At 67.3% G+C, this 56039-nt stretch carries 60 protein-coding genes, 1 tRNA gene and 1 pseudogene (2 of these 62 cut by a window edge); 7 read left to right on the top strand and 55 right to left on the bottom strand.

The window, feature by feature from the left end; translation table 11 throughout:
* From D4740_RS11350 to rplJ, 40 genes are all read right to left on the bottom strand, one after another.
* Window positions 1-316, bottom strand: the 5' end (the start) of a protein-coding gene (locus tag D4740_RS11350; protein ID WP_119837053.1) for a DNA-directed RNA polymerase subunit alpha. 689 nt of this gene lie to the left of the window's left edge; the window shows 316 of its 1005 coding nt (coding positions 1-316); the start codon lies at window positions 314-316; its stop codon lies beyond the left edge, outside the window.
* A 192-nt stretch (window positions 317-508) separates the two neighbouring features.
* Window positions 509-910: a 30S ribosomal protein S11 gene (gene rpsK / locus D4740_RS11345; RefSeq protein WP_119837052.1), complete on the bottom strand. Its 402-nt coding sequence runs from the start codon at window positions 908-910 to the stop codon at window positions 509-511.
* A 71-nt stretch (window positions 911-981) separates the two neighbouring features.
* Entirely contained in the window at window positions 982-1356 is a 375-nt protein-coding gene (rpsM, locus tag D4740_RS11340; RefSeq protein ID WP_119837090.1) for a 30S ribosomal protein S13, read from the bottom strand.
* A gap of 164 nt (window positions 1357-1520) precedes the next feature.
* Window positions 1521-1634 carry a 50S ribosomal protein L36 gene (gene rpmJ / locus D4740_RS11335; protein ID WP_026408797.1) on the bottom strand — a complete coding sequence of 38 codons (114 nt, stop codon included), beginning with the start codon at window positions 1632-1634 and terminating at the stop codon, window positions 1521-1523.
* Between the two features lie 33 nt (window positions 1635-1667).
* Complete coding sequence (gene infA / locus D4740_RS11330; RefSeq protein WP_003781847.1) at window positions 1668-1889, bottom strand: translation initiation factor IF-1; 222 nt, start codon at window positions 1887-1889, stop codon at window positions 1668-1670.
* Between the two features lie 305 nt (window positions 1890-2194).
* Window positions 2195-3076: a type I methionyl aminopeptidase gene (gene map / locus D4740_RS11325; RefSeq protein ID WP_119837051.1), complete on the bottom strand. Its 882-nt coding sequence runs from the start codon at window positions 3074-3076 to the stop codon at window positions 2195-2197.
* 56 nt (window positions 3077-3132) lie between these two features.
* Window positions 3133-3717 (bottom strand): adenylate kinase, encoded by a 585-nt coding sequence (locus tag D4740_RS11320; RefSeq protein WP_182911409.1) that lies wholly within the window; start codon window positions 3715-3717, stop codon window positions 3133-3135.
* Window positions 3714-5006 carry a preprotein translocase subunit SecY gene (secY, locus tag D4740_RS11315; protein WP_119837049.1) on the bottom strand — a complete coding sequence of 431 codons (1293 nt, stop codon included), beginning with the start codon at window positions 5004-5006 and terminating at the stop codon, window positions 3714-3716. The genes D4740_RS11320 and secY overlap by 4 nt, the downstream gene beginning before the upstream one ends.
* A 186-nt stretch (window positions 5007-5192) precedes the next feature.
* Window positions 5193-5714 carry a 50S ribosomal protein L15 gene (gene rplO, locus D4740_RS11310; RefSeq protein WP_119837048.1) on the bottom strand — a complete coding sequence of 174 codons (522 nt, stop codon included), beginning with the start codon at window positions 5712-5714 and terminating at the stop codon, window positions 5193-5195.
* A 1-nt stretch (window position 5715) separates the two neighbouring features.
* Window positions 5716-5934 (bottom strand): 50S ribosomal protein L30, encoded by a 219-nt coding sequence (gene rpmD, locus D4740_RS11305; protein ID WP_119837089.1) that lies wholly within the window; start codon window positions 5932-5934, stop codon window positions 5716-5718.
* Complete coding sequence (gene rpsE / locus D4740_RS11300) at window positions 5934-6641, bottom strand: 30S ribosomal protein S5 (RefSeq protein WP_119837047.1); 708 nt, start codon at window positions 6639-6641, stop codon at window positions 5934-5936. The genes rpmD and rpsE overlap by 1 nt, the downstream gene beginning before the upstream one ends.
* A 43-nt stretch (window positions 6642-6684) precedes the next feature.
* The gene (gene rplR, locus D4740_RS11295) at window positions 6685-7065 is read right to left on the bottom strand and encodes a 50S ribosomal protein L18 (protein WP_119837088.1); all 381 of its coding nucleotides are present in this window, start codon (window positions 7063-7065) and stop codon (window positions 6685-6687) included.
* Between the two features lie 2 nt (window positions 7066-7067).
* Window positions 7068-7607, bottom strand: a complete 540-nt coding sequence (gene rplF / locus D4740_RS11290; protein WP_119837046.1) for a 50S ribosomal protein L6 — start codon at window positions 7605-7607, stop codon at window positions 7068-7070.
* 21 nt (window positions 7608-7628) lie between these two features.
* Window positions 7629-8027, bottom strand: a complete 399-nt coding sequence (gene rpsH / locus D4740_RS11285) for a 30S ribosomal protein S8 (RefSeq protein ID WP_119837045.1) — start codon at window positions 8025-8027, stop codon at window positions 7629-7631.
* A 57-nt stretch (window positions 8028-8084) separates the two neighbouring features.
* Window positions 8085-8270 carry a type Z 30S ribosomal protein S14 gene (locus tag D4740_RS11280; RefSeq protein WP_119837044.1) on the bottom strand — a complete coding sequence of 62 codons (186 nt, stop codon included), beginning with the start codon at window positions 8268-8270 and terminating at the stop codon, window positions 8085-8087.
* Between the two features lies 1 nt (window position 8271).
* The gene (rplE, locus tag D4740_RS11275) at window positions 8272-8853 is read right to left on the bottom strand and encodes a 50S ribosomal protein L5 (protein WP_119837043.1); all 582 of its coding nucleotides are present in this window, start codon (window positions 8851-8853) and stop codon (window positions 8272-8274) included.
* A 2-nt stretch (window positions 8854-8855) separates the two neighbouring features.
* Window positions 8856-9200 (bottom strand): 50S ribosomal protein L24, encoded by a 345-nt coding sequence (gene rplX / locus D4740_RS11270; protein ID WP_119837042.1) that lies wholly within the window; start codon window positions 9198-9200, stop codon window positions 8856-8858.
* Window positions 9201-9202: 2 nt separating this feature from the next.
* Window positions 9203-9571: a 50S ribosomal protein L14 gene (gene rplN / locus D4740_RS11265; RefSeq protein ID WP_119837041.1), complete on the bottom strand. Its 369-nt coding sequence runs from the start codon at window positions 9569-9571 to the stop codon at window positions 9203-9205.
* Between the two features lie 512 nt (window positions 9572-10083).
* The gene (gene rpsQ / locus D4740_RS11260) at window positions 10084-10401 is read right to left on the bottom strand and encodes a 30S ribosomal protein S17 (protein WP_119837040.1); all 318 of its coding nucleotides are present in this window, start codon (window positions 10399-10401) and stop codon (window positions 10084-10086) included.
* Entirely contained in the window at window positions 10398-10646 is a 249-nt protein-coding gene (gene rpmC / locus D4740_RS11255) for a 50S ribosomal protein L29 (protein ID WP_119837039.1), read from the bottom strand. The genes rpsQ and rpmC overlap by 4 nt, the downstream gene beginning before the upstream one ends.
* Complete coding sequence (rplP, locus tag D4740_RS11250) at window positions 10646-11065, bottom strand: 50S ribosomal protein L16 (protein WP_119837038.1); 420 nt, start codon at window positions 11063-11065, stop codon at window positions 10646-10648. Before rplP ends, rpmC begins: the two co-directional genes overlap by 1 nt.
* A gap of 3 nt (window positions 11066-11068) precedes the next feature.
* Window positions 11069-11872 carry a 30S ribosomal protein S3 gene (gene rpsC / locus D4740_RS11245; protein ID WP_119837037.1) on the bottom strand — a complete coding sequence of 268 codons (804 nt, stop codon included), beginning with the start codon at window positions 11870-11872 and terminating at the stop codon, window positions 11069-11071.
* Window positions 11872-12249 (bottom strand): 50S ribosomal protein L22, encoded by a 378-nt coding sequence (rplV, locus tag D4740_RS11240; RefSeq protein ID WP_119837036.1) that lies wholly within the window; start codon window positions 12247-12249, stop codon window positions 11872-11874. The genes rpsC and rplV overlap by 1 nt, the downstream gene beginning before the upstream one ends.
* A gap of 31 nt (window positions 12250-12280) precedes the next feature.
* Entirely contained in the window at window positions 12281-12559 is a 279-nt protein-coding gene (gene rpsS / locus D4740_RS11235; protein WP_119837035.1) for a 30S ribosomal protein S19, read from the bottom strand.
* 12 nt (window positions 12560-12571) lie between these two features.
* Complete coding sequence (rplB, locus tag D4740_RS11230; RefSeq protein ID WP_119837034.1) at window positions 12572-13408, bottom strand: 50S ribosomal protein L2; 837 nt, start codon at window positions 13406-13408, stop codon at window positions 12572-12574.
* Between the two features lie 21 nt (window positions 13409-13429).
* On the bottom strand, window positions 13430-13735 hold the full coding sequence (gene rplW / locus D4740_RS11225) for a 50S ribosomal protein L23 (protein WP_119837033.1): 306 nt from the start codon (window positions 13733-13735) through the stop codon (window positions 13430-13432).
* Window positions 13732-14406: a 50S ribosomal protein L4 gene (gene rplD, locus D4740_RS11220; protein ID WP_119837032.1), complete on the bottom strand. Its 675-nt coding sequence runs from the start codon at window positions 14404-14406 to the stop codon at window positions 13732-13734. The genes rplW and rplD overlap by 4 nt, the downstream gene beginning before the upstream one ends.
* 5 nt (window positions 14407-14411) lie before the next feature.
* On the bottom strand, window positions 14412-15089 hold the full coding sequence (gene rplC, locus D4740_RS11215; RefSeq protein ID WP_119837031.1) for a 50S ribosomal protein L3: 678 nt from the start codon (window positions 15087-15089) through the stop codon (window positions 14412-14414).
* An 8-nt stretch (window positions 15090-15097) separates the two neighbouring features.
* Window positions 15098-15406 (bottom strand): 30S ribosomal protein S10, encoded by a 309-nt coding sequence (gene rpsJ / locus D4740_RS11210; protein ID WP_003786051.1) that lies wholly within the window; start codon window positions 15404-15406, stop codon window positions 15098-15100.
* A 330-nt stretch (window positions 15407-15736) separates the two neighbouring features.
* Complete coding sequence (locus D4740_RS11205; RefSeq protein WP_147392913.1) at window positions 15737-18100, bottom strand: SpaA isopeptide-forming pilin-related protein; 2364 nt, start codon at window positions 18098-18100, stop codon at window positions 15737-15739.
* A gap of 398 nt (window positions 18101-18498) precedes the next feature.
* The gene (gene tuf, locus D4740_RS11200) at window positions 18499-19689 is read right to left on the bottom strand and encodes an elongation factor Tu (RefSeq protein ID WP_119837029.1); all 1191 of its coding nucleotides are present in this window, start codon (window positions 19687-19689) and stop codon (window positions 18499-18501) included.
* Window positions 19690-19880: 191 nt separating this feature from the next.
* Window positions 19881-22019 (bottom strand): elongation factor G, encoded by a 2139-nt coding sequence (fusA, locus tag D4740_RS11195; protein ID WP_119837028.1) that lies wholly within the window; start codon window positions 22017-22019, stop codon window positions 19881-19883.
* A 98-nt stretch (window positions 22020-22117) separates the two neighbouring features.
* Window positions 22118-22588, bottom strand: coding sequence for a 30S ribosomal protein S7 (gene rpsG, locus D4740_RS11190; RefSeq protein WP_119837027.1), 471 nt, complete (start codon window positions 22586-22588; stop codon window positions 22118-22120).
* Window positions 22588-22962, bottom strand: a complete 375-nt coding sequence (gene rpsL / locus D4740_RS11185; RefSeq protein ID WP_043558700.1) for a 30S ribosomal protein S12 — start codon at window positions 22960-22962, stop codon at window positions 22588-22590. The genes rpsG and rpsL overlap by 1 nt, the downstream gene beginning before the upstream one ends.
* A gap of 474 nt (window positions 22963-23436) precedes the next feature.
* The gene (locus D4740_RS11180) at window positions 23437-26067 is read right to left on the bottom strand and encodes a hypothetical protein (protein WP_147392912.1); all 2631 of its coding nucleotides are present in this window, start codon (window positions 26065-26067) and stop codon (window positions 23437-23439) included.
* A 312-nt stretch (window positions 26068-26379) separates the two neighbouring features.
* Entirely contained in the window at window positions 26380-27378 is a 999-nt protein-coding gene (locus tag D4740_RS11175; RefSeq protein WP_147392911.1) for a hypothetical protein, read from the bottom strand.
* A 196-nt stretch (window positions 27379-27574) separates the two neighbouring features.
* Window positions 27575-31528, bottom strand: coding sequence for a DNA-directed RNA polymerase subunit beta' (locus D4740_RS11170; protein WP_119837024.1), 3954 nt, complete (start codon window positions 31526-31528; stop codon window positions 27575-27577).
* A gap of 170 nt (window positions 31529-31698) precedes the next feature.
* Window positions 31699-35220, bottom strand: a complete 3522-nt coding sequence (rpoB, locus tag D4740_RS11165; RefSeq protein WP_119837023.1) for a DNA-directed RNA polymerase subunit beta — start codon at window positions 35218-35220, stop codon at window positions 31699-31701.
* A 490-nt stretch (window positions 35221-35710) separates the two neighbouring features.
* Window positions 35711-36100 carry a 50S ribosomal protein L7/L12 gene (gene rplL, locus D4740_RS11160; protein ID WP_119837022.1) on the bottom strand — a complete coding sequence of 130 codons (390 nt, stop codon included), beginning with the start codon at window positions 36098-36100 and terminating at the stop codon, window positions 35711-35713.
* 66 nt (window positions 36101-36166) lie between these two features.
* Window positions 36167-36688 (bottom strand): 50S ribosomal protein L10, encoded by a 522-nt coding sequence (gene rplJ, locus D4740_RS11155; RefSeq protein ID WP_119837021.1) that lies wholly within the window; start codon window positions 36686-36688, stop codon window positions 36167-36169.
* Between the two features lie 327 nt (window positions 36689-37015).
* Here rplJ and D4740_RS11150 point away from each other — a divergent pair, with 327 nt between their 5' ends.
* The 3 genes from D4740_RS11150 (at window position 37016) to D4740_RS11140 (ending at window position 39451) form a co-directional block, all read left to right on the top strand.
* Window positions 37016-37837 carry an A24 family peptidase gene (locus D4740_RS11150; RefSeq protein ID WP_119837020.1) on the top strand — a complete coding sequence of 274 codons (822 nt, stop codon included), beginning with the start codon at window positions 37016-37018 and terminating at the stop codon, window positions 37835-37837.
* A 210-nt stretch (window positions 37838-38047) separates the two neighbouring features.
* The gene (locus D4740_RS11145; protein ID WP_182911408.1) at window positions 38048-38578 is read left to right on the top strand and encodes a hypothetical protein; all 531 of its coding nucleotides are present in this window, start codon (window positions 38048-38050) and stop codon (window positions 38576-38578) included.
* A gap of 12 nt (window positions 38579-38590) precedes the next feature.
* Window positions 38591-39451, top strand: coding sequence for an alpha/beta fold hydrolase (locus D4740_RS11140; protein ID WP_119837019.1), 861 nt, complete (start codon window positions 38591-38593; stop codon window positions 39449-39451).
* 63 nt (window positions 39452-39514) lie between these two features.
* On the opposite strand, the gene rplA is transcribed toward D4740_RS11140, so the two are convergent.
* The 5 genes from rplA to D4740_RS11115 all read right to left on the bottom strand — a co-directional run bounded on the left by rplA (window position 39515) and on the right by D4740_RS11115 (window position 42255).
* A complete protein-coding gene (gene rplA / locus D4740_RS11135; RefSeq protein ID WP_119837018.1) occupies window positions 39515-40207 on the bottom strand; it encodes a 50S ribosomal protein L1 in 693 nt (230 codons plus the stop codon).
* Between the two features lie 113 nt (window positions 40208-40320).
* Entirely contained in the window at window positions 40321-40752 is a 432-nt protein-coding gene (rplK, locus tag D4740_RS11130) for a 50S ribosomal protein L11 (protein WP_119837017.1), read from the bottom strand.
* Between the two features lie 190 nt (window positions 40753-40942).
* Window positions 40943-41743, bottom strand: a complete 801-nt coding sequence (gene nusG / locus D4740_RS11125; protein WP_119837016.1) for a transcription termination/antitermination protein NusG — start codon at window positions 41741-41743, stop codon at window positions 40943-40945.
* Window positions 41744-41843: 100 nt separating this feature from the next.
* Entirely contained in the window at window positions 41844-42083 is a 240-nt protein-coding gene (gene secE / locus D4740_RS11120) for a preprotein translocase subunit SecE (RefSeq protein ID WP_119837015.1), read from the bottom strand.
* A gap of 99 nt (window positions 42084-42182) precedes the next feature.
* Window positions 42183-42255 (bottom strand) — tRNA-Trp (locus D4740_RS11115).
* A 143-nt stretch (window positions 42256-42398) separates the two neighbouring features.
* Between D4740_RS11115 and D4740_RS11110 the strand changes: the two genes are divergently transcribed.
* On the top strand, window positions 42399-43613 hold the full coding sequence (locus tag D4740_RS11110) for a pyridoxal phosphate-dependent aminotransferase (RefSeq protein ID WP_119837014.1): 1215 nt from the start codon (window positions 42399-42401) through the stop codon (window positions 43611-43613).
* An 83-nt stretch (window positions 43614-43696) separates the two neighbouring features.
* Here D4740_RS11110 and D4740_RS11105 read toward each other — a convergent pair whose 3' ends face one another.
* On the bottom strand, window positions 43697-45106 hold the full coding sequence (locus D4740_RS11105) for an alanine/glycine:cation symporter family protein (protein ID WP_396027248.1): 1410 nt from the start codon (window positions 45104-45106) through the stop codon (window positions 43697-43699).
* 160 nt (window positions 45107-45266) lie between these two features.
* Complete coding sequence (locus D4740_RS11100) at window positions 45267-46514, bottom strand: phosphotransferase (protein WP_119837013.1); 1248 nt, start codon at window positions 46512-46514, stop codon at window positions 45267-45269.
* Between the two features lie 53 nt (window positions 46515-46567).
* Here D4740_RS11100 and D4740_RS11095 point away from each other — a divergent pair, with 53 nt between their 5' ends.
* Window positions 46568-47605 carry an adenosine deaminase gene (locus tag D4740_RS11095; protein ID WP_119837012.1) on the top strand — a complete coding sequence of 346 codons (1038 nt, stop codon included), beginning with the start codon at window positions 46568-46570 and terminating at the stop codon, window positions 47603-47605.
* A 70-nt stretch (window positions 47606-47675) separates the two neighbouring features.
* Here the strand turns inward: D4740_RS11095 and D4740_RS11090 are convergent, their stop codons facing one another.
* The 3 genes from D4740_RS11090 to D4740_RS11080 form a co-directional block, all read right to left on the bottom strand.
* Window positions 47676-48989 carry a UDP-N-acetylmuramate dehydrogenase gene (locus D4740_RS11090; RefSeq protein WP_259390813.1) on the bottom strand — a complete coding sequence of 438 codons (1314 nt, stop codon included), beginning with the start codon at window positions 48987-48989 and terminating at the stop codon, window positions 47676-47678.
* Window positions 48986-49084 (bottom strand): 30S ribosomal protein bS22, encoded by a 99-nt coding sequence (locus D4740_RS11085; RefSeq protein WP_012085056.1) that lies wholly within the window; start codon window positions 49082-49084, stop codon window positions 48986-48988. The genes D4740_RS11090 and D4740_RS11085 overlap by 4 nt, the downstream gene beginning before the upstream one ends.
* A gap of 147 nt (window positions 49085-49231) precedes the next feature.
* Complete coding sequence (locus D4740_RS11080; RefSeq protein ID WP_119837011.1) at window positions 49232-49477, bottom strand: helix-turn-helix domain-containing protein; 246 nt, start codon at window positions 49475-49477, stop codon at window positions 49232-49234.
* Window positions 49478-49677: 200 nt separating this feature from the next.
* Between D4740_RS11080 and D4740_RS11075 the strand changes: the two genes are divergently transcribed.
* Window positions 49678-51264, top strand: coding sequence for a TrkH family potassium uptake protein (locus tag D4740_RS11075; protein ID WP_119837010.1), 1587 nt, complete (start codon window positions 49678-49680; stop codon window positions 51262-51264).
* Window positions 51265-51404: 140 nt separating this feature from the next.
* Window positions 51405-52073: a TrkA family potassium uptake protein gene (locus D4740_RS11070; RefSeq protein ID WP_119837009.1), complete on the top strand. Its 669-nt coding sequence runs from the start codon at window positions 51405-51407 to the stop codon at window positions 52071-52073.
* A gap of 30 nt (window positions 52074-52103) precedes the next feature.
* Here the strand turns inward: D4740_RS11070 and D4740_RS11065 are convergent, their stop codons facing one another.
* The 5 genes and pseudogenes from D4740_RS11065 to dhaL (D4740_RS13565) all read right to left on the bottom strand — a co-directional run.
* Window positions 52104-53039: an aldose epimerase gene (locus D4740_RS11065; RefSeq protein WP_119837008.1), complete on the bottom strand. Its 936-nt coding sequence runs from the start codon at window positions 53037-53039 to the stop codon at window positions 52104-52106.
* Between the two features lie 145 nt (window positions 53040-53184).
* Window positions 53185-54303 (bottom strand): dihydroxyacetone kinase subunit DhaL, encoded by a 1119-nt coding sequence (dhaL, locus tag D4740_RS13480; protein ID WP_162933799.1) that lies wholly within the window; start codon window positions 54301-54303, stop codon window positions 53185-53187.
* The gene (locus D4740_RS12945) at window positions 54300-54446 is read right to left on the bottom strand and encodes a hypothetical protein (RefSeq protein ID WP_162933798.1); all 147 of its coding nucleotides are present in this window, start codon (window positions 54444-54446) and stop codon (window positions 54300-54302) included. The genes dhaL (D4740_RS13480) and D4740_RS12945 overlap by 4 nt, the downstream gene beginning before the upstream one ends.
* A 582-nt stretch (window positions 54447-55028) precedes the next feature.
* Entirely contained in the window at window positions 55029-55439 is a 411-nt protein-coding gene (gene dhaM, locus D4740_RS13570) for a dihydroxyacetone kinase phosphoryl donor subunit DhaM (RefSeq protein WP_259390822.1), read from the bottom strand.
* A 228-nt stretch (window positions 55440-55667) separates the two neighbouring features.
* A pseudogene (dhaL, locus tag D4740_RS13565) lies at window positions 55668-56039 on the bottom strand (dihydroxyacetone kinase subunit DhaL) (its annotated part continues 258 nt past the right edge of the window); the annotation flags it as partial.

Raw genomic sequence — 56039 nt, 5'->3', positions numbered from 1 at the left:
CGGCGCCCGGACCCGACTTGCGCAGGTACATCACCACCGGCTCGTCGTTCTCCGAGGACAGGACGATCTCCTTGATGTTCAAGATGATCTGGGCGACGTCCTCCTTGACGCCCGGGATAGTCCGGAACTCGTGAGGCACCCCGTCAATGCGCACGGAGGTGACAGCCGCTCCCGGGATGGAGGACAGCAGCGTACGCCGCAGGGAGTTGCCGAGCGTGTAGCCGAATCCGGGCTCGAGAGGCTCGAGCACGAACCGCGACCGGCGGTTCTCCTCGACAACCTCCTCGGTCAGCGTGGGTCGTTGTGCGATAAGCACGTGGTTTCCTTTCGTCGCGGCGCCCGCTATATGACGCCGTTCCTGATCAGGTTGGACGGCCAGTCAGACGGCTGTGCCGACCCTGGCGCTCCGCCGACAGCGGCTGGAGGCCTCGAGGACCGCGGCACCCCTAGAAGGCTCGGAGAAAGCACTCGCAGGGGCGACCACGTCCCGGTGAGGTCCTAATGAGGCTCAGACGCGACGGCGCTTTGGCGGGCGGCAGCCGTTGTGCGCCTGGGGAGTGACGTCAGTGATCGGGCCGATGTCCAGGCCGGCTGCCTGCAGCGAGCGGATAGCGGTCTCGCGGCCGGGACCCGGCCCCTTGACGAAGACGTCGACCTTCTTCATCCCGTGCTCCTGGGCGCGCCGTGCGGCGGCCTCAGCGGCCAGCTGGGCGGCGTAGGGAGTCGACTTGCGCGAGCCCTTGAAGCCAACCTGCCCCGAGGAGCACCAGGCGATGACAGCGCCCTGAGGATCAGTCAGCGAGACGATGGTGTTGTTGAACGTGGACTTGATGTAGGCGTGGCCGTGAGTGACGTTCTTGCGGTCCTTACGGCGCGTCTTGCGCGCGGTGGCGCGGGTCTTAGGGGGCATTCTTCCTTCTTCGTGGTGAGATCGTCCTACGCGGCGGGCGCGAGCCCGCTCAGCGTCTGCTTACCTGTGTGTTACTTGGCCTTCTTCTTGCCGGCCACCGTGCGCTTGGGACCCTTACGGGTGCGCGCGTTGGTCTTGGTGCGCTGGCCGTGGACCGGCAGGTGCCGACGGTGGCGCAGGCCCTGGTAGCAGCCGATCTCGATCTTGCGACGGATGTCCGCCTGGACCTCACGCCGCAGGTCGCCCTCTACCTGGTAGGTGGAGTCGATGTGGGTTCGCAGGGCGACGAGCTCATCCTCAGTCAGGTCCTTGACGCGGGTGTCGGGGCTGACCCCCGTTACCGCCAGGGCCTCGACCGCACGAGTGCGCCCGATCCCGAAGATGTAAGTCAGTGCAACCTCCACACGCTTGTCGCGAGGTAGGTCAACACCAGAAATGCGTGCCACGATGTGGTTCTCCTGTGTGCTCCCGGAGGTCGTCACCCGTCTCCCCCGCCCCGCAGGGCGGCCCCGGCCTCCGAGAACCGGGGGTTGCGGTCCCGCTGCCTAGCAGGACTGGCTGGGACAGGTGCCTTGTGTGGTGGCCAGGGGCCACGGTGCGTGGGCTGGACTCAGCCCTGACGCTGCTTGTGCCGCGGGTTATCGCAGATGACCATGACGCGGCCGTGGCGACGAATCACCTTGCAGCTGTCACAGATCTTCTTGACACTCGGCTTGACCTTCATGCTGCTCCTCCGTCGGCTGTACTGAGCCGGCTCTCACTTGTAACGGTAGACGATGCGACCACGGGACAGGTCGTACGGGCTGAGCTCGACGACCACCCGGTCCTCGGGAAGGATACGAATGTAGTGCTGCCGCATCTTTCCGGAGATGTGCGCGAGCACTACGTGCCCGTTGCTCAGCTCAACCCGGAACATCGCGTTCGGAAGGGCCTCGACGACCGATCCCTCGACCTCGATGACTCCGTCCTTCTTAGCCATGTCCCTCCAACAGTGGTTGTTCGCTCGAACGTGCCCGACGACGAGCGCCGCCCGGCGGACGCCGCTGCCGACCACAGGAACTTGGTCCACGGCACCGGCTGCCGGAGGACAAGGTGCATGGGCAGGAAGGATCGACGGACAGGCGTCCAGCAGCAAACTCTACGGCAGGAACGCTGTCACCTACCATGCCCTGGCGGCCACGTCCGCGGTGTTTCCGGACACACCGACACTTGCGGCCTGCCGTCGGCCTGATCGGGAGTGGTCCCGACGTGCACCGCCCCCAACCGCATGCCAAGGACCGCCTGTCAGGACAGGACCACCGGCGCCAGGCCAAAAGGCTCTAGCCCCTGCGCTCCCCCGTCCGGCGCGGTCAGGACCCACACCCCCCCGGGGAGGATCGCGACCGTGTGCTCCCACTGTGCTGCACGCGATCCGTCACAGGTGACGACGGTCCATCCGTCGTCGAGCTCGCGTACCCGAGGCGGCCCGGCGGTCAGCATCGGCTCGATAGCCAGGACCATTCCGGGCCTCAGCCTGGGGCCCCGGCGGCTCACCGAGTAGTTGAGCACGTCGGGCGACATGTGCATCTGCGTGCCGATCCCGTGCCCCACGTACTCCCGGAGAATACCCAGCCGGTGCCCGTGGTGCTCAGCGGCCCGCTCCACCACGGCCTCGACAGCGTCACCGACCACGTTGAGCCTCCCCCCGCGACCGGAGGCGCCACTCTGGACGGCGACCGCGACGGCAGCCACAGCCGACCACAGGGCCTCATAGGTCGTGGTGTCCACGAGCTCGTCGAGAGGGTCCTGATAGGTACCCCCGACCACGGTGGTGAAGGCGGCGTCACCGTGCCACTGAGTCCCCTCCTCGTCCACGACGTAGGCGCCGCAGTCAAAGGTGACCAGGTCCCCGGCCCGCAGCCTGCGCTTCCCCGGGATCGCGTGCACGACCTCCTCGTTGACGGACACGCACACGGTGGCCGGGTACCCGTAGTAGCCCAGGAAGTTGGACCTGGCACCAGACTGTGCGATGACCTCGGCGGCCACCACGTCAAGCTCTGCAGTGGTGACCCCGGGCGCCACGGCCTCCCGCAGGGCAGCGTGCACCTTCGCCACCACCAGGCCGGCACGACGCATATGCCGGACCTGGTCAGGAGTCCTCAGTTGGATCTGCTCCCGTGAGAACACGCTGCACTCCCTTCTGCCCGGACGGCTGCCCGAGCACTATCCCACCGCAGCCGGTCCTAGCCGCACAGGTCGTGCCGGGACAGTGCCGCGAGGATGCGCTGCGTAACCTCCTCGACGTCGCCCATGCCGTCCACGCTGACCAGCAGGCCTCGACGCGTGTACAGGTCCACCAGCGGCGCGGTGGCCTCGGCGTAGACCTTCAGCCGGTGGCGGATGACCGGCTCGGTGTCGTCCGCGCGGCCCTGCTCACTGGCACGCCTCAGCAGGCGCTCGACAACGGCCTCTTCCTGGGCGGTGATCTCCAGGACCAGGTCCACGCGGGACCCGGAGGAGGCCAGCATCTCGTCCAGGGCAGCGACCTGAGCCTGCGTACGCGGGTAGCCGTCCAGCAGGAACCCCTCACGGCAGTCCTCCTGGCTGATCCGGTCAGCCACCATCGCGTTGGTCACCGAGTCCGGTACGTACTCACCGCGGTCGATATAGCCCTGGGCCTGGGTCCCCAGCTCAGTTCCCTCGGCGACGTTGGCACGGAAGATGTCCCCGGTGGAGATCGCCGGGACGCCCAGGTGCTCAGCGACGCGAGCGGCCTGGGTCCCCTTTCCCGCGCCAGGTGGACCGAGAAGAACCATGCGTGCACTCATGACAAGAACCCTTCGTAGTGGCGCTGCTGGAGCTGGGAGTTGATCTCCTTGACGGTCTGGAGACCCACTCCCACCATGATAAGGATGGTGGTGCCTCCGAAGGGCAGGGTCTGGGCCAGCCCCAGCCAGATCACCGCGACAGTCGGAAGCAGGGCGAGAAGGACGAGGTAGATGGCACCCGCTGTGGTGACACGGTTGATGACGTAGGTCAGGTAGCGCACCGTCGGTTCCCCGGCACGAATTCCCGGGATGAACCCGCCGTAGCGCTTCATGTTGTCCGCGGTCTCCTCGGGGTTGAAGGTGATCGCGGTGTAGAAGAAGGCGAAGCACAGGATGAGGACGGCGTAGGCACTCAGGTAGAGGGGGTGAGTCTGCTGGAGGTTGTTCATGATCCAGATGACCCACCCGTCGGTGGGGCGGCCGAATCCGGCAACCAGCTGGGGCATAGCCAAGATCGAGGAGGCGAAGATGACCGGGATGACTCCAGCGGTGTTGATCTTGATCGGGATGTAGGTGGTGGACCCTCCGTACTGCCGACGACCGATCATCCGCTTGGCGTACTGGACGGGGATGCGGCGCTGCGCCTGCTCCACAAAGATCACGGCCAACGTGGCCGCCAGAACCACCGCCACCACGATGAGGAAACGTGACAGGCCGTTGTTGCCCCCGGCAATGGAGATCATGTTGGCCGGGAACTGGGCGACGATGGAGGTGAAGATCAGCAGGGACATGCCGTTGCCGATGCCGCGCTCGGTGATCAGCTCGCCCAGCCACATGATGAGTCCGGTCCCTGCTGTCATGGTGACGACCATGAGAGCCAGGGTGACGAAGGAGGCGTCAGGCACGACCTCCACGGAGCAGCCTACGAACAGCTGGCCGGTGGCCGCTGTCGACACGATGGTGGCTGACTGCAGCAGGCCCAGGCCGATCGTGAGGTAGCGGGTGTACTCCGTCAGCTTGGCGGTACCGGCTTGGCCCTCCTTGTGGAGCTCTTCGAACCGGGGGATGACCACGCGCAGCAGCTGGATAATGATCGACGCGGTGATGTAGGGCATGATTCCCAGGGCGAAGACGCTCAGCTGGAGCAGCGCTCCCCCGGAGAAGATGTTGATCAGGCTGAGCAGGCCCTGCCCCTCAGCCTCTCCTACGCAGACCTGGACGTTGGCCATGTCCACGCCTGGAGCGGGCACTGTCGATCCCAGGCGGAACAGAGCCATGATGCCCAGGGTGAAGAGGAGCTTGGCCCTGAGGTCGGGCGTCCGAAACGCCTGGATGAACGCGCTGAGCACTCGATCTCCTGTGTACTCGGTAGTGTGTCGTGTGGTCGGTCGTGTCTCACGGCTCCACCCGCCAGACGGGTGGGACACCGGGTATGCGCCCAGGTCAGACTACCGTTGACGGAGCCCGGCCTCCAGGATGCTCCTGGACGGGCCGGGCTCCGTCACGCGTTCGTCATGGGCAAACGGGTGCGCCGCTCACCGGGTGGTGATGGACCCACCTGCGGCCTCGATCTTCTCCTTGGCGGAGCCGGACCAGGCGTCCACGGTGACCGTGAGAGCCACCGTCACGTCACCGCCGCCTAGGACCTTGACCAGGTGGCCCTTGCGCACCGCGCCGACAGCAACCAGGTCCTCCACGGTCACCGTGCCGCCAGCAGGGAAGAGCTCAGCGATACGCCCCACGTTGACCGGCTGGTACTCCACCCGGTGGGGGCTGCGGAAGCCGCGAAGCTTGGGCAGGCGCATGTGCAGGGGCATCTGCCCGCCCTCGAAACCAGGGCGGACCTGGTAGCGAGCCTTGGTGCCCTTGGTACCCCGCCCGGCGGTCTTTCCCTTGGAGCCCTCACCACGACCCACACGAGTCCTGGCCTTCCTAGAGCCCGCCGCAGGCCGCAGGTGGTGCAGCCGCACAACCCGGGACCCACCTGCTGCCTGCGTCTCAGGACCACCCTCAGTGTCCTTCTGGGTGTCCCTCTGTGTCTTCCTGGACTCAGCCATCTCAGACCTCCTCAACGGTAACCAGGTGGCGCACCTTGGCAATCAGGCCCCGCACGGAGGGGGAGTCCTCCCGTACAACGCTCTGACGGATCCTGCGCAGCCCCAGGGTGTGCAGCGAGGCACGCTGGCGGTGGGTGCCGCCGATGCCAGAACGGACCTGCGTGACCCTGAGCCGTCTGGCACCGTGCTCACCGCTCTGCCTTGTCGTGGTGTCAGCCATCACGCACGCACTCCTTCTGCGGCCTTGTCGGCCTCCTTCTTCTCAGCCTCGGCGCGCCTGTCGGCCTCGCCCTCAGCGCGGGCTCGCAGCATCGACTGCGGAGCGACGTCCTCCAGGGGCAGGCCCCGGCGGGCGGCGACACCCTCAGGCTGCTCCAGCTGCTTAAGGGCATCCACCGTGGCGTGGACGATGTTGATCGCGTTGGAGGAGCCCAGCGACTTGGACAGGACGTCGTGGACACCGGCGCAGTCCAGGACGGCACGCACCGGGCCGCCGGCGATAACGCCGGTACCCGGGGAGGCAGGACGTAGCAGCACGATGCCTGCGGAGTCCTCGCCCTGGACCAGGTGCGGGATGGTACGGCGGATCATCGGCACGTGGAAGAAGCCCTTCTTGGCGACCTCCACGGCCTTGGCGATCGCGGCAGGCACCTCCTTTGCCTTGCCGTAGCCCACGCCCACGGTCCCCTCGCCGTCACCGACGACCACCAGGGCGGTGAAGGTGAAGCGGCGGCCGCCCTTGACGACCTTGGAGACACGGTTGATCGAGACGACGCGCTCGATGTACTTGTCGTCGTTGCTCCGGCCACGGTCCCGACGGTCGCCGCCACGGTCACGGCGGCCGCGGCCCTCGCCCCGGCGCTCCTCGTTCTCACGCTGGGTCGAGCCGTCAGACGACGCGGACCCGTCTCGCTGCGGTGCAGCCATCAGATGTTCCTCTGCTTTCTCGTCGTCTCTGTCGTCGTGGTGATCACAGCGTCAGGCCTCCTTCACGGGCACCTTCCGCGACGGCTGCCACCCGCCCATGGTACTTGTTGCCTCCACGGTCGAACACGACAGCCTCAATGCCCAGCGCTCTGGCCCGCTGCGCCACGAGCTCGCCGACCCTGCGGGCCGCTCCGACCTTGTGCCCCTCGACACCCTTGGCTGCCTGCTCCAGGGTTGAGGCGGCGCACAGCGTATGGCCAATGGTGTCGTCGACAACCTGGGCCACCATGTGCCGGTTGGAACGGGTCACCACCAGGCGAGGACGCTCGGGCGTACCGCTGACCTTCTTGCGCACACGCTGGTGGCGGATCTTGCGGGCCACGGCCCGGGGGCTTCCTTTGCCCCTCTTGATCGAGTAAGCCATGGTCACTTACCAGCCTTTCCGACCTTACGACGCACGTTCTCACCCGCGTAGCGCACACCCTTGCCCTTATAGGGCTCCGGCGGACGGATCTTGCGGATGTTAGCGGCCACCTCGCCAACCTGCTCCTTGGAAATGCCCGACACCTTGATCTTGAGGTTGCCGTCCACCGTCAGGGTGACTCCCTCCGGCGGTTCGACCGTCACGGTGTGGGAGAAGCCCAGCGACAGCTCGATGCCCTGCCCCTTAGCGACCACGCGGTAACCGGTGCCGACGATCTCAAGGTTCTTCTCGTGCCCCTGGGTCACGCCCACCACCATGTTGTTGATGAGAGTGCGCGACAGGCCGTGAAGGGAGCGGGAACGGCGCTCGTCGTCGGGCCGCGTCACCAGGATGGAGCCGTCCTCCTGACGAGTCACGCTCAGCGGCTCGGCAACGGTCCGGGACAAGGTACCCTTGGGGCCCTTGACCGTCACCTCGTTTCCATCAATTGTCACATCCACTCCGGCCGGGACCGGAACGGGGAGACGTCCAATACGAGACATGGTTTTCCTCCGCTCCTTGCCTCACCAGACGTAGGCGAGGACTTCGCCGCCCACGCCCCGGGACTCAGCCTGCCGGTCGGTGAGGAGGCCGGAGGAGGTGGACAGGATCGCCACTCCGAGCCCCCCCAGGACCTTGGGCAGGTTCGTGGACTTTGCGTAGACGCGCAGGCCGGGCTTGGAGATCCGGCGCAGGCCCTGGATAGCGCGCTGGCGGTTGGCACCGTACTTCAGGGTCAGCGTGAGCGTCTTGCCGACCTCGGCGTCCGTCACCTCGTAGTCAGCGATGTAGCCCTCGGACTTCAGCATCTGGGCGATACTGACCTTGAGCTTGCTCGACGGCATGGAAACAGAGTCGTGGTGGGCGCTGTTTGCGTTACGCAGACGAGTCAGCATGTCTGCGATGGGGTCTGTCATAGTCATGAGTGGGCCTCGGCCCTTCCTCGTCGTGGTTTCCTCTCGGACCTGCGACGTAAGTTCTTACCAGCTGGACTTGCTCACGCCGGGAAGCTGGCCCGCCAGGGCCATCTCCCGCAGGCAGATACGGCACAGGCCGAACTTGCGGTACACGGAGTGCGGACGTCCGCAACGCTGGCAGCGCGTGTAGGCGCGCACGCCAAACTTGGGCTTGCGGTTGGCCTTGTTGATCAGAGCGGTCTTCGCCATGTCACTTCTCCTTGAAGGGGAAGCCGAGCTGCTTGAGCAGGGAGCGGGCCTCCTCATCGGTCTTGGCCGTGGTCACCACGGTAATGTCCATGCCGCGCACGCGGTCGATCTTGTCCTGGTCGATCTCGTGGAACACGGACTGCTCGGTGAGACCAAACGTGTAGTTGCCGTTGCCGTCAAACTGCCTGGGACTCAGTCCCCGGAAGTCGCGGATCCGCGGCAGGGAGATGGAGATGAGACGGTCGAGGAACTCCCACATCCGGTCTCCGCGCAACGTGGCGTGCGCCCCGATCGGCATACCCGCCCGCAGCTTGAACTGCGCGATGGACTTGCGCGCCCTGGTGACCTGGGGCTTCTGGCCGGTGATGGCGGCGAGGTCCTGCACGGCGCCCTCAATCATCTTCGAGTCGTGGGCCGCCTCGCCCACACCCATGTTGACGACAACCTTGACGACGTTACCGACCTCCATCACGTTGCCGTGCTGGAACTCCTTGAGCAGGGCAGGACGCACCTCCTGGGTGTAGCGCGTCTTCAGCCGTGGGGTCATCTTCTTCTCAGCGCCCCCGTCAGTGCTGTCAGCCATGGTTACAGGTCCTCCCCGCTCTTCTTCGCGTAACGCACGCGCACAGTACGCTTACGGCCGTTGGGACGCTCCCCCTCCTCGAGACGGAAGCCCACCCGGGTGCGCTTCTTGGTCTTGGGGTCCACGAGCATGACGTTAGACATGTGGATCGGCGCCTCAACGGTCTCGATACCGCCGGTACGAGCCCCCTGTGCGGACTGCCCCACCTTGGTGTGCCTGGTAACGCGCTGGACGCCCTCGACCACCACCCGGTCCGTGCTGCGGTGGACCTCCAGGACCCGGCCTGTTTTTCCCTTGTCCTTGCCTGCAATGACAATGACCTGGTCGCCCTTCTTGACGCGCGCCATGGTCAGATCACCTCCGGGGCGAGTGAGACGATGCGCATGAACTTCTTGTCACGAAGCTCACGGCCGACGGGGCCGAAGATACGAGTTCCGCGCGGCTCGCCGTCGTTCCTGAGGATAACGGCAGCATTCTCATCGAAACGGATGTACGACCCGTCCGGGCGGCGTCGCTCCTTGCGGGCGCGCACCACGACCGCCTTGACGACATCGCCCCTCTTGACGTTGCCACCGGGGATGGCGTCCTTCACTGTAGCGACGATCGTGTCACCGATGCCCGCATAGCGCCGACCCGAGCCGCCGAGAACACGGATGCACAGGATCTCCTTGGCACCGGTGTTGTCGGCGACCTTCAGTCGCGACTCCTGCTGGATCATTGAGTATTCTCCTGTCGTCGAGCTGGTTCTCGAGAGGAGTCCCGAGCCTGGCCGAACGTTCTTCTGGACCTGCGCAGCACCCCCGGGCGTGACGGGACGAGCCGATCCACAGGGGGAGCCTGCAACACGCTCTCCCGGCAGACACAGGCGCACGGGGCACGAGGTCTCTGCCGGGCGCGTCGAGGACGTACGCAGCCCTCCGAGGATAGTCCACGGAACTGGCGAGGCGACACCGAAGAGACACTAACGTCCTATGTGATTGCTCACCACGACCAGTCTCCGCCGCTTTCCGGCTCCGTGCACCTATAGTCACTGCACCTAGAGCCACTGCGCTCAGCCACCCCGTCTGTGCAGCACAGGTCTGCGTAGCATCATATAGCGCCATATACACAGACGGCACCGCACCCCTTGACGGGGTGCGGTGCCGTCACTGACGGGCAGCGGCGCCGCTTGCGATCGGGACAGGGAACAGGGCTCCAGCCGACAGCCCCTCCTCGACCCTGGCGTGGCCTCTACTTGGCCTTCTCGATGATCTCAACCAGCCGGAAGTGCTTAGTGGCACTGAGAGGGCGGGTCTCCATGATAGATACGAGGTCACCGATCCCGGCCTCGTTGCGCTCATCGTGGGCCTTGAACTTCTTGGAACGGCGCACAACCTTGCCGTACAGGGCGTGCTTGTAGTGCTCCTCGACCAGAACCACGATGGTCTTGTCCATCTTGTCCGATACCACGTAGCCGCGACGAACCTTGCGGTGGTTACGTTCAACGGGGGCCTGGCCTGCCTCCGCGACGCCCGACGCGGTCTCTCCTGCTGTAGTCTGCTCGCTCACTTGGACTCCTCCGTGCTGCTGGGAGCGGTGCGGATGCCGAGCTCACGCTCGCGCGCGATGGTGTAGATACGGGCGATGTCACGGCGCACGGCCTTGAGTCGCCCCCGGTCCTCAAGCTGCCCGGTCGCTGAGGCGAACCGCAGGTTGAACAGTTCAGCCTTGGCCTTGGAGAGCTCCTCGGCAAGGCGCTCGTCATCCATGCCGTCGAGATCCGACGGAGTCAGGCCCTTCGAACCGATAGCCATCAGATGTCACCACCTTCACGGGTCACGAAACGGGTCTTCATCGGCAGCTTGTGCTGGGCACGGCGCATGGCCTCGCGAGCAAGAGCCTCATCGACACCGCCAAGCTCAAAGACGACGCGCCCCGGCTTGACGTTAGCGATCCACCACTCGGGAGCCCCCTTGCCGGAGCCCATGCGGGTCTCGGCAGGCTTCTTGGTCAGTGGGCGGTCCGGGAAGATATTGATCCAGACCTTGCCCCCACGCTTGATGTGGCGGGTCATGGCGATACGAGCCGCCTCGATCTGCCTGTTGGTGACATAGGCTGGCTCCAGGGCCTGGATACCGAAGTCACCGAAGGAGACCCGGTTCCCGCCCTTGGACATACCCGTCCGGTGCGGACGGTGCTGCTTGCGGAACTTCGTCCGACGAGGGATCAGCACAGCTCAGGCCTCCGTTCCCTGGTCTGCGGCAGCGGTCTCGGTAGCCGGCGCCTGCTCGGCCTGCTGCTCGCTGTTGTGACGCGCGCCCCGCTCACCGCGTCGGCCACGGCGCTCGCCACGGCCCCGGCCGCGGGAGCCGGACTCAGCCTGCTGACGGGCGAACTCGCGCTCAGTAAGGTCGCCCTTGTAGATCCACACCTTGACACCGAGACGTCCAAAGGTGGTCCTGGCCTCGTAGAAGCCGTAGTCGATGTTGGCCCGCAGGGTGTGCAGCGGGACGCGCCCCTCGCGGTAGAACTCCGAGCGGCTCATCTCAGCGCCGCCGAGACGTCCGGAGCACTGCACCCGAATGCCCTTGGCGCCAGCACGTGCGGCTGACTGCATGCCCTTGCGCATCGCCCGACGGAAGGACACACGCGACGCCAGCTGCTCAGCAATCCCCTGGGCGACCAGCTGGGCGTCCAGGTCGGGGCTCTTGACCTCCAGGATGTTAAGCTGCACCTGCTTGCCGGTAAGCTTCTCCAGCTCACCACGCAGGCGCTCTGCCTCGGTCCCCCTGCGGCCGATGACAATGCCCGGACGTGCGGTATGGAGATCGATGCGCACACGGTCCCGGGTGCGCTCAATATCGACCTTGGAGATGCCGGCCCGCTCCATACCGCTCTCCATGAGGCGGCGGATCTTGACATCCTCCTCGACAAAGTCGCGGTAGCGCTGGCCGGGCTTGGTGGAGTCGGCGAACCACCGTGAGCGGTGGTCCGTGGTGATGCCCAGGCGGAACCCGGTCGGGTTGACCTTCTGCCCCATTACCGGGCTCCTTCCTTCTGTGCGGAGTCGGCCCTGTCGCCGACGATGACAGTGATGTGGCTGGTTCGCTTCAGGATCCGGCTGGCCCTGCCCTGGGCACGAGGACGGAACCTCTTGAGGGTGGGCCCCTCGTCGGCATACACCTCGACGATGAACAGGTCGTTCTCGTCGAAGCGCTCCCCGTCACGCTCCGCCTTGAAGCGCGCGTTGGCGATAGCGGACTCCACGACCTTGCGCACCGGCACTGCAGCGGCCTGCGGGGCGAAGCGGAGCACGTTGACCGCCTCGACCGCGCGCTTGCCACGGACGACGTTCACGACGCGGCGGGCCTTCATCGGTGTGCAGCGCACGTACTTAGCCTGCGCCTTGGCTTCCATGTTCTCTGCCTCTCAAACTTTCCGGGGCCCGTCAGCGACGAGACCTACGGTCGTCCTTGACGTGCCCGCGGAAGGTGCGGGTCGGAGCGAACTCGCCGAGCTTGTGGCCCACCATGGCCTCGGTGACGAAGACCGGGACATGCTTGCGGCCGTCGTGGACGGCGAAGGTGTGCCCGAGGAAGTCCGGGGTGATGACCGAACGACGGGACCAGGTCTTGATGACGTTCTTGGTGCCCTTCTCGTTCTGGGCGTCCACCTTCTTCTGCAGGTGGTCGTCGACGAAGGGCCCCTTCTTCAGGCTACGCGGCATATCAGGCTCCTATCAGCGCTTCTTGCCGGTCCGACGACGACGCACGATGAGGCGGTCGCTGGACTTTTTCGGACGACGGGTACGACCCTCGGGCTTGCCCCAGGGAGAGACAGGGTGGCGGCCACCGGAGGTCTTGCCCTCACCGCCACCGTGCGGGTGGTCGACCGGGTTCATGACCACACCACGCACGGTCGGGCGCACGCCCTTCCAGCGCATACGGCCGGCCTTGCCCCAGTTGATGTTGGCCTGCTCGGCGTTGCCGACCTCCCCGACGGTAGCCCGGCAGGCAGCCTCCACGTTACGGATCTCACCGGAGGGCATGCGCAGCTGCGCGTACTTGCCCTCTTTGGCGACCAGCTGGACAGAGGTGCCGGCGCTACGGGCGATCTTCGCTCCCCCGCCAGGACGCAGCTCCACCGCGTGGACCACGGTACCGGTCGGGATATGGCGCAGCTGCAGACTGTTGCCCGGCTTGATGTCCGCCCCCGGCCCTGCCTCAACCACGTCACCCTGACGCAACCGTTGCGGGGCGATGATGTAGCGCTTCTCCCCGTCGGCGTAGTGGAGCAGGGCGATACGAGCGGTACGGTTGGGGTCGTACTCGATGTGCGCCACCTTGGCGGGCACACCGTCCTTGTCTCCCCGGCGGAAGTCGATGACCCGGTAGGCTCGCTTGTGCCCACCGCCCTTGTGCCGCGTCGTGATGCGCCCTGAGGAGTTACGCCCACCAGTTTTGTGTAGCGGGCGCACCAGCGACTTCTCGGGCCTGCTACGCGTGATCTCCGCGAAGTCGGAGACCGAGGAGCCTCTCCGGCCGGGTGTCGTGGGCTTGTACTTACGGATTCCCATGTCGGTCCTCTACCTTCCGTGTCACTCAGCCACGTCGCCGAAGATGTCGATCGTGCCCTCGCGCAGGGTGACGATGGCGCGCTTGGTGTCCTTGGACTTCCCCGTGCCCGTGCGGGTCCGCCGGGTCTTGCCCTTGCGGTTCATCGTGTTGACCGAGGCGACCTTGACGTTGAAGATGGACTCGATAGCCATCTTGATCTCGGTCTTGTTGGAGCCGGGAGCCACAATGAACGTGTACTGCCCGCGGTCCATGCACGAGTAGGACTTCTCGGAGACGACCGGGGCGATTATGACGTCGCGGGGGTTCTTGGACTTCTCGAGACTCACTTGGACTCCTCCTCACTGCTGTCCTGGTTCTCTCCCCGCCCCAGGAAGGCGTCCAGAGCAGGCTCGGTGAAGACGACGTCGTCGGAGTTGAGGACGTCATAAGTGTTGAGCTGGTCGGCCCACAGGATGTGCACCTCGGGGATGTTGCGCAGGCTCAGCCTGGACAGGTCGTCCCCACGGGTGATGACCACCAGCGCCTGGCGGTCAGTCAGGTGGTGCAGCGCGTCGAGCGCAGCCTTGGTCGAGGGGACCTCGGTGGTGACGAACTCGGTGATGACGTGGATACGGCCGTTGCGGGCACGGTCAGACAGCGCCGAGCGCAAAGCGGCAGCCTTCATCTTCTTGGGAGTGCGCTGGGTGTAGTCCCGCGGCCTGGGGCCATGCACCACGCCACCGCCGGTGAACTGGGGAGCACGCGTCGAGCCCTGGCGGGCCCGACCGGTCCCCTTCTGGCGGTAGGGCTTCCTGCCGCCGCCGCGGACGGCGCCGCGGTTCTTGGTGGAGTGCGTACCCTGGCGGGCGGCGGCCATCTGTGCCACCACGACCTGGTGCATGAGCGGGATGTTGAGCGCCACGTCGAAGACCTCGGCAGGAAGCTCGACGGTGCCGGTCCTGGCACCCGTGGAGTCGACGACGTCGACACTCAGCGCCGCAGTCAGGTTCTCAGGCATCGGTCTCAGGCTCCCTTCACGGCTGTGCGGACGACGACCACCGAGCCCTTGGGGCCGGGGACGGCACCGTTGATGAGCAGGACGCCCTTGTCGGCGTCCACCCCACGGACCTGGAGGTTCTGGACGGTGCGCCGCGCGTGACCCATGCGGCCAGCCATGCGCAGCCCCTTGAAGATGCGACCAGGGGTGGCGCAGGCACCGATGGAGCCCGGCTTGCGGTGGTTGCGGTGGGATCCGTGGGAGGCGCCGACGCCAGCGAAGCCGTGGCGCTTCATGACGCCCGCGAATCCCTTACCCTTGGACGTTCCGGTCACGTCAACCAACTGCCCGACCTCGAAGGTGTCAGCAGTCAGCTCCTGGCCGAGGGCGTAGTCCTCGACCAGGGAGGTGCGTACCTCCGCCACGTGACGACGTGGCGTGACACCTGCCTTGGCGAAGTGGCCCTGGAGCGGCTTGGTCACCTTGCGCTCGTTGACCTCCCCGAAGGCAAGCTGCACGGCCTGGTAGCCGTCAGTCTCCAAGGTACGGATCTGGGTGACCACGTTGGTGTCCACCCGCACGACGGTGACAGGGCGCAGGACGCCGCCCTCGTCCCAAATCTGGGTCATGCCGAGCTTGGTACCTAGCAGCGCCTTGGCGGGCCTGGCAGGCGCAGCCGGAGCCGGCGTGTGAAGCGTTGTCATGGCGGTCCTCAGAGCTTGATCTCAATGTTGACGTCAGCGGGCAGGTCAAGCCGCATGAGCGAGTCAACAGCCTTGGGCGTCGGGTCAACGATGTCAATCAGCCGCTTGTGCGTACGCATCTCGAAGTGCTCACGGCTGTCCTTGTACTTGTGCGGCGACCGGATGACGCAGAAAACGTTCTTCTCGGTCGGCAGCGGCACGGGACCCACGACCGTCGCGCCTGCGCGGGTCACGACATCGACGATCTTGCGCGCCGAGGAGTCGATGACCTCGTGGTCGTAGGACTTGAGCCGGATGCGGATCTTCTGTCCCGCCATGGCGCCTAACCTCTCTTGTACTTGCTTCTGACCGGTCCACGCACTCGGGCGTGTCGCCTGGGCGGCGCACACTGATCCCGGGGCGTCAAGACGCAGGCCGGTCTGGACATGCGCGGACCTGGCCCAGCAGGCCAGGTCCGTCAGACTGGGTCCCGGGCGCTACCCGGGACGCGGCCAGGAGGGGTGGCCCTCACCGGCCGGACAACGCTATCAGGGCTCTGGCCTGACAGAAACCTGCGACAACCTCTCAGGCCTGTGAGACCGCACACCGTTCCCCGGGTTCGGGCGTGTCGTCCCAGGCTTGTCCCGCAGCCGCCCCGTCCGCGCCGGTCAGATCAGGTCACTGCGCCGAGAACGCTGCCTGGCAGCCAGAGCGAGCGCGCCCAGCCCCAGCAGCACTGCACCTGTGACAAGCAGCCCGGTGACGGCTCGGCTCCCGGTTAGGGGCAGCGTGAGCGGTCCTACTGAGGGCGACGTAGAAGGCGAAGGCAGTGTAGAAGGCAGTGTAGAAGACGGCGTAGAAGACGGTGTGGAAGAAGATACAGGAGGCGCTGCGGACTGTTCCGCGGTCGGCAGCACCGGTGGCCCTGTAGACGGGAACGGCTCTATGGGCGACTCCGTAGGTGGCCCCATGGAAGGTTCTGCGGAAGGCTCCGTAGAGGGCTCCGCGGAAGGCTCCGTAGAAGGCGGCAGCCCTGTGGGGGACGCCGTCGGCGAGGCCGGAGCGGAAGCGTTGACTACGGCGCCGAAGTCGGCCGTGGCCTCAGGTGTCGAGGCGTCGACGGTCACGCTCAGAGTCTGGGTGGAAAGGCTGTAGCCCGTCGGGGCCTGCGTCTCCTCCAGGGTGTAGGTGCCCCAGGCCAGTCCCGTCAGCCGGAAGCGGCCGTCAGCCGGGTCCTCGTCAGGCTGGCTGTTGTCCGACACCGCTGTCTGCGCGCCGTCAGGACCGTGCAGGAGCCACTCGGAGCCTGGCAGGAGCTCTCCGGTGTCGCTGGTCTTTGACCAGGTCAGTGTCGCCGGCAAGGGGGCATTCGTGACCGTGCAGGTGACATCCGCCCCGTCCGAGAGGGTCACGGAGTCCTGGGCGACGTCGAGCTGCTCCCCCGCCGCCGTGACGCACCGAGTCGAGTCACGCCCATAGGCCTGGTAGCCCTCAGGGCTGTCCTCACTCAGCAGGTACGTGCCGGAAGGGACCACCTGAGAAGTCACCTCCGACGACCCTGACGTGCCAGACACGACCGTTCCAGCCGTCGCCGCGTCGGTACCAGTGGCGGTCAGCGTCCAGGCGGCCGGGTCGGGACCGGTCCCCCCGTCCGCACCTGCCAGCTCCTTGACCAGCGTCAGGGTGGATCTGGCGGAGTAGTGGTTGGTGAAGGCACAGGTCACCGGTAGCGCCTCGACCGAGGCAGCGGCTGACACGCCGGTAAAGTCAACCGTCCTGGACGCGAGGTCGTAGGTCACGTCAACGGCCTGGCCCACACCGTTGAGGCAGCTCAGCCCGGTCAGCGCCCAGCCTGACGGGGTACCGGCGTCACCGGCTCCTCCACCGCCCTGACCCGCGTCCAGGTCGTCCTCCGTGACAGTGAAGTCAGACATGCCCGCGTAGAAGCTGACGGTGCTCGAGGCCTGGGTGCCCGACTCCCCCAGGCCTGTCGGCGTGACGGGGGCGAAGGCGTCCTGAGCGACCAGGGACCTGCCGGGGGAGACGGTGTAGGAGAAGGCGGGGATCGTGACGTCCTGCGCGCCGGGGTCGGCCGTGGCCGTCTTGGTCAGGGTGAGAGTGCGCTCCTGGTTGAAGGAGCCGTACAGGCAGGCGTAGGTGGTCTGCCCCTCGGCCGTAACGAACTGGTCGGAGGCCGCCTCGGCGTCGTCGGGGTCCCCCGCACAGGTCCCGTCCTGCGTAGGCAGGAATCCCCACAGCACCAGCCGGTAGGGCATCCCGTCTTCGGTGACGACGATGTTCGTCGCGGTGGTCCTGGTAATCGTCAGGACGTCAGCGACACCACCCTCTGCCTCAGTGTTGTCGGTCTCCTCCTGGACGAACGGGAAGGACTCCTCCATGCCGTCAATCCTGACGTTGATAGCGCCGTGCACCCAGTGGTAGCTTGATCGGATCGGGTAGTTGTTGTGGCGGATCGTGCCGACAAGGAAGGTCTGCCCACCCTGCACGGTCCCTGGATCATTGGTCCTGAATCCGAGGGCTGACGTCGCGTCGAGAGAGGCCTCGGTGAGTCCAGGGCACTCGGTGCCGGTGGAGCTGCCGGGCCTGCCCCGCTGGAAGTAGGACCAGTAGTCGCTGTCCACCCACTGCGACTGCGCGGTCTGTGTGACCACACCATCAGCGGAGACGTACCCGTAGGCCTGGCAGTCCTCGTAGTCCTGGGCCGAGTCCGTCGCGGAGTCGTTGACGGCACTGACCGTCATACGACCAGTGATGTCACTCAAGTCGAGCGAGATGTCGGCCCCGGGCTCCATCTCCGCTGCCTGAACGGTACCAGCGGGAAGCAGGAGTGGTGTCAGCACGGCAGGCGCAAGACCAGCAGCAAGCCCAGTCACCAGGACAGCTATGGTCACCAGGACCTGTCGGCGCGGCCTGCCACCGGTGGTGCAGGTGCGCTGCGGGGCCGGGCTGGACACTGTGCTCGACACGGTACTCAGCACTTTGGTCAACAGTGTGGTCAACACTGTGCTCACGAGGATCTCCAACGACGGTCAGACAGGAACAGGTGCCGCGATGCGGCTACGACCAGAGGCCGGTAATTCTCATTCTTACTTCACGCACCTACCAGCGCAAGCACCATTCTTTAATTGTTATCCCGTATACCTCCCTGAGCGTCGCAGCCCAGCGGTGAACGCCCTTCCTGCAAGCCCGGCACCTCAGCACGACAACGGGACAGGCCCCGTGACAGATGCTTGGTCCCCTCCAGGACGTGCGGAGATCCGCCCCGCTCAGCCTCCGCCTGCACACCTGCGTGACAGCCCTGATGGCGCGCCCAGAATGCACGTTCCCCCGGCGCTGCGAGGAGCGCCGGGGGAACAGCGGCAACAGACCTGCACCTCAGGGGTGCGTCAGGCAGGACGCCAGCAGCGTGTCACTTGATAACCTTGGTGACACGGCCGGAGCCGACCGTGCGCCCGCCCTCACGGATGGCGAAGCCGAGGCCCTCCTCCATGGCGATGGGCTGGATGAGCTCCACGGTCATCTCCGTGGTGTCACCAGGCATGACCATCTCGGTGCCCTCAGGCAGCGTGATGACACCGGTGACGTCGGTGGTCCGGAAGTAGAACTGCGGGCGGTAGTTGGAGTAGAAGGGGTTGTGACGGCCGCCCTCGTCCTTGGTCAGGATGTAGACGTGCCCCTCGAACTCGGTGTGCGGGGTGATGGAGCCGGGCTTGCAGACCACCTGGCCGCGCTCGACGTCCTCACGGCGGGTACCACGCAGCAGCAGGCCACAGTTCTCACCAGCCCAGGCCTCGTCCATCTGCTTGTGGAACATCTCGATACCGGTGACGGTGGTCTTCTGGGCCTCACGGATACCGAGGATCTCGACCTCGGAGTTGATCGGCAGCTTGCCGCGCTCCACACGGCCGGTGACGACGGTACCGCGGCCGGTGATGGTGAATACGTCCTCAATAGGCATGAGGAAGGGCTTGTCCATGTCACGCTCGGGGGTGGGGATGTACTCGTCCACCGCGTCCATGAGCTCCTTGACCTTGGCAGCCCACTCGGCGTCGCCCTCCAGTGCCTTCAGGGCGGAGACGCGGATGACCGGAGCCTCGTCACCGTTGTAGTCCTGGGAGGAGAGAAGCTCGCGCACCTCCATCTCAACCAGGTCGAGCAGCTCCTCGTCGTCCACGGCGTCAGACTTGTTGAGGGCGACCAGCAGTGCAGGCACACCCACCTGGCGGGCGAGCAGGACGTGCTCACGGGTCTGGGCCATGGGACCGTCGGTGGCGGCGACCACCAGGATCGCGCCGTCCATCTGGGCGGCACCGGTGATCATGTTCTTGATGTAGTCGGCGTGACCGGGCGCGTCCACGTGGGCGTAGTGACGCTTGTCCGTCTCGTACTCGACGTGCGCGATGTTGATGGTGATACCGCGCTGACGCTCCTCGGGAGCCTTGTCGATCTCGTCGAAGGGGGTGAAGGGGTTCAGCTCGGGGTACTCGTCGTGCAGAACCTTGGAGATCGCAGCGGTCAGCGTCGTCTTGCCGTGGTCGACGTGACCGATCGTTCCGATGTTGACGTGCGGCTTGCTCCGCTCGAACTTGGCCTTGGCCACTGGTGTCCTCCTGGGACTCGGGTAGTGCTCTTCGTCGTGACTCGACTAGCACATGCTAGCGGTCATGGCGAGGAGAGTCTCTACTGGTGGATTGTTGGAAATCTTACTGAAGTTGTGGTCTGGGGGGTGGCGCACCACCGGTAGCAGCCGGGACCGGGATCGCGGCCCCGGCTGCCAGGGAGGCGAGGAAGTCAGGCACCCCTGACCTTGGCGATGATCTCCTCGGCGACGTTGCGGGGAACCTCAGCGTAGGAGTCAAAACTCATCGAGTACACCGCTCGCCCCTGGGTGCTGGAGCGCAGGTCCCCGACGTAGCCGAACATCTCCGACAGCGGGACGGTGGCACGCACCACCTTGACGCCAGCGGCGTCCTCCATGGAGGCGATCATGCCGCGACGGGAGTTCAGGTCACCGATCACGTCCCCCATGTATTCCTCAGGGGTTCGGACCTCCACCGCCATGACCGGCTCCAGGAGGACCGGGGAGGCCTTCTTGGCCCCCTCCTTGAAGGCCATAGAGCCCGCGATCTTGAAGGCCATCTCGGAGGAGTCCACCTCATGGTAGGCGCCGTCGACAAGGGTAGCCTTGATATCGACCATGGGGTAGCCGGCAAGCACACCGGTGAGCATGGCGTCCTGGACGCCCGCGTCCACGGAGGGGATGTACTCGCGCGGCACACGGCCACCGGTGACCTCGTTGGCGAACTCGTAGTGAGCCGCCTCGCCCTCGCCCTCCTGCTGGGGGTCGTGAACCAGCGGCTCGAAGCTCATCTGGACCCGGGCGAACTGGCCGGAGCCTCCGGTCTGCTTCTTGTGGGTGTACTCGATCTTGTCGACCTTCTTGCGGATGGTCTCACGGTAGGCCACCTGCGGGGCACCCACGTTGGCCTCCACCTTGAACTCGCGGCGCATACGGTCCACGAAGACGTCCAGGTGGAGCTCCCCCATGCCGCCGATGACAGTCTGGCCTGTCTCCTCGTCCAGGGAGACGGTGAAGGTGGGGTCCTCCTCCGAGAGCTTCTGGATAGCCACTCCCAGCTTCTCCTGGTCGCTCTTGGTCTTGGGCTCGATCGCCACGTGGATGACGGGGTCGGGGAAGGACATGGACTCCAGGACGACCGGCGCGGACTGGGCGCACAGGGTGTCACCCGTCGTGACGTCCTTGAGCCCGATAAAGGCGTAGATGTGGCCCGCGTGCGCCTCGGTGACAGGGTTCTCCTTGTTGGAGTGCATCTGGAAGAGCTTGCCGATGCGCTCCTTCTTGCCCTTGGTGGCGTTGAGGACCATCTCTCCCTGGGCCACCTTCCCGGAGTAGACGCGCACGTAGACGAGCTTGCCGTAGAAGGGGTGGGTGGCCACCTTGAAGGCCAGCGCGGAGAAGGGGGCCTTCTCGTCGGCGGCACGGGTGAGGACCTCCTCCTCCTTGCCCGGGACGTAGCCCTCGACGTCGGGGACGTCCAGGGGCGAGGGAAGGTAGTCCAGCACCGCGTCCAGCACCGGCTGGATTCCCTTGTTCTTGAAGGCGGAGCCCGCCAGGACCGGGAAGGCCTGCCCGGAGACGGTCAGCTTGCGGATACCAGCCTTGAGCTCGGCCAGCGTCAGCTCCTCCCCCTCCAGGTACTTCTCCATGAGGGTGTCGTCCGCCTCGGCCACCGTCTCGACGAGCTCGCCGCGCAGCGTCTCCGCCTTGGCCACCAGGTCTGCGGGAATCTCCTCGTACTCCACCACCGAGCCGCGGGTGTCCTTGCCGTCAGCGTCCTTCTCCGGGAAGCGCACAGCCCGCATCTCCAGGACGTCAACCAGGCCGGAGAACTCGTTCTCCGCGCCGATGGGGAAGTTCAAGACAATCGGGGTGGCGTGGAGCCGGTCCCTGATGGTCTGCACGGAGAAGTCGAAGTCGGCACCGAGCTTGTCCATCTTGTTGATGTAGCAGATGCGCGGGACGTTGTACTTGTCCGCCTGGCGCCACACGGTCTCTGACTGGGGCTCCACGCCCTCCTTGCCGTCGAAGACCGCGACGGCGCCATCAAGCACGCGCAGGGAGCGCTCAACCTCCACCGTGAAGTCGACGTGGCCGGGAGTGTCGATAATGTTGATCTGGTTCTTCTTCCAGAAGCAGGTGGTGGCCGCGGAGGTGATGGTGATACCGCGCTCCTGCTCCTGCTCCATCCAGTCCATGGTGGAGGCGCCGTCGTGGGTCTCGCCGAGCTTGTAGTTGATACCCGTGTAGAACAGGATACGCTCGGTGACGGTCGTCTTTCCGGCGTCAATGTGGGCCATGATGCCGATGTTGCGGACCTTGGTGAGGTCGGTCAGCACGTCGAGTGCCACTAGTAGTGTCCTTCTTTCGTAGGTCTTGGCCAGAGGCCGTCGGCCACAGCCCGCCTGCAGCGGGCCAGCCGACGCGCCAGGGTGAGCCGGTGCCGGGGCTACCAGCGGTAGTGGGCGAAGGCCTTGTTGGACTCGGCCATTCGGTGCATGTCCTCACGACGCTTGACAGCGGCGCCCAGGCCGTTGGAGGCGTCGAGGATCTCGTTCATCAGCCGCTCGGTCATGGTGTTCTCCCTGCGCTTGCGGGAGAAGTCCACCAGCCAGCGCAGCGCCAGGGTGGTGGCCCGCGAGGGACGGACCTCGACCGGGACCTGGTAGGTGGCCCCACCGACACGGCGGGAACGGACCTCCAGGGAGGGACGGATGTTGTCCAGAGCGCGCTTGAGCACCGAGACCGGGTCCTGCTCGGTCTTGGAGCGCACCCCCTCCAGGGCGCCGTACACGATGCGCTCGGCGGTGGACTTCTTCCCGTCCAGGAGGACGCGGTTGACCAGCTGGGTGACCACAGGCGAGCCATAGACGGGATCGACGGCGATAGGGCGCTTGGGTGCGGGACCCTTACGAGGCATTACTTCTTCTCCTTCTTGGCGCCGTACTTGGAACGTGCCTGCTGACGGCCCTTGACGCCCTGAGTATCAAGGGAGCCGCGCACGATGTGGTAGCGGACACCAGGAAGGTCCTTCACACGGCCGCCACGCACGAGCACGATCGAGTGCTCCTGAAGGTTGTGGCCCTCACCGGGAATGTAGGCAGTCACCTCGATACCGGTGGACAGGCGCACACGGGCGACCTTACGGAGAGCGGAGTTCGGCTTCTTGGGAGTCGTGGTGTACACGCGGGTGCACACACCACGACGCTGCGGACTGGACTTCAGCGCGGGCGTCTTGGACGCCGAGCGCTTGGTCGAGCGGCCCTTGCGGACCAGCTGCTGGATCGTGGGCACTACTGATTCTCCATTGCGACGTGCGTTGGGTCTGGATGCTACCCGCTCACCGGCCCCGTTCTCAGGCCGACCGCACACGTCAGCACAGAAGTGCCGGAGCGCCCGACCTGGGGTCCACGACGCCCGGAGCCCCGCAGGGCCCGTCGGTTCCCGCCGCGGCAGACCCGCGTCACGGTCGGCCTGAGCCGTCGGCTATCAGCAGCCAGGACACAGAACCAGCCCGCTGGGAACGGAGTAGAGAACGGCGACCCGCGCTCGGGCACCGCAGATCAGGATACACACCTGCTCCCCACAGCCACCAGGCCGAGGAAGCCGGTGTGGGAGTGTTTCTCAACACTCCCACACCGCTGTCACACCGCGTCCGCACCGAGACCCCGCCGGGGCTGCTTGTCCGTCCGGCGTCTTTTTGCGGCGTCGCTGCCTCCGCCCCAGTCCGGCCCAGCCGCCTCACGGCTCAGGGGCGCACCAGCCCGCTCACCCCCACGAGGGTGAGGAACTGTCAACCGTCACCTCAGGCTCTCCGCCACCCTCCGGCCACTCGATGCTTCCGGAGAAGGTGAACCTCACCGACCGGGGCTTGGGGTCCTTGTTCCACTGCGACGGGTTCTGCGTGACCGAGATGATGATCTGCTCGGAGGTGAAGGAGGACGCAGTGACCTCGTCCAGCCCGGAGGCGTCCTGGGTCACCTTGAGCGACGCAAGATCAGTGTCCTGAACCTCGCTCGGGCACACCGCGTCGGTGTTGCCCGGGACGGAGGCGCACGACTCGGTCTGGGCCTTGACCTCCTCCAGGACCAGGTCCTCCAGCTCCTGGGTCGGCTCGCTGGTGACTTCCATAAGCATGTCGGCGGCAGCAGAGGCGGGCAGTGCTATCAGGGAGGAGGTCTCAGCGGTCAGGTAGCTGGCCAGGCTCTGGGGCACCCCGACATCGTAGGTCCCGGCGTAGACGTACTGCAATGTGGTGCTGGTGGAGCTGTATTCCTCCTCCGAGGCCTCCAGGGCGAGGTCCGTACCTGCCACGGAGATCGCGTCCAGCCCGTCGGCCGAGCTGAAGGTGACCGGGACGACCAGGGGCGTGGTGACCTCCCAGGTGTCCAGGAGCCCGTACTGCCTGTCACCCCTGGCCACCGTGAAGGTGAAGTCAAAGTGCTCACCATCCAGGGAGAGGGTTGTCGATACCTTAGCCGTGTCCTCCTCGACCTGCGGCTCCGACACCGTCACGACCTCCACCCTGGAGGTCGCGGCCGCCAGGGCCTCGTCATTGAGCAGCGCGCGCTGGGAGTTGGGTACACCGGGGTCCACCATCTGCGTGGCGGCCTCGGCCCTTCCCTGCGACAGCAGGTCCAGGTAGGCCTCCACCTCCTGGTCGGGGCCGCGGCGACCGTTGAGGAAGTTGACGCAGGCCATACCGACGACGACAAGCACCAGGAGCAGTCCCGCCGTCCCCAGCACCAGCCTCATACGGCGCCGCGCCTGCGGGCTCATCGGCTGCGGCTCCGGCAGCGCCTGAGCCTGCTGTGAGGCAGTCGGGGCGGGCGCCTGCTGACCTGGCGCTGCCAGGTCGGAGGACACCGGGTCGGAGGACACCGGGTCCGCCACCTCCGCGGACGCAGACACCGGGGAGCCAGAGGCTGGATGGCCTTGGAGCACCCACTGGCCGGTGCTGGCGTCCTCGACGAAGAGCGCTCCGGTGCTCAGGTCGGTGGCTGTCGCCGCGCCCGTGGCCGGGTCCGTCCCGTAGCTCCAGGTGTGTGAGCCCTCGGCCTGGCCAGCCTGACCAGTACCCTGCGCGACACCCATCGAGCCACCCAGCGAGCTTCTGCCACTGACCCACTCAGTCACCGCCCTGGTGCCGACCATGACCCGCAGGAGCTGGTTGGCGTTGGCGTACAGCCAGGCAGGAAGGTACTCGGCCAGGACGGAGACCACGCAGGCCAGCAGAGATACCGTGATAAAGGACCACCCTGACGGCATCGCCGACGCCGAGACCATCTCACCTCCCCCGGACATGCGGGCCGGGACGAGCACGTAAAGCAGCGGGACGCTCAGGGCGAGGGCGGCGACAGCCAGCGGCCAGGTACGGGCCAGGACCGCCCCACGGCTGCGCGCACGCAGGACACCCACACGAGCCGCGGCGACGACGGTGGCCAGGAGCACGGTGACAACCAGGAGGAGGACAGCCCCGACAGGCAGGTCGCCCACGGTGACCAGGGAGTCCTCCGAGGAGTTCGCAGCGACGCCGAGGCCAGCCACCTCTCCCCTGGCGACCAAGCCTCCCAGCGTCGCCAGGGACAGAAGGACCACGACCAGGTTGGGCAGGTAGACGATAAGGAGAGCCAGGGCCTGCGGGACGCCCTCAGCCAGCGCCCACGCAGTGCCTGCAACAAGGGTAACGGCCCCTGTCACCGTGCCCAGGCTGACCAGGAGCGCCCACACCTCGCGGCCCGCCTGCCTCAGCCCTATGGGCAGCCCGATCACGGCTGCGTGGTCGAGCCGGGCCGCGCTCAGCGCCGTCATGACCACCACAGACACCAGGACGACGGTAAGCAGCGGGGAGGAGGAGACAGACAGGCCGTCCCCCGAGTCGCCGCCTGCCCGTGGAAGTCCCGTGAGCAGGCCGAGGAGCAGCCCGGTGGCCAGGGCCTCGACAGCACAGCGCTGCAGGGTCGCCGCCCGGTGGAGGGAGGAGCCGTCCACCGGCGCACGTCGGCGCGCCACCAGGTAGACACCGCAGCCTATGGCAAGAAGTGTCCCCAGCGGTAAGACGGTCACTGTGGCGCTGACCTGGATGAAGAACGTGGCCGTGATGGAGAGCTGGCCGCCCAGAGCCGCTCCCATGAGCACCAGCAGTGCCGACAACGACGCCGGGAGGTTGAGATCCTCTCGCGCCTCGGAGGTTGCCGCCATGAGCAGCAGAGCGCTCAGCAGCGCCCCGCCCAGGACCACTGCCTGCACCAGGGCGAAAGAAATGAGACCGGGTTGGCGCACCAGCGCGGCGAAGGTGGCCTGGCGGGCGGCAGCGGCTGGTGTCTGGGGCTGGGACGGCGTCGCGGCGCCAGCACTCGGGTCAACGGGGGGCGTAGGAGCCGGACCTGGCTCGCTCATAGTGCGGCCTTTCTCAGGAGATGTTGGGAACAATTGGATGCAGTATTCATGAAACTGCTATCTGGCACAAGCGGTCACAGGAGATAAGCGACCAGCAGCCTCGCCTCATGCCACCTGTCGCGAGGTACCCCCGGCCACCGAGGCAGGGGTACTGCCCGCGGCCGGGCAGCGCGAGCTCGCCCGCCTTCACCCGGCCACCGAGGCCGGGGCGGCGCAGCAACAGCTGCGCAAGTACTGAGCAGCGGCGGGTGCGGCGACACGCTGCGGTGACAGGCGCAGATTCCGCGCTGGTGCCGTGCTGGTACCGTCGGGCTACTGCGTCGCCCGGCCCCCCTGGCCCTGGAGCGAGCCGAGAATCTCCATCAGCTCGTCGTGCCCCGGTACCTCGATCCCCAGCTGCTCCTCCACCTGGTTGAGGACAGAGTCGATCTCCCCGGCGTCAACCTGTCCGGAGACGGTCTGCGCCTGCGCCAGGGTCTGGTCCCTCAGCTCCGACCCGCCGTAGTAGATACCGGCTCCCGACGCACCCAAGGGCAGCAGGAGCGCCCCCAGGAGCAGGGCGATGGCTGCGGTCCTGGGGCGGGAGCGGGAGACGGCCGTGAGGCTGACCATGACAGTGACAAAGGCAAGCACCGCACCGCCTGCAACCGCTGCCGCAGCCCTCAGGTCAATCACCTCGGTGAGGCTGACGTCGCGTAGGAACAGGTCCAGGAACTGGAAGGTGGACAGCAGGGTGTAGAAGCCCCAGCCCAGGAGCCCCAGCGTAACGAGCAGCATCACCGTCCCCACGGGCAGCGCGGCAGAGCGTCGACGCTGTGGAGGCAGCGGCAGGTCCGCACGAGGCTGCGGCTCAGGCTGCCGGTAGGTCGGCTGCGGTGCCTGGGGCTGGTAGGTTGGCCGACCGGGAGCAGGGCCAGCATGCTGGGGAGGCACTGCCACCGGCATGACGCTGGTTGCCTGGCCCTGCGACGCCTGAGACTGAGGCACCTGAGACTGTGACGTCGGCATAACCGAGGTCGGCATCACCGTGGTGGCGTGCTCCCCCGTTACCGGCACGACGGTGGTCCTCTCAGCCTGCGAGGCCGGCAGGGCCATCGTCTCCTGTGCCGCTGACGCCTGGACTCGGCCGCCTGGGGCACTGACGGGGCCGCTGGCTGGCAGTGCCGCCGTCGGCTCCGCAGACGGCGCTGCGCCGTCCTGCGCTGCTGCCGTCTCACGCTCTGCGCCCGCCGGGACAGCGAGCCGCTGGGTCGCGCCGCTGTCCGCAGAGGGGTCGTGACGCCGGGGTCCTGAGACTGGGGGGAGAGACACGGTGCGAGGCTCCTTCAACTGGCCGAGGCCACTGGGGAACAGGTCCACGACGAGGCTACGCCAGCCCCCGGACAGTTTCCAGGTGCCCCGCACCGCAGCAGGCACGCGGCCTGGTACCCGCCCTCGTTGTCAGGAGCGGGCACCAGGCCGCGACAGGTGGTCCAGACGGTCTCAGGAGCCCCTGGACCGTAGGACCTCAGACTTGGAAGTCCTCCGGGCCGACCGGCTCAGTCTGGAACTCCTCGGAGAAGTCCGCCCGGAAGTCCCCACCGAAGTGGAAGTCGTCCAGAGCGACGGACTCCCCGAGGATGCCCTCGTTGAAGCCGGTGCGAGAGAATACCTCAGCCTTGACCTCCTCGGTGGGCTCCACCTCAATGTCGGCGTACCGGGCCAGACCGGTCCCTGCCGGGATGAGCTTACCAAGGATGACGTTCTCCTTGAGCCCCAGCAGCGGGTCACCTTTGCCGTTCATGGCTGCCTCGGTCAGGACACGCGTGGTCTCCTGGAAGGACGCCGCACTCAGCCAGGAGTCCGTGGCCAGGGAGGCCTTAGTGATACCCATAAGCTCGGTCCGGCCAGTAGCGGTCTTGCCGCCCTCTGCCATGACCCGCCGGTTCTCCTCGCGGTAGTGCATGACGTCAACCAGGTCCCCCTGGAGCAGGCGGGTGTCGCCTGAGTCCAGCACGGTGACACGACGCAGCATCTGGCGCACGATGACCTCGATGTGCTTGGAGTGGATGTCCACACCCTGAGAGCGGTAGACCTCCTGGACCTCCTCCACGAGATGCCGCTGGGTAGCCGCCACCGACCGCAGGCGCAGCACCTTCTTGGGGTCCACAGGTCCCTCGGTCAGAGCCTGCCCGGGCTCGACGTGGTCACCGTGAGCCACCTGGAGACGCTGGCGCCGCGAGACCGGCACGACCACGTCCTCCTCACCGTCGTCACGGGTGATGACCAGCCGCTTGCCATCGGCGTCATCCTCCACCTTGAGCGTGCCCGCGGCCTCGGCTACGGCCGCCTCGCCCTTGGGAGTACGTGCCTCGAAGAGCTCCTGGACTCGAGGAAGACCCTGGGTGATGTCAGCGGCGCCGGCAGCACCACCGGTGTGGAAGGTCCGCATGGTCAGCTGGGTCCCTGGCTCACCGATGGACTGGGCCGCGATGATCCCCACCGCCTCGCCGATGTCCACCAGCTTGCCGGTAGCCAGGGAGCGGCCGTAGCAGGCCGCGCACGTGCCGACGACGGAGTCGCAGGTGAGCACCGAGCGCACAGTGATCTCCTCCACCCCGGCGTCAATGGCATCCTGAACCTCCTTGGCACCAAGGTCCGTGCCCGCGGCGATGATGACGTTGCCCTCAGCATCAGTGAGGTCGCGGGCCAGGGTGGTGCCGTAGACGGTGGTGTCCAGGATCTCGCTGGGCTCCTTGAACCTCTCCTGGCCAGCCTCCCTCCAGGAGAAGAGACGCTTGGTCAGGCCCTTGCGGGTCCCACAGTCGTCCTCGCGCACGATGACGTCCTGGGAGACGTCGACCAGACGGCGGGTGAGATACCCGGAGTCGGCGGTACGCAGCGCGGTGTCTGCCAGGCCCTTGCGAGCACCGTGGGTGGCAATGAAGTACTCCAGGACGCTGAGGCCCTCACGGTAGTTCGACTTGATAGGACGCTCGATAAGACGCTGCCTGGGGTCGGCCACCAGACCGCGCATGCCGGCCAGCTGGCGGATCTGGTCCCAGTTGCCACGCGCCCCGGAGACGACCATCTGGTAGACGGTGTTGCGCTGGGGGAAGTTCTCCCGCATCGCCTCGGCGACCTCGGCCGTCGCCTTGGTCCAGATGTCGATGAGGGAGGCGTAGCGGTCCTCCTCGGTCAGCGCCCCCAGGTCAAACTGCTCCTCGATCTCGGCGGCCTCGGTCTCGTAGCGGGCCAGGATCTCGGTCTTGGAGCCGGGAGAGACTACGTCGGCGAAGGCGACGGTGATACCGGACCAGGTGGACCAGAAGAAGCCGGCGGCCTTCAGGGCGTCCAGGGACGCGGCAACCTCGACGCGCGAGTAGTTCTCCGCCAGGGCGTTGACGATGTTGCCCAGCTCCTTCTTGTCCACCACGCGGTTGACGTAGGGGAAGGACTCCGGCAGCGCCGTGTTGAACAGCGCCCGGCCCAGCGAGGTGCGCAGGGTGATGGCGTCCCCCTCCTCGTAGCCCTCCGGCGGCGTCCAGCCCCTGGGCGCGACGATGCCCTCCTCGAAGCGGATGTCACAGGTTGCGTTGACGTGCAGGTGGCCGAAGTCGTAGGCCATGACCGCCTCGGCGAAGGAGGAGAAGGAGGGGACGACAGGCTCGCCGTCCGGTCCTGTCTCCACCGCCACGACCGGGTCCGGGTCGCTGGTGAGGTAGTAGGTCCCGATGACCATGTCCTGGCTGGGCATGGTCACGGGCCGGCCGTCGGAGGGCTTGAGAATGTTGTTGGAGGACAGCATGAGGATGCGAGCCTCAGCGGCCGCCTCAGCCCCCAGGGGCAGGTGGACCGCCATCTGGTCACCGTCGAAGTCGGCGTTGAACGCACCGCACACCAGCGGGTGGAGCTGGATAGCCTTGCCCTCGATCAGCTGGGGCTCAAAGGCCTGGATACCGAGGCGGTGGAGAGTGGGAGCCCGGTTGAGGAGCACGGGGTGCTCCCGAATGACCTCCGCCAGCACGTCCCACACCTTGGGGTTGGCGCGCTCCACCATACGCTTGGCTGCCTTGACGTTTTGAGCCTCCTTGAGCTCGACCAGGCGCTTCATGACGAAGGGCTTGAACAGCTCCAGGGCCATCTGGCTGGGCAGTCCGCACTGGTGCAGCTTGAGCTGGGGACCGACTACGATGACGCTACGCCCGGAGTAGTCCACCCGCTTGCCCAGCAGGTTCTGGCGGAAGCGGCCCTGCTTGCCCTTGAGCATGTCGGACAGGGACTTCAGTGGACGGTTACCGACCCCGGTGACCGGCCGACCCCGGCGGCCGTTGTCGAACAGGGCGTCCACCGCGTCCTGGAGCATGCGCTTCTCGTTGTTGACGATGATCGTGGGCGCCCCCAGGTCCATCAGCCGCTTGAGGCGGTTGTTGCGGTTGATGACCCGGCGGTACAGGTCATTGAGGTCGCTGGTGGCGAAGCGCCCACCGTCCAGCTGGACCATAGGACGCAGGTCCGGGGGGATCACCGGGATGGAGTCCAGGACCATGGACTCCGGGGCGGTACCGGTCAGGCGGAAGGCGTTGACCACCTTGAGACGCTTGATGGCCCGGGTCTTGCGCTGCCCGGCCCCGGTCTCCACGATCTCCCCCAGGGCGGCCGCCTCAGCCTCCAGGTCGAAGGAGCGCAGGCGCGCCTGGACGGCCTCAGCACCCATGGAGCCCTTGAAGTAGATGCCGTAGTCGGCGACCATGTCCCGGTAGAGGACCTCGTCCCCCTCCAGGTCACCCACCTTGAGGGAGACAAAACGGTCCCACACCTTGTCCATGTGCTCCAGGGTGCGCTGGGTCTTGCGGCGCAGCGCGGTCATCTCCCGCTCGGCCGCCTTGCGCAGCTTCTCCCGCTGGGAGGACTCTGCGCCACCGGCGTCCAGCTGGGCCAGGTCCTCCTCCAGTCGGCGCTGACGCGCCTCGACGTCAGCCAGCCCGGCCTCCTCGATGTGCTTCTTCTTCACCTCGAGCTCGTTGCGCAGGCTGGGCAGGTCGTCGTGACGGCCTTCCTCATCCACCTCGGTGACCATGTAGGCGGCGAAGTAGATCACCTTCTCCAGGTCCTTGGGCGCTAGGTTCAGCAGGTACCCCAGACGGGAGGGCACGCCCTTGAAGTACCAGATGTGCGTCACAGGGGCGGCCAGCTTGATATGCGCCATACGCTCGCGACGCACCTTGGAGCGGGTGACCTCCACACCGCAGCGCTCACAGACGATGCCCTTGTAGCGCACCCGCTTGTACTTTCCGCAGGCGCACTCCCAGTCCCGGGTCGGACCGAAGATCTTCTCGCAGAACAGGCCGTCCTTCTCCGGCTTGAGGGTGCGGTAGTTGATGGTCTCGGGCTTCTTGACCTCTCCGTGGGACCAGGAGCGGATGTCCTCCGTGGTAGCGAGGCCGAGCTGGATCCTGTCGAACACGTTGGCGTCGAGCACAGTTCCTACTTCCGATGTGTCAGCTCATCAGGTGGTTCTCAGGTGGTCGGGGCGGGCCCTTACCGCTGTTCCACGGCGGCCAGGGGTGCCCGGTGGGTCAGCCAGGGCGCCACGCGGTGCGCCCGCCAGCCCTGGTTCAGTCCAAGGGGCCGTGACGGCCCACAGACGGCCTAGATCTCGTCCACGGTCGAGACCGTCACTCCCCCTGGCCGCCGAGCCAGGTCGAAGCCGAGCTCCTCGCTGGCCCGCTGCCCGTCGTCGTCGGTGTCGTCCAGGGCGATGGCGCTTCCTTCCGCGTCCAGCGCCTCCACGTTCAGGCACAGGGACTGCATCTCCTTCATCAGGACCTTGAAGGACTCCGGGATACCGGGCTCGGGGATGTCATCACCCTTGACGATCGCCTCGTAGACCTTGACACGACCGTTGACGTCATCCGACTTGACCGTCAGGAGCTCTTGCAGTGCGTGGGCAGCACCGTAGGCCTCCATCGCCCACACCTCCATCTCTCCAAAGCGCTGACCACCGAACTGGGCCTTGCCGCCCAGCGGCTGCTGGGTGATCATCGAGTACGGACCCGTGGAGCGGGCGTGGATCTTGTCGTCCACCAGGTGGTGGAGCTTGAGGATGTACATGTAGCCCACGGACACGGGGTAGGGGAAGGGCTCACCGGAGCGCCCGTCGAACAGCTGGGCCTTCCCGTCGGGGCGCACTAGCTCCATGCCCTCAGGACTGGGCAGGGTCGAGTCCAGCAGCCCCATGAGCTCGTCGTCACGCACCCCGTCGAAGACCGGAGTGGCCACCGGCGTGCGCGGCTCAGCGGTGACGCCGTTGTCCGGAAGACGCAGCGCCCACTCCTGCCCGGCCTCGCGGGCAGCGGAGGCGTCCCAGCCCTGGGAGGCCACCCATCCCAGGTGCAGCTCGAGCACCTGGCCGATGTTCATCCGGCTGGGCACGCCCAGGGGGTTGAGGATGACGTCCACGGGGGTGCCGTCCTCCAGGAAGGGCATGTCCTCCACAGGCAGGATCTTGGAGATGACGCCCTTGTTCCCGTGACGACCGGAGAGCTTGTCGCCCACGGTGATCTTGCGACGCTGGGCGATGTAGACACGGACCATCCGGTTGACGCCGGCCGGCAGCTCCGCGTCCTCAGAGGCCGCGTCGATCTCACGCACGCCGGTGACGATCCCGTACTCGCCGTGGGGCACGCGCAGCGAGGTGTCACGCACCTCCCGGGCCTTCTCGCCAAAGATTGCCCGCAAGAGACGCTCCTCGCTGGTCAGCTCGGTCTCCCCCTTAGGAGTCACCTTGCCTACGAGGATGTCACCGCTGCGCACCTCGGCCCCGATACGGATGATGCCGCGCTCGTCGAGGTCAGCCAGGGTCTCCTCAGAGACATTGGGGATATCGCGAGTGATCTCCTCGGCTCCCAGTTTCGTGTCCCGGGCGTCCACCTCGTGCTCCTCAATGTGGATCGAGGTGAGCAGGTCCTCGGAGACTACGCGCTGGGAGACGATGATCGCGTCCTCGTAGTTGAGGCCCTCCCAGGTCATGAAGGCCACGAGGAGGTTCTGCCCCAGGGCCAGGTCCCCCTCAGAGGTCGAGGGGCCGTCCGCCAGGACGCTGCCGACCTCGACCCGCTCCCCCTCGGTAGCCACCACCCTCTGGTTGTAGCAGTTGCCCTGGTTGGAGCGGCGGAACTTAGCGACCTTGTAGACGCTCTGCGTGGCGTCGTCGTTGTCCACGCGCACGAAGTCCGCGCACACCTCGGTCACCACGCCCGCCTTGTCCGCCACGAGGACGTCGCCGGCGTCCACGGCAGTGCGGCGCTCCATCCCTGTACCCACCAGGGGGGCGTCAGGGCAGATGAGCGGCACGGCCTGACGCTGCATGTTGGCGCCCATGAGGGCACGGTTGGCGTCGTCATGCTCCAGGAAGGGGATGAGCGAGGTGCCCACGGAGACCATCTGGCGCGGCGAGACGTCCATCAGGTCCACCTGGGAGGAGGGCAGTAGCGCGGGCTCGCCCCCGGTGACCCGGCACAGGACGTGGTCCTCGGCGAAGCGCCCGTCCTCGGTCAGCGCCACGTTGGCCTGGGCGATGACGTGGCGGTCCTCGTCGTCAGCAGTAAGGTAGTGAACCTCGTCAGTGACCTGGCCGTCCACCACGACACGGTAGGGAGTCTCGACGAAGCCGAAGGGGTTGATGCGGCCGAAGGTGGCCAGGGAGCCGATGAGGCCGATGTTGGGCCCCTCGGGGGACTCGATGGGACACATGCGCCCGTAGTGGGACGTGTGGACGTCACGGACCTCCATGGAGGCGCGCTCGCGCGACAGGCCGCCGGGACCCAGGGCGGACAGGCGCCGCTTGTGGGTCAGCCCGGCCAGCGGGTTGTTCTGGTCCATGAACTGACTGAGCTGAGAGGTCCCGAAGAACTCCTTGATCGCCGCGGTGACCGGGCGGATGTTGATGAGCGTGTTCGGAGTGATGGCCTCCACGTCCTGGGTGGTCATGCGCTCACGCACCTGACGCTCCATGCGGCTCATGCCGGTACGCACCTGCGCCTGGATCAGCTCGCCCACGGCCCGGATCCTCCGGTTGCCCAGGTGGTCAATGTCGTCGTACTCCACGGCGATCTGGGTAATCTCACCATCACGCACGCCCTCGACCGTCTCCTCACCCGCGTGCAGCGCCAGGAGGTACTTGATCGCGGCGACGACGTCCTCGATGCGCAGCACGGACTCGGTCAGGTCCGCGGCCAGGCCCAGCTTCTTGTTGATCTTGTAGCGCCCCACCTTGGCCAGGTCGTAGCGCTTGGCGTTGAAGTAGAAGTTCTCCAGCAGGGTGCGTCCCGCCTCCACGCTGGGCGGCTCGCCGGGGCGGATCTTCTTGTAGATGTCCAGGAGAGCCTCGTCCTGGGTGGTGACCTTGCGGTCCTCGTCCAGCACCGAGGTCAGCGCGGGATAGTCCTTGAACTCCTCGCGGATCTCCGCCTCCTCCATGCCCAGGGCCAGGAGGAACACGGTGACGTCCTGCTTGCGCTTGCGGTCGACACGCACCGCGACGCGGTCGGACTTGTCCACCTCAAACTCCAGCCAGGCACCGCGGGAGGGGATGAACTTGGCGTTATAGACGAACTTGTCCGTCGCCTTCTCCGTGGTGCGCTCGAAGTACACCCCGGGTGAGCGGACCAGCTGGGAGACCACCACGCGCTCGGAACCGTTGACGATGAAGGTCCCCTTGTCCGTCATGAGCGGGAAGTCCCCCATAAAGACGGTCTGGGACTTGATCTCCCCTGTGGAGAAGTTCTCGAAGTCAGCCACGACGTACAGCGGGGCGGCGTAGGTGAGGTCCTTGGCCTGGCACTCCTCCGCGGTGTACTTCGGCTCCTCGAAGCGGTGGTCGTGGAAGGACAGCGCCATCGTCTCCCCGAAGTCCTCGATCGGGGAGATCTCGTCAAAGATCTCCTCCAGGCCGGAGGTCTCCGGCAGAGATCCTGGCCGCTCTCGGTTGGCGGCCGTCACCCGCTCACGCCATGCCTCATTGCCGACGAGCCAGTCAAAGCTCTCGGTCTGGATGGCAAGCAGGTTCGGAGCCTGCATAGGCTCCGCAATCTTAGCGAAGTTGATGCGTCGCGACGCGGTTCGGGCAGCGATGTCAGCGGCGGTAGGTGCAGAGGTGCGCGAGGCAGCCAAAGGGGATCCTTCCCTCAGTCCAGGGATCACTCGGCGTACAGTGGGTGCGCGGGCAGGCGAGACCCCCCGCAGCCCGAGAGCACTGAGGACCCTGGGCCCGGAGACGCCACCGAAGCGGGCACACACATTGGACGCAAAGCGCTAGCGTACACGCCTGACCCATGAGGATCTACGGCCAGCTCAGCCACCTTCTTGCGATTCCCGCCACAATCACGCATACTACGGCACCCACCTCGCCGCAGCCCCGCCGTCTCCTCCCACACCTCCACCAGGGTGTCACGCAGCGCGTACCGGCGCCACTGGTACGCAACCCGGGTCCCGTCCCCAACTGCTATGGGGGCGAGACCCGGGTTGTCGAGCGCCTCTGGGCGCCTGCCTCAGCCTTGACGGCTCCAGGCCGACAGGCCTGACAGCGGTGCCAGACGGCCCAGGCAGCGAGGCCGGGGCTGTCCCGGCAGCGGCTCGCGACGAAGGAGCCCTGGCGGAGTCCTTACTTGAGGGTGACGGTGGCGCCAGCGCCCTCGAGCTGCTCCTTGGCCTTGTCGGCGGCCTCCTTGTTAGCGCCCTCAAGGACAGCCTTGGGGGCAGAGTCGACCAGCTCCTTAGCCTCCTTCAGGCCGAGGGAGGTCAGGGCGCGCACCTCCTTGATGACCTGGATCTTCTTGTCGCCAGCAGCCTCAAGGATGACGTCGAACTCGGTCTTCTCCTCCTCGGCCGCCTCCGGGGCAGCAGCACCCGGGGCCGCAGCCACAACAGCGGCAGCCGGGGCCGCGGCCGTCACGTCGAAGGTCTCCTCGAAGGCCTTGACGAACTCGGACAGCTCAATGAGGGTCAGCTCCTTGAATGCCTCAACGAGCTCCTCGGGGGTCATCTTCGCCATGGTAGACGTTCCTTCCTGGTGTGGTTCCTGCGCGTGCAGGGCTTGGTGGACGACGCGTGCGGCGGCTCAGGCCGCGGTCTCCTGCTTCTCGCGCAGGGCGTCAACGGTGCGCACAGCCTCGGAGGCCGGTGCGGCAAAGAGGTAGGCAGCCTTGGACAGGGACGCCTTGACAGCGCCCGCAGCCTTAGCGAGGAGCACCTCACGGGACTCGAGGGACGCCAGCTTCTCGACGCCGTCGGCGGACAGTGGGGCGCCGTCCATGACGCCGCCCTTGATGACGAGCTGCTTGTTGTCCTGGGCGAAGTCACGCAGAGCCTTGGCAGCCTCGACCGGTTCCCCCGAGACAAAGGTCAGGGCCGAGGGGCCGGTCAGCTCGTCGGCAAAGGCCTCCAGGCCAGCCTGACGAGCGGCGATCGCTGCAAGCGTGTTCTTCACCACGGCGTACTCGGCGTTACCGCCCAGGGAACGACGAAGCTCCCTGAGCTGGGCGACGCTCAGTCCCCGGTACTCAGTCAGCAGGACGGCGTCAGACTCGCGGAACTTGTCCGCCAGCGCTGCGACCGCTGCCTCCTTGTCAGGCCGTGCCATGGGCCCTCCTTCCGTGGTCTGCCGCAGGGTCCCACCCAGCACAAAAGGTCCCACGCCGACGGGCGCGGGACCTCCAGGCCTGAACAGCCATCAGTTCTCGCTCTCGCCTGCGCTGGCTCCGCCCGGGCGGACTTGGCCCCGCTCGCACGGGGACCTGCGGTCTCTGGCAGAGTCAAGGGTAGACACGGGTCCCGGCTGTTGCGCAAGCCCCGGCGCCGTGCACCTGGTCACGTCACCAGCCAGGTCACCGGGAACGGGAACCTCCGCTAACTGCACGTGAGCCAGCGGGTTCACCGATAGCCCTCTTCCCGTGAGAACGTAGGGCACGTGATATCTCCCGGAACTGTCCTGGTGCTGGCCACCGCCGTGGCTGCCGTAGCAGTGTCCGCAGGACCGGCCTGCACCTACGCCCAGGGCTACCTCAGCCGCCTGGAGGCGCTCGAGGAGGCCCCCGTCGACTCCGCCGGGGACGCCGGGGACACCGGGGACACCGTCGAAAGGACACCGGTACAGCCCCCCGGGAGCAACGGTGCTGCGGAGACCAGCTCTCCCCTGTCACCGCCGCACGTACGAGCCCGCTGGCTGCTGGCTCCCCTCCCCCAGGCGGTGCTGTCCGTGTGCCTGGTCGCAGCATTCCTCGGCTGGGGACTGCAGGCGCACGCCCCGACCCAGACGCTCCTGGCCCTGCCCGTCGTCACGCTCCTGGCCTCAGCCTGCAGTGTCGACGCCGTGTGCCACCGCCTGCCCAACCGCCTCCTGGGTGCCACTGGTACCTGGCTGGTGGGAGCAGCCGCGCTGACAGCCCTCGCGCGGATCCTGGCCTGCGGGACCGCACCCGCCGATGCCGTGTGGCCTGCGGCCCGTGCCCTCCTGTGCGCGGTCGGCGCCAGTGGCGTCCTCCTGGTCATGGCAGTGCTGCCCTCCGGGCTGGGCCTGGGCGACGTCAAGCTGGGCGCCGTCCTGGGAGGCTGGCTTGGGCAGCTCAGTGCGGCTGCGGCGGTGACCGGGCTCGTCCTAGGCTTCCTCCTGGGTGGAGTGGCCGCCGGTCTCCTCATCGTCACCCGCCGCGTGGACCGCAGAGACCACCTCGCCCTGGGCCCCTACCTGGCCACGGGCGGGTGGCTGGCCTGGATCCTGACCCTTGCGTGACCGGGTTCGGCGACAAGTCCGCAGACACCGAGATGTACCGATTCCTCATAGATGACAGATGACTGACATGCCAGTCGTTCTGTGAGGATTCGGTGTTTTCGCGGATGTGGTCGCCCGGGAGCCGCGCGCCCCGGGGCGGTCATCATGAGCGGGTCCCCGGGGCGGGCAGCAAGCCCCAGGCCACCAGCATCGGCCGCTAACATGCGAACCATGCGCCCCCTCTTGTCACCCGCGACCGAGAATCACCCTCCCCAGCGGTGGGCCACTGCCGCCTGCTGGGCGGCCTTCTGCTCGGCCCTGCCGTCGGCGGCCTGGCGGTTGGCCATGCTCAGTGGGGTGGAGACGGGATTCTCCCAGACCGCCTCCTACCGCGGTAGCACTACCGGAACCGCCTATGTCCTGGGTCTTGAGCTCGCACAGGTCGGCTCCGCCGCACTGTCGCTGGGACTGTGCTCCCGGTGGGGGGAACAGGTACCACGCTGGGTGCCAGGAGTCGGCGGGCGGGCACTGCCACGCCTGCTTCCCCTGGTTGTCGGTGGGACAGGCAACGTGGTCCTGTACGTGGTCATTGGTGGTACCACGGCGGTCCTGGCGAGCCGGTGGCTCGGACTGGCCCAGGGGTGGACGCCGACGGCTGGCATGAGCAGCGGCCAGGTCGCCGTCCTGGCAGCGGCCTACGCCCCAGCTCTCCTCTGGCCGCCCGCCCTGACCGTGGCGCTCGTCGGCTATGCGAGAAGGTGAGACGGAGGCGCAGTGAAGTCCGTGCTCCTACGGACCGCCCTCGGCCCGGTGGAGGTGCTGCTCCTGCCCGGGGAGAAGCCGCCAGTCGCCTTCTTCCCGGGCGGACACTGCACGGCCCGCAGCGACTGCGGGTGGAGCCTCTATACCACGGCCGGGCACGGCGTCATCGCCTTCTCTCGCCCCGGGTACGGGCACACGGCGGTCGGGGACGTGACAGCAGCAGAGTTCTGCGACGCTGTGGCCGCGTGCTGTCGGCAGCTGGGCGTGCCAGAACTGGCAGCCGCCGTCGGAGTCTCCCTTGGCGGGCTGCAGGCGATCGAGCTGGCCGTACGCCACCCCGGGCTGGTGCCCAGGCTCGTCCTGAGCTCCAGCGCCCCCTCCTCCCGGCCCTACCCGGACGACCTAGGCACCATCCTCACGGGCTCCCTGGTCTTCAGCCCCGTGACGCAAGAACTCACCTGGTCGGCGGTGGCCCGCCTGGTCTCCACCGACGCCGGGCTGCGGCTGATGGTGTCCAGCCTGTCCACCCGTCCCGCAGACCAGTGGTGGGACTCATGGTCACAGAAGGACCGGCACCGCGCCCGGGAGCTGTTCACCTCAATGTCATCGGGACGGGGCTTCATGCTCGACATGCGGCAGGGACGTGCCACCCGCACGGAATACCGGCGCCAGCTGTTGGGGCGGGTCCCGTGCCCCGCCCTCGTGACGGGGTCACGCACGGACGGGGCCGTCAGCATCACCCACGCGTGGGATCTTGCCGCCCGCATCCCAGGAGCGGCCCTGGTTGAGCTGGACACACCCACCCACCTGTTCTGGCTCGGCCCCGGGCAGGAGAGAGTCCACGCCGCGGTGGCGTCCTTCCTCAGCCGGTAGCCGGGTACGGCGGCCAGGCCCCGGCGAACCTGGTCGGGGCCTGGCCTAACAGCCGAGACCGCCTCAGAGCCGGGAGACGTCTAGGGGGATCCCCGGTCCCATCGTGGTCGTCATCGCCACCTTGAGGATGTAGCGGCCCTTGGAGGCGGAGGGCTTGAGACGCTGGACCTCCTCCAAGGCAGCGGCGAAATTCTCCAGCAGCTGCTCCTCGGTGAACTGGGTCTTGCCGATGACGAGGTGGAGGTTGGCGGCACGGTCGACACGGAACTCGATGCGTCCACCCTTGATGTCGGTGACGGCCTTGGCCACGTCCATGGTCACCGTCCCAGTCCTGGGGTTAGGCATGAGGCCACGAGGCCCCAGGACCCGGCCCAGGCGCCCGACCTTACCCATGAGGTCTGGCGTGGCCACGGCGGCATCGAAGTCCGTGTAGCCCCCGGACACCTTCTCGATGAGGTCGTCGCCACCGACCTCATCGGCACCGGCGTCGAGGGCCTGCTGGGCGCGGTCGCCCTGGGCGAAGACGACAACCCGCGCCGTCTTACCGGTACCGTGCGGCAGGGACACGGTACCTCGGACCATCTGGTCCGCCTTGCGGGGGTCCACGCCAAGACGGAAGGCGACCTCCACGGTGGCGTCAAAACGGGTCACCGTGGTGGCCTTCGCAAGGTGGACGGCCTCGGCCGGGGTGTAGAGGACTCCGGACTGGATCTTCTCAGCGGCGGCACGGTAGGCCTTGCTGCGCTTCCTGGTCATCTGCTTCTCCTTAGCAGTCGTGGTGCACGGGCCGCGCACAGCCCTTCCACAGATGGTTCTTAGTCTTTGTCACACAGGTGCCGACACCGTAGCGGGCGGTGTGCGGTCCAGGCTCAGGCCTCGACCGTGACGCCCATGGAGCGGGCTGTCCCGGCAATGATCTTGTAGGCGGCCTCGACGTCGTCGGCGTTGAGGTCGGGCATCTTGGTCTCGGCGATCTCGCGCACCTGGGCAGCTGTGATAGAGCCGGCCTTGGCTGAGTGCGGGGTGGCGGAGCCCTTGGCCACACCGGCAGCCTTCTTGATCATCTCGGCAGCCGGGGGCGTCTTGGTGACGAAGGTGAAGGAGCGATCCTCGTAGACGGTGATCTCCACGGGGATGACGTTGCCGCGCTGCGACTCGGTCGCAGCGTTGTACGCCTTGCAGAACTCCATGATGTTGACGCCCTGGGCACCCAGGGCTGGGCCGATCGGCGGGGCAGGATTTGCCTGGCCAGCCTGGATCTGGAGCTTGATGAGCCCAGTGACCTTCTTCTTAGGAGGCATGTATCGTGGTCCTTCTTGTCCGGAGACGCTGCACACCTGCCGTGCAGCACGTCGGCGCGTAACGCGCACAGGCGCCCATCGTAGCCCCCGCAGGAGCAGTCAGGACGCGTGATGCCTCATATCACAGGCGTGCACCCTGTGATATGAGGCTCCCGCCACGTTCCGGCTCGGCACCGGAACGGGTGAGGGGTCAGATCTTGGCGACCTGACTGAAGGAGAGCTCGGCGGGAGTGTCCCGGCCGAACAGGGAGATAAGCACCTGGAGCTTCTGGGTCTCGGGGTGGATCTCGGAGATCGTGGCCGGCAAGGACTCGAAGGGGCCGTCGGTGACGATAACGGACTCTCCCGGCTCGAAGCCGACCTCGAAGACCTTGCCGTCGGAGGTGATCTGGGAGCCGGTCCCAGACTCGGCCGCAGGCCGTGCCGCCTCCTTGGCGGCGATCTCCTCGGGCGTGGGGCCCAGCTGAGAGACAGCCTCCTCAAAGGTCAGGGGCACCGGGTTGTAGCGGTCACCCACGAACCCGGTTACAGCCGGGGTGTCCTTGATAGTGCGCCACACCTGGTCAGAGGTCTCGGGATCGTAGAGGTCCATGCGCACAAAGACATACCCGGGCAGGCGAACCCGCGTGACCTCCTTCTTCTTGTTCCCGTTCTTGATCTCGATCACGGTCTCCATGGGGACGGTGGTGTCGAAGACGTAGTCCTCCAGGTCGAAGCTCTCCGCACGGGCCATGATGTCAGCAGCCACTCTGCGCTCGTACCCGGAGTAGGTGTGGAGGACGTACCACTCGCCGGGCAGGGACGACATCTGCCTGCGGAACTCCTCCACCGGGTCGGCAGGAGCCTCCGCCTCCCCCTGCCCCTCAGACTCGGAGTGCCCAGGACCGCCAGCCACGTCGGCACCCGCTGCACCAGTCTCCTCGCTGACAGCCTCCTCACCCTGCTCGTCAGCCTGCTCGGGCAGTGGCTGCACGGGGAAGTCCTCAGACATGGTGTACCTGCTTTCCGGTGGCGCGAGAAGGGATTACAGGGCAGTGCCCTGGCAATGTCGGTTGTCTCGGATGGTCTCGTAGGCACGCCCCGGTACCTGGTCAGGTGAAGAGCCAGGTCACCGCCCGGTTGAAGGCCAGGTCGAGCACGCCGGTGAACAGCATGATAGCGAGAATAAAGAAGACCACGACGACGAAGTAGGTTCCCAGCTCACTGCGGGTCGGCCAGACCACCTTGCGCAGCTCAGCGACAACTTGGCGAGTGAACAGGACGACACGGGCGAGGACGCCCCGTCTCTTTCCACGCTGCTTGCTCGCCGCGCCGCTAGCGCTCTCGCTCATGTCGTCGGTCCTCAGGGTCAACGGTCTGGTCAGTAGCCCGGGATGCCGGGAGAGAAGACGAAACCCGACGGGATCTCCCGACCGATCCGCCGTTCTCAGCAGGGCAGGCGGGACTCGAACCCACAACCGCCGGTTTTGGAGACCGGTGCGCTACCAATTGCGCCACTGCCCTTCAGCGAGGATCAAGTCTGCCACAGCGTGGACAGGAAAGCGCGGTCTGTCAGTGGTGGGTTGCGACACGTCCCCGTGCGCGCTCCGGGGGTACCCCGAACCAGCGGTCCACCCCTGTAGGAGCACTGTGGGAGCATAAGAAGCATGACACCAGCACCCGCCTCCCGCGTCTCCTCACGTCTGGCCGCGATCACCCCCTCAGCCACCCTCGCCGTCGACGCCCGGGCCAAGGCCCTCAAGGCCGCTGGCCGTCCCGTCATCGGCTTCGGCGCGGGCGAGCCCGACTTCGCCACCCCCGACTACATCGTCGAGGCGGCCGTGGCCGCCGCCAAGGACCCCTCCTGCCACAAGTACTCTCCCGCCAAGGGGCTGCCGGCCCTGCGCGAGGCGATCGCCTCCAAGATCCTGCGCGACTGCGGCTACACGGTCTCCCCCGACGACATCCTGGTCACCAACGGCGGCAAACAGGCTGTCTTCCAGGCCTTTGCCGCGATCATCGACCCTGGTGACGAGGTGCTCCTGCCGGCACCGTACTGGACCACATACCCCGAGGTGGTGGCCCTGGCAGGAGGCACGACGGTCGAGGTCTTCGCCGGAGCCGCCCAGGACTACAAGGTCACGACTGACCAACTCGACGCCGCGCTGAGCGCACGCACCAAGGCTCTCCTACTGTGCTCGCCCTCCAACCCCACCGGCTCGGTCTACACCCCCGCCGAGCTGAGCACGATCGGGCAGTGGGCGCTGAAGCACGGCCTGTGGGTCGTGACCGACGAGATCTACGAGCACCTGCTCTACGACGACGCCCGACCCGCCCACGTAGTCTCGCTGGTCCCCGATCTGGCCGACCAGACCATCGTGCTCAACGGCGTGGCCAAGACCTACGCCATGACCGGGTGGCGCGTGGGCTGGATGAGCGGCCCCTCCGACGTCGTCAGCGCAGCCACGAACTTCCAGTCCCACCTGTCCAGCAACGTTGCTAACGTCTCCCAGAGAGCAGCCTTGGCTGCCGTGAGCGCAGACCTGTCGGCGGTGGAGGAGATGCGCACCGCCTTCGACCGGCGCCGTCGCACCATGGTGGAGATGCTGTCAGCCGTCGAGGGCCTGACGGTCCCCGTCCCCCGGGGAGCCTTCTACGCCTACCCGAGCATGGAGAAGCTTGTCGGGCGCAGCCTGCGAGGCACGGTGATCGACTCCTCGGCCACACTCGCCGAGCTCGTGCTGGAGCACGCCGAGGTGGCCGTGGTCCCCGGCGAGGCCTTCGGCCCCTCCGGGTTCCTGCGCCTGTCCTACGCCCTGGGGGACGAGGACCTGGTCGAGGGCGTGGGCCGTATCCAGTCCCTGCTGGCAGAGGTGGACTAGCCCTGCCTGTGGGACTGCCCTGCCCCGCACCGTGGCTGCCCCCAGGAGCGCGACGGCCTCACGGCCGCCGCTGGCTGCCCGGGCTAGGTGCCCAAGGACCGGGTGGACGGGGCCGTCTCAGGGACCGAGGAGAACTCGTCGCCGGGACGGCGCAGGTGAGGGTCCTGGACCAGGTAGGCCCGGGTCTCTCGCGCCACGAGCCCGGAGAGCAGCAGCAGGCCGACAAGATTGGGGACCGCCATGAGCCCGTTGGCAATGTCAGCAAAGGTCCAGGCCACCTTCAGGCGGGTCACCGAGCCGAGGAACACCGCGACCGTGAACACCAGGCGGAAGGGCAGGACCCCGTGGACGCCCACCAGCCTCACCACACAGCGCTCCGCGTAGTACGCCCAGCCCAGGATCGTGGAGGAGGCGAGGAAGACCAGCGCCACGGAGACGATGTAGTGCCCCCAGTCGCCGGGCAGGCCGCGGGTAAAGGCCTGCGCCGTCATCGTGTCAGGGTCGCTGCCCATCCAGCTGTCCGTGGTCAGGATGACCAGACCGGTACAGCTGACCACGATGATCGTGTCGATAAAAGTCTGGGTCATGGAGACCAGGCCCTGACGCGCCGGGTGCCTGGTCCGGGCAGCAGCTGCGGCGATAGCCGCCGAGCCCATGCCGGACTCGTTGGAGAAGATCCCCCGCGCCACGCCGTACTGGAGCGCCATGATAACCGTGGACCCCAGGAAGCCACCGGCGGCACCGGAACCAGTGAAGGCCCCCTGGAGCACCAGCCCCAGGGCGTGAGGAACCTCGCCCAGGCGCGCCACAAGGACGTAGACGCAGCCTGCTGCATAGAACACGATCATCATCGGGACGAAGGCGGCCGTCACCGTACCGATCGCGTCAATGCCTCCCAGCAGGACCGCACCCACACCGACCGCCAGGAGGATGCCCACCAGGGCCGGGTCCCAGCCGAAGGAGTGCGACAGCTGGGCGGCTACGGCATTGGACTGGGTGGTTGAGCCGATCCCGAAGGAGGCCAGGATGGTCGCGAGCGCGAAGCACACGGACAGGATCCTGCCCGTGCGACCCTGCACAGCCTGCTGCAGGTAGTACTGGGGACCGCCGGACTGTCTGCCGTGGGCATCCGTGGTCCGGAAGCGCACCGCGAGAAAGGCCTCGGAGTACTTCGAGGCCATGCCGAACAGCGCCGTGACCCACATCCAGAACAGGGCACCGGGTCCGCCCAGGTGGATCGCGGTGGCTACTCCGATGACGTTGCCCACCCCCACCGTGGCCGCCAGTGCCGTCGTGAGCGCCTGGTAGTGGGAGATGTCTCCCTCCGCAGTCCCCTTCTCGCCGTCCTCGCGCTCCAGCAGCGCGAAGCGCAGGGCCGCAGCCAGCGTGCGGACCTGTAGGCCCCGCAGGCGGATCGTCAGGAAGACACCGGTCCCCAGCAGGAGGGGGACAAGGAACCAGGGTCCCCAGATGAAGCCGTTGACGGCGGTCAGGACGTCCTCGACCGGGCCGCTGGCAACGGTCGCAGGAACAAGGGCGGTCACGGTCTGGGGCGTCACGGGCTGTCTCTCCTTCAGCCCGGCGGGGCACCGGGCGCAGGCCGAAGACTAGGCCCAGAATCACGACGGCGAGGTGACCGGGGAGACAACAGAGTCAGTGAGGAGCGCGACGTGCCTGAGCCTCCCGGCTCTGGGCCAGCCAGGCCTCTGCCCGCGCAAGCCTTCCCTCGGCGTCGGCACGCCACGGTCCGCCGTCCTCACGTCTGGCTCCAGCCACCAGCGACAGCACGACTCCGGCGCAGCGTGCCCGCAGGGCAACAGGGTCCACGAGCTGCTCCGCCAGGCGCGTCCAGGTCCGCAGGACAGGACCCAGCCGGGGGTAGGAGGACGGTGCCAGGTGATCGAGGACGCTGACGTGCCCCAGCAGGCAGGCCAGGTCGTCCACCCGGTGACCCGGCCCCAGGGAGTCCACGTCCAGCAGGCTGGCAACTCGCTCACCGTCCATGAGGATGTTGGCCTCGTAGAAGTCGCCGTGGACAGGGAGCACAGGCCCGATGTCACAGGTCCTCATGACCTGTTCCACCCCCTCGGCCACGGCACGTGCCCTGGCGGCCTCCTCGGGAAGGACGGTAGCCGCTGCGTGGGCATAGTGGCGGGCACGCTCCGACCACGCGGGGTGGGCCGGCAGGCGCAGAGCCGTCTGCGGCAGAGAGTCCAGGAGGGCGACAAGACTGCGGAAGACCCTCTCCGCCTGGCCTTCGTCCATGCCCCGTGACAGCAGGCCGGACAGCGCCGTACCCCGTCCCGCGGACAGCACCACCAACCCGTCAGCGTCCTCCCGCAGCACCTCCGGAGCGGGTACGCCAACCGTGGTGAGCATGCGGTGCCGCTGGGCTAGACCAGGAGACTGGCTGGGACGCAGGACCTTGACGTAGGCCGTGGCGCCATCGGAGAAGGTCGTCCTTACCACGGCACGACGTGTCGGCCGGTAGGCGACCATGGCGGCCTCGAGCCGGGTCCCCAGACGAGCCGACAGCAGGGCCGGGGTACAGGCAACCACCAGGCCAGGCAGCTCGGGATCGGCTGGGTGGCACCACACGTGCACCACGGGACCGTTGCCGCCCGCGGGCGCCACCCGAGTCAGGCCCGGTGCGTGCGGGTGCGACAGCCGGGCCGTCGTCGCGCACAGGTACTCGGTGGTGGAGCGCCCGTCCGCAGACACGACGAGCGCGGTGTAGCCCACCGACACCCCTGCACCGGGACGGTGGTGGACCGAGTGGACCTCCCAGCTCGCCAGTCCACGACCTTCTGAGGCCAGGGCCGCTGAAAGCACCGCCGAGGCCCCGGACCCTGTGAGAAGGGCGACATCCTCCGGCTCACGAGAGCTGCCCGGGTGGTTCATGGACCCAGTGTGCCCCACCAGGGTCTGGTACGCGCCCGTGAAACAATTCCGCCATGCGCGACCTTGCCACCCTGCCCAAGGCGCACCTGCACCTGCACTTCACCGGAGCGATGCGTCTGGACACCTTGACCGAGCTCGCCTCCAGCACCCGCTCCCGCCTACCCGCCAGCTTCCTTGAGGGCGACCCCCTGCGCGTCCCGGCCGACCGTCGCGGTTGGTTCCGGTTCCAGCGGGCCTACGACACGGCCCGGGCACTGGTAGACAGTGAGGAGGTCATGCGCCGTATCGTCCTGGAGGCCGCTATCGACGACGCGTCGGAGGGCTCACGCCGCCTGGAGATCCAGGTGGACCCCACCAGCTACGCGCCCTTCGTCGGTGGTATCACCCCCGCCCTGGAGGTAGTCCTGGACGCGGCCCGCCAGGCCACCGTCCTGACCGGGGTCGAGGTCGCTGTCGTCGTGGCTGCCTCACGGGTCCGCCACCCGCTGGACGCACGTACCCTGGCACGGCTGGCGGTGCGCTACGCCGGGGACCAGCCAGGCAGCGTCGTCGGCTTCGGCCTGTCCAATGACGAGCGTGCCGGAAGCACCTCGTCGTGGGCTCCGGCCTTCGACATCGCCCGGCGTGGTGGGCTGGCGTCGCTGCCTCACGGCGGAGAGCTGCTTGGCCCCGAGCACGTGCGGGCCGTCGTCTCCTCCCTGCGACCGACCCGCCTGGGCCACGGGGTGCGCGCCAGCGAGGACGCCCGCCTCCTGGACCAGCTCGTCCGGGATGGGACCAGCCTGGAGGTATGCCCGGCGTCGAACGTGAGCCTGGGCGTCTACCGTCAGCGCGCTGACGTCCCCCTGCAGACACTGCTGCAGCATGGGGCGCAGGTGGCGCTGGGCGCGGACGACCCCCTGCTGTTTCAGTCGCGGCTGACAGACCAGTACCAGATCGCACGGGACCTGGGGTGCGACGACGTGACCCTGGCAGAGCTGGCACGAGGCTCCATCCGCGCCTCCCTGGCCTCGCCGACCTCCAAGCGCACCTGGCTGGCACAGGTGGACGACTGGCTCGCGGCCGAGCCGAGTCCGCAGGCAGCTGCGTGAGCCTCCTGCCCGCGCGACCCCTACCCTGTCACCGGGGTCAGGCCCGAGCCCCCTCCTACTCCTACCGGGCTCAGAAGCCGACGTGGACCGGCTCGGGAACCAGGGTCACACCGAAGCGCTGCCTGACCCCGGACACCACGGCGTCGCGCAGGGCCACCAGGTCCTGCGCCCTGGCCCCTCCCCTGTTGGTCAGGGCCAGGACGTGCCTGGTGGACAGGCGGGCGGGAGCGTCCTGTGTCAGGGCAAACCCCTTGGAGAACCCCGCGTGCTCAATGAGCCAGGCGGCACTGGTCTTGACCAGGCAGGCCTGATCCCCGCTACGCGCGGCACGCCGCGCCTGTCCCGTGTGCCCTGTCCCCGGTCCTGCCTCGCCCCCGAGCCGGTCCGTGACAGCAGGGTAGCGGGGAGCCTCGTCAGGCAGTGCACGCGCCTCCTGCCGAGTCAGCACGGGATTGGTAAAGAACGAGCCAGCCGACCAGGTGTCGTGATCACTACGGTCCAGGACCATCCCCTTGGACCTGCGCAGCCCCAGGACCGCCTCGCGCACCTCCCGAGCGGGGGCTCGAGCCCCCAGAGCCACCCCCAGCGCCGTCGCCAGCTGACCGTAGGCCACGGGAGCCTCCAGGTCGGCGTGCCGGGCCAGGAGAGTGACGCTGAGCACCACCCAGCGTCCTGTAGGCCCCCAGGTGCGCCCTCCGCCGACGTCCTCGTCAGTCAGGGAGCGCTTGAGGTCAGAGTCCCGGTAGGCAAGACGCAGGCTTGCCAGCGTGCGGATCTCCACGCGACCCTCCAGGCGGTCCCACACGCGCACACAGGTCAGCAGGTCGGCGACCTCGGCACCATAGGCGCCGATGTTCTGCACCGGAGCCGCCCCGACGGTACCGGGGATACCAGACAGAGGGGCGAAGCCGTACCAGCCAGAGGCCACAGCCTGCCTGACCAGGTCGTCCCAGGTGGTTCCCGCCGTTGCCGTGACCTCGTCCTCCCCGTGGTCCCGGGACGTGAGGACGATCTCCTGCCGGGCGTCACGAACGACAACACCGTCAAAGCCAGCGTCCGAGACCAGGATGTTCGACCCTCCACCCACGACCAGAAGCGGTGCGCCCTGCGCGTCAGCGCCTTGCACCGCGTCAACCAGCTCGGCCTCGGTAGTTGCCTCCACGTAGGTACCCAGCGGACCGCCCACGCGCAGGGTGGTCAGGTCAGCCATGCTCACGGGTACCGCGGCGCCAAGGGGGCGTGCCAGCGCCTCGACGGCTGCTGGCAGCCGAGAACCGGAGGCAGAGCCGCAGGCGCCGCCGACCAGCCTGCCCGGCTCAGAACGTGGAGACCCGTCGGAAGCGGAGAAGTGCCCGGGAGCAGGACGAGGAGCGCGGGTGCTCACTTCTTGTTGCGACGCTGGTGACGCGTCCTGCGCAGCAGCTTGCGGTGCTTCTTCTTTGCCATGCGCTTGCGACGCTTCTTGATGACCGATCCCATGAGATCTCCTCGCAGTCCATGTGGTAGGCACCCATGACCGACCAGAGTCGGCACAAAGCCGACAGCAGTAGCCGTGGGAAGAGCAGTCGGCCAGCGCATGAGGCTACGCGCCGACCGCGCCAGGTGACCGGCCGATTCTAGCGGGTCCTACGAGCCCGAGGCCTCCGATACGTCGTGGCCCCAGTCACCCAGCCCTGCGGCCAGGTACTCCTGGACAGCACGCTCGGGAACACGGAAGGACCGGCCGACCTGCATCGCAGGCAGGTCGCCAGAGTGCACCATGCGGTAGACGGTCATCTTGGACACGCGCAGCATAGAGGCAACCTCAGCCACGGTCAGGAATGAGGGGGCGCGCGAGGCGCTGGATGAAGGTGTGGGCAGGCCCGGTGCCATCGGTACTTCAGGTCCCATCGTCGCAAGTGGCCCACAGGGGGCAGGAACAGGCCCAATATAACCCCTGTAACACCTGACGCACAGTCCTGTGCGCACACAAACGCACCACGCGTCGCATCTCACACCACCCGCCTCTCCTCCGCCCTCCCGCAGCAGGGCGGCACATCAGCAGAGACCGGGAGAGGAGGCACAATGGCACCGTGCCTCACACACACGGCTCGCAGTCCGCAGGACCGCCGTCCGCAGCAGCCCCGGGCCGCACGCCCCACCGCTCCGGCTGGCGCCCCCCGCGCGCAGGCACCGTCAGCCAGGCGGGACGCCACGACCATGCCACCCATGCCACCCATACCGCTGCCCGGTCCCGGGCACGACGTTCCCGCAGCATCGTCCCCGCCGTCCCGCAGACTGAGACCCCTGGGCTGCGCGGGCTGCTCCAGCGCACGGGGCTGCTCTACCCCATCCGGCGTACCGCCACGTTCTACCCGGCACGGCTGGCCATCGCAGTCTTCGCCACCATCATCGCGGCTGTCACCGTGCTGCTGAGCCTTCCCCTGTCCACAGCCAGCGGGCAGGGTGCCCCCTTAGTGGACGCCCTGTTCACCGCCACCTCAGCAGTGTGCGTCACCGGGCTGACAACCGTCGAGACAGCCACCTACTGGTCACTCTTCGGCCAGACCGTCATCATCCTGGGAGCCGCTGTTGGAGGGCTGGGCATCATGACCCTGACCTCGCTGATGTCCCTCATGGTCTCACGCCACCTGGGGCTGACACAGCGAATCCTGGCCGCCTCGGAGACCAAGTCACGTCTGGGAGACGTAGTCGCGCTGCTGAGGGCGGCCCTGTTCACCGCCGTCAGCTGCGAGCTGGTGCTGGCGGCCGTGATGCTGCCTCGTTTCCTGTCACAGGGAACCAGTCCAGGCCAGTCCCTGTGGTACGCGCTGTTCATGGCGATGTCCATCTTCAACAACGCCGGCTTCGTCATCCTCCCGGAGGGCCTAGCGCCCTACGCCAGCGACTGGTGGATGGGGATGCCGATCGTCCTGGGAACCGCCATGGGGGCGATCGGCTTCCCAGTTATCCTGGACATCCTGCGCAACCGGCGCCGACCGCGGGCCTGGAGCCTGCACACCAAGCTGACGCTGACCACCTACGGGGTGCTGACCGTCGTGTCCTCCGTCGCGATCGCCGCCTTCGAGTGGGGCAACCCGGACACCTACGGGGCACTCCCTACCGGTGGAAAAATCCTGTCCGCACTCATCAACGGCGTCAACGCCCGTTCCTCGGGCCTGTCCACGATCGACACCGAGCACATGGGAGAGGCGACCTGGTTCCTCCAGGACGCGCTCATGTTCGTGGGTGGAGGCTTCGCATCGACGGCGGGGGGCATCAAGGTGACCACACTGGCCGTGCTGGTGCTGGCGATCGTTGCCGAGGCCCGCGGAGACCAGGACATCGAGGCCTTCGGACGCAGGATCAGCCCCTCGACAGTACGGCTGAGCGTGGCCGTGGCCTTCGTCGGGGCCAGCATCGTGGGGACAGCCACCCTTCTGCTCATCCAGATCACCCACCTGAGCCTGGACCGGGTCCTGTTCGAGGTCATCTCTGCCTTCGCCACGGTCGGCCTGTCCACGGGAATCACGCCGCTGCTGCCCTCAAGTGCCAAGTACGTCATGGTCGTCCTGATGTTCGTGGGACGCGTCGGGACGATCACAGCCGTGTCCGCTCTGGCGCTACGGCAGCGGCGCCGAGTGATCCGCATGCCGGAGGCGCTGCCGCTCATCGGCTGAGCACAAGTGCAGGCAGCGCACCCTACAGGGCACGTAGACAGCTGCGGAACTCGCGCGGACCGGCACCGTGAGGCATGCTGGGCACGCCCGTGCCAGCACACGGCTACCTGACACCCCCTGCACCGCGCTGTGAGGACCCCATGCCTGACCGCACCACCTACAACGACTCCACCCTCGTCATCGGGCTGGGGCGCTTCGGCTCCGCCGTGGCCGCGACCCTGGACCGTCTGGGCAGGGAGGTCCTGGCCGTGGAGGCCAACCCGGCCATCGTACGCCAGTGGACGGGACGCTTTCCCCTGGTGGAGGCCGACGCCACCGACGTCGAGGCGCTGGAGCAGCTTGGTGCCACCGAGTTCGGCACCGCCGTCGTCGGCGTCGCCACCTCCCTGGAGGCCAGCGTCCTCATCACCGGAAACCTCGTGGACCTGGAGACTCCACGGATCTGGGCCAAGGCCATCTCCCGTGCCCACGGACGCATCCTGCGCCGTATCGGTGCCCAGCACGTGATCTACCCTGAGTTCGACGCCGGCCAGCGCGCCGCCCACCTGGTGTCCGGGCGTATGCTCGACTACATCGAGATGGAGAAGGGGGGCTTCACCATCGTCAAGATGCGCCCACCCGCCGAGCTCCACGGCTTCACCATCGGCCAGTCCAGGATCCACTCCCGCTACGGGGTGACGGTCTTCGGCCTCATGAGTCCCGGGGAGCCCTTTGAGTACGCTGCCTCGGACACGCTGGTCTCCGCTGACGACATCCTTGTGGTCGGCGGGGACGCCGCCCTTCTAGAGCACTTCGCCAACCGCGCCTGACCGCCGCCAGGCCGGACCGATGCGGAAGCCTCAGACCTCCTCACGCAGCACCCAGCTGAAATGGTGGGACTCCCCTACCGCCAGGGTGACCAGGTCCCGGCCGGTGTTGAAGGCGTTGGGCGGGCAGGTCATGGGCTCGACGGCGACACCGCGCCGCCCCAGATTCTCACCGGTGTAGGCCTGGAGCCAGGCGGTGGCTGCCTCCATCACCACCGCTCTGCCCGACTCCCCACCGCGCAGACTCACCTGCCAGCGGCCAGGCAGCCCCGTATAGGCGTTGTCAGTCGAGACCCGCCCGACCAGCCGCCCCTCACGCCAGTCCCAGCAGCTGCCCTCGACCCCCCGCTCACCTGCGGGAGCCAGCGTGCCAGGATCGACGTCAAGGACTCTCGTAGCCGGGACAGTGAGCACGCAGTCGTCCAGGGGAACAGAACGCGTGAGGTAGGGGTGGTAGGAGACCCCGTAGGGGGCGGGCGCAGGCAGCCCCGCGTCCTGCGGCGCTCCAGGCGCCCCGTCTGCCGACAGGGCCGCGCCCAGGTTGGTCGTCGTGACCCCCACCTCAAGACCTGCTGTGGCGTCCAGGGCGAACCTCACCCTGACGTCCAGGCTCCACGGGTAGCCGTAGGAGGCAGGCAGGAGCAGGGCCAGGACCACCTCAGCCTCGGCCAGCCCGACCACCTGGAAGTCGCTCCACCCCGCTAGGCCGTGCAGCGCAGAGCCCGTCTGCGGCTCGTTGCAGGCCAGGAGGTGCTCCTGGCCACCGTAGACGTAGCGCGAACCCGTCACCCGGTTGGGCCAGGGCAGCAGGATCTTGCCCTGCCAGGCACCGGCAAGACTGGCCTCAGCGTCAAAGGGGACCACCAGGTCCCGCCCGGAGCAACGCAGGTGCACTAGGGTGGCACCCGACGTAGCGACACGGGCCTGGTACTCCCCAGCCTCCAGGTCAATCAGCTCTCCGTTGATCATGACGCCGCCTCCACGACCGCCGGGCTGCCACCGTGACCGCCCGAAGACGCGCAGACCCAACGGCGTGACCCATCACCAGGCTCACCGAGGAACAGCCTGGGCCGTCTGCCCTGCGCGCCCTAGAACCCTACCGCAGCGGCACGTCCTAGACCACAGCACCCGGTCGCGAGCTCTTGGTCACCACGGCTGCCTCGGCCTCCGCCGCGACATCCTTCAGCCCGCGTCCGACTCCCACAGCCGTGTACGCAGCAATCAGCCCCTCGACAAACGCCGCCGTGGACAGCCGAGTACGGGCCGCGATGTGCTGGGGGATCAACTCCAGAGCGGTCTCCGCGCTCATGACGGCGCTCCCCAGGTCAGTCAGGATGAGAACGTCGCGGTCCCCCTCCGGGCCTGCCGCCTTCTCGATCGCCTCGGCCACCGCGGCGGTGTCGTTACCGAGCTTCCCCTGGGGCAGGCCTGCAGCGATCTCCACAGGCACCTCCACTGGGCCGACCAGCTGGGTCACCAAGTCGAGGGCGGCCTCAGCCAGAGCCCACGAGTGCGAGACCAGGACCAGCCCAACCTTGGCGCCCGAGCGACCGTTGCCGGAGGACGTCCCGCTGTCCACGTGCAGGCCCTCCGCCCGCTCACGGCCCTCGATCACCTCTGACAGCGCCTGGAGGATAAGAGTCGTCGATGCAGCACCAGGATCGATGTGGCCGACCGAACGCTCTCCCAGGTACGAGGCTCGCCCGCGCCTGGCCACCATGGCCTCCGTGGCGTCACGACCCCTGGCGGCAGCCTGCGCCGCCGAAGAGGCGGCAGTCACCAGGTTCTCCGGGTTGGCCCGCAGCGCCGCCAGCGCCGGGTACCAGGCGTCCAGCATCGTCTTGTCCCCGATGGTGGCCCGGCCACGCTCGACAATCCCCCCGATCCCGGCCTCGACCGCGTCGGCCAGGGAGTGGGCATCCAGCACCCGCTGCCCCGTCTGAGCCGCTCCCATCCGCATGAAGAAGGTGCCGTACAGAGGGCCGGAGGCACCGCCCACGGTCGAGACCAGCGTCATGCCAACCCGTTTCAGCAAGGCGTCAACGCCAGAGAAGTCTCCAGACTCCAGGACAGAGACCGCCGACTGGAGACCTCGCTTTACATTGATGCCGTGGTCAGCATCGCCAATCGCGGCGTCCAGCTCGGTCAGCGCCTCGGCGTTGAGGGAGACGAGTTCGGCGGCACGCCGGATCCAGGCCTCCAGGTCCTTGATCTCAAGAGCACTTCCGCTCATGCCGCCCACCCCCTGATCTGGCCGCAGGACCCGTAGGAGTGCAGGCCCCCCGGAGCAGCGTCCCCGCACAGCCGGAGGGAGCCGGGCACGCAGCACAACATACTGGTGACAATGGTGCCGTAACCGTTCTTGGATGCATCCATAGGTTGACACTACCCGCCACGCCGCGGGAGCACCAGGATTTGACAACGGTATTTCAAAACAGTGATCTTGAGACCTGGCAGTAGCCGCTCCTCAGTCGTGGGCACGCAGGAAGGTACACGGTCCCACCCTGGAGGAGTCCCTGGTCCTGGCGGAGCCGCGCCAAACAGAGCTCAGCAGTCATCTACTGCCTCGGAGCCCGCCGCCCCGCGAGCCGCACAGCGGTGCGCCCCCGGACATATCGAGAAGCACTGTACCTATCCGGGCACCGGGCCAGCCCGTGTGCCCACTCAGCGCCCCGCGCTCTGGGAGACTGGCAGCAGAACGCTCGGGCCCCGTCGCAAAACAGGATCCTGCCAGCCGACGCGGGCGGCAGGCAGGAGCGAGTCGGCCCAGTTCCCGAGCCTTCCTTAATCTATGAATTAGTCCCTACGCCCTTGCTACCAGCCACCCTGGTAGCGGCCAGCATCATGGTGCCATCACCGGTCTCCAGACCACCCCAGACGCTGAGGAGCGGTACGGGTCCACGCGCCGCTGCGCAGATCCCTACCGCTCCTCATGCTCCCACCAGAAAGGCGGGCACGCTACCGCCTGTCGAGCTGACTCACCTGGGTCGCCTTGCTTATCGCCGCAGACTCCGCCTCGGCGGTCACAGAGTCCAGGTCGCGGCCTATCCCTGCCGCGGCGTAGGCGCCGATCGTGCCTTCCAGGAACGGGGCGGAGGAGATCCGCGTACGAGCCGCCACCTCAGGCGCCACCAGCTCGAGGGCGGAGTCTGCACTCATCACGGCGCTGCCCAGGTCAACGAGGACAAGGACCCCGCTGCTGACGGCAGCGACTCGCTCCACCGCAGCAGCCACTGCAGCCGAGTCCGTCCCGAGGCCACCGTCTGACAGCCCGGCAGCGACCGCCACCTCAGTCTCAACGGAGGAGACCAGCTGACGTGCCAGGTTCAACGTGTCTTGGGCCAGCACCTGTGAATGCGAGACCAGCACGATCCCCACCCGCGCTCCCTGCTGCGCAGCCGTGTCGGACCCGGTCGGCCCCGGCCCGGCCCCGGTGGAGGTGTGCGGAGTAGCGGAGTCCTGCTCGCTGGCCGCCACCGACGTGCCCGGCCCCGAGGCCCCACCGGGAGCGCGGGTCGTGGTCGCGGCCTCCGGGACGACCCCGGTACGGGAGGCCGTCGACCCCTGTGAGGACGAGTCGCCCCCGTCTGCCACTGTTGCCACTGTCTCCGCCAGCGCCTGGAGGATCAGGGCCGTCGAGGCCGCCCCGGGGTCGATATGGCCGACCGAGCGCTCTGCCAGGTAGGAGGCCCGCCCCTTGGTGGCCACCATCGACTCCGTGGCGTCACGGCCCCGCTCCGCCGCCTGCGCGGCAGCGCAGACAGCAGTACCAAGGTCCTCCGGGTGCTCCCGCAGAGCCTCCAGCGCCGGGTACCAGGCGTCCAGCATCGTCTTCTCTCCCGCAGCCGCCCGGCCACGCGCCACGATACCCGCGACCCCGGCCTCGACGGCCTCGGCCAGGCGACAGGCGTCCAGGGACTGCACGTCCTGCTGGGAGGCCCCCATGCGCATGAAGAAGGTGCCGTACAA

This window comes from Actinomyces sp. 2119 (assembly GCF_003591215.1).
Taxonomy (GTDB): domain Bacteria; phylum Actinomycetota; class Actinomycetes; order Actinomycetales; family Actinomycetaceae; genus Actinomyces; species Actinomyces lilanjuaniae.
This window is presented reverse-complemented; position numbering and strand designations above follow the sequence as displayed.

Excerpts from the sequence above, each read along its gene's own strand:
- rplL (WP_119837022.1), bottom strand. The coding sequence starts at position 36,100 with ATGGCGAAGATGACCCCCGAGGAGCTCGTTGAGGCATTCAAGGAGCTG.
- rplF (WP_119837046.1), bottom strand. The coding sequence starts at position 7,607 with ATGTCTCGTATTGGACGTCTCCCCGTTCCGGTCCCGGCCGGAGTGGAT.
- rplC (WP_119837031.1), bottom strand. The coding sequence starts at position 15,089 with ATGACAACGCTTCACACGCCGGCTCCGGCTGCGCCTGCCAGGCCCGCC.
- D4740_RS11070 (WP_119837009.1), top strand. The coding sequence starts at position 51,405 with ATGCCTGACCGCACCACCTACAACGACTCCACCCTCGTCATCGGGCTG.
- rplR (WP_119837088.1), bottom strand. The coding sequence starts at position 7,065 with ATGGCTTACTCGATCAAGAGGGGCAAAGGAAGCCCCCGGGCCGTGGCC.
- infA (WP_003781847.1), bottom strand. The coding sequence starts at position 1,889 with ATGGCTAAGAAGGACGGAGTCATCGAGGTCGAGGGATCGGTCGTCGAG.
- rpmD (WP_119837089.1), bottom strand. The coding sequence starts at position 5,934 with ATGGCTGACACCACGACAAGGCAGAGCGGTGAGCACGGTGCCAGACGG.
- rplE (WP_119837043.1), bottom strand. The coding sequence starts at position 8,853 with ATGGCTGACAGCACTGACGGGGGCGCTGAGAAGAAGATGACCCCACGG.
- rplB (WP_119837034.1), bottom strand. The coding sequence starts at position 13,408 with ATGGGAATCCGTAAGTACAAGCCCACGACACCCGGCCGGAGAGGCTCC.
- rpsK (WP_119837052.1), bottom strand. The coding sequence starts at position 910 with ATGCCCCCTAAGACCCGCGCCACCGCGCGCAAGACGCGCCGTAAGGAC.
- D4740_RS11095 (WP_119837012.1), top strand. The coding sequence starts at position 46,568 with ATGCGCGACCTTGCCACCCTGCCCAAGGCGCACCTGCACCTGCACTTC.
- rpsH (WP_119837045.1), bottom strand. The coding sequence starts at position 8,027 with ATGACTATGACAGACCCCATCGCAGACATGCTGACTCGTCTGCGTAAC.
- D4740_RS11080 (WP_119837011.1), bottom strand. The coding sequence starts at position 49,477 with ATGGCACCGGGCCTGCCCACACCTTCATCCAGCGCCTCGCGCGCCCCC.
- D4740_RS12945 (WP_162933798.1), bottom strand. The coding sequence starts at position 54,446 with ATGGATGCATCCAAGAACGGTTACGGCACCATTGTCACCAGTATGTTG.
- rplJ (WP_119837021.1), bottom strand. The coding sequence starts at position 36,688 with ATGGCACGGCCTGACAAGGAGGCAGCGGTCGCAGCGCTGGCGGACAAG.
- rpsC (WP_119837037.1), bottom strand. The coding sequence starts at position 11,872 with ATGGGGCAGAAGGTCAACCCGACCGGGTTCCGCCTGGGCATCACCACG.
- D4740_RS11180 (WP_147392912.1), bottom strand. The coding sequence starts at position 26,067 with ATGAGCGAGCCAGGTCCGGCTCCTACGCCCCCCGTTGACCCGAGTGCT.
- D4740_RS11110 (WP_119837014.1), top strand. The coding sequence starts at position 42,399 with ATGACACCAGCACCCGCCTCCCGCGTCTCCTCACGTCTGGCCGCGATC.
- rpsS (WP_119837035.1), bottom strand. The coding sequence starts at position 12,559 with ATGCCGCGTAGCCTGAAGAAGGGGCCCTTCGTCGACGACCACCTGCAG.
- D4740_RS11145 (WP_182911408.1), top strand. The coding sequence starts at position 38,048 with ATGCGCCCCCTCTTGTCACCCGCGACCGAGAATCACCCTCCCCAGCGG.
- rpsE (WP_119837047.1), bottom strand. The coding sequence starts at position 6,641 with ATGGCTGCACCGCAGCGAGACGGGTCCGCGTCGTCTGACGGCTCGACC.
- rplO (WP_119837048.1), bottom strand. The coding sequence starts at position 5,714 with ATGGCTGAGTCCAGGAAGACACAGAGGGACACCCAGAAGGACACTGAG.
- rpmC (WP_119837039.1), bottom strand. The coding sequence starts at position 10,646 with ATGGCTATCGGTTCGAAGGGCCTGACTCCGTCGGATCTCGACGGCATG.
- rplN (WP_119837041.1), bottom strand. The coding sequence starts at position 9,571 with ATGATCCAGCAGGAGTCGCGACTGAAGGTCGCCGACAACACCGGTGCC.
- rplA (WP_119837018.1), bottom strand. The coding sequence starts at position 40,207 with ATGACCAGGAAGCGCAGCAAGGCCTACCGTGCCGCCGCTGAGAAGATC.
- rplX (WP_119837042.1), bottom strand. The coding sequence starts at position 9,200 with ATGGCGCGCGTCAAGAAGGGCGACCAGGTCATTGTCATTGCAGGCAAG.
- D4740_RS11320 (WP_182911409.1), bottom strand. The coding sequence starts at position 3,717 with ATGAGTGCACGCATGGTTCTTCTCGGTCCACCTGGCGCGGGAAAGGGG.
- D4740_RS11100 (WP_119837013.1), bottom strand. The coding sequence starts at position 46,514 with ATGAACCACCCGGGCAGCTCTCGTGAGCCGGAGGATGTCGCCCTTCTC.
- D4740_RS11065 (WP_119837008.1), bottom strand. The coding sequence starts at position 53,039 with ATGATCAACGGAGAGCTGATTGACCTGGAGGCTGGGGAGTACCAGGCC.
- rplK (WP_119837017.1), bottom strand. The coding sequence starts at position 40,752 with ATGCCTCCTAAGAAGAAGGTCACTGGGCTCATCAAGCTCCAGATCCAG.
- rpsG (WP_119837027.1), bottom strand. The coding sequence starts at position 22,588 with ATGCCTCGTAAGGGTCCCGCACCCAAGCGCCCTATCGCCGTCGATCCC.
- rpmJ (WP_026408797.1), bottom strand. The coding sequence starts at position 1,634 with ATGAAGGTCAAGCCGAGTGTCAAGAAGATCTGTGACAGCTGCAAGGTG.
- D4740_RS11085 (WP_012085056.1), bottom strand. The coding sequence starts at position 49,084 with ATGGGATCGGTCATCAAGAAGCGTCGCAAGCGCATGGCAAAGAAGAAG.
- rplV (WP_119837036.1), bottom strand. The coding sequence starts at position 12,249 with ATGGAAGCCAAGGCGCAGGCTAAGTACGTGCGCTGCACACCGATGAAG.
- secE (WP_119837015.1), bottom strand. The coding sequence starts at position 42,083 with ATGAGCGAGAGCGCTAGCGGCGCGGCGAGCAAGCAGCGTGGAAAGAGA.
- dhaL (WP_162933799.1), bottom strand. The coding sequence starts at position 54,303 with ATGAGCGGAAGTGCTCTTGAGATCAAGGACCTGGAGGCCTGGATCCGG.
- nusG (WP_119837016.1), bottom strand. The coding sequence starts at position 41,743 with ATGTCTGAGGACTTCCCCGTGCAGCCACTGCCCGAGCAGGCTGACGAG.
- D4740_RS11280 (WP_119837044.1), bottom strand. The coding sequence starts at position 8,270 with ATGGCGAAGACCGCTCTGATCAACAAGGCCAACCGCAAGCCCAAGTTT.
- rplD (WP_119837032.1), bottom strand. The coding sequence starts at position 14,406 with ATGCCTGAGAACCTGACTGCGGCGCTGAGTGTCGACGTCGTCGACTCC.
- rpsJ (WP_003786051.1), bottom strand. The coding sequence starts at position 15,406 with ATGGCGGGACAGAAGATCCGCATCCGGCTCAAGTCCTACGACCACGAG.